This window comes from Variovorax sp. 05L425, assembly GCF_056397705.1.
This window is the reverse complement of the sequence record NZ_JBFTNY010000019.1, coordinates 54,995-110,558: the sequence shown is the minus strand read 5'-3', so window position 1 is coordinate 110,558 and position 55,564 is coordinate 54,995. Positions and strand designations below refer to the sequence as shown.

The 55,564-nt window shown below is 65.1% G+C and carries 55 protein-coding genes (1 of these 55 only partly in view); 28 read left to right on the top strand and 27 right to left on the bottom strand.

Annotated features, from left to right (window positions below; genetic code table 11):
• The 8 genes in view from AC1DN9_RS21360 to AC1DN9_RS21325 are tightly spaced (at most 26 nt apart) and all read left to right on the top strand, a layout consistent with a single transcriptional unit that may run on beyond the window.
• A protein-coding gene (locus AC1DN9_RS21360) for an NADH-quinone oxidoreductase subunit J (RefSeq protein ID WP_478103526.1) crosses the window boundary here: on the top strand, positions 1-282 show its end. Its footprint begins 366 nt before the window's first position; the window shows 282 of its 648 coding nt (coding positions 367-648); its start codon lies off the left edge, out of view; the stop codon is at positions 280-282.
• A complete protein-coding gene (nuoK, locus tag AC1DN9_RS21355; protein WP_086922746.1) occupies positions 279-587 on the top strand; it encodes an NADH-quinone oxidoreductase subunit NuoK in 309 nt (102 codons plus the stop codon). Before AC1DN9_RS21360 ends, nuoK begins: the two co-directional genes overlap by 4 nt.
• A 10-nt stretch (positions 588-597) precedes the next feature.
• Entirely contained in the window at positions 598-2,625 is a 2,028-nt protein-coding gene (gene nuoL / locus AC1DN9_RS21350; RefSeq protein WP_478103524.1) for an NADH-quinone oxidoreductase subunit L, read from the top strand.
• A gap of 26 nt (positions 2,626-2,651) precedes the next feature.
• Complete coding sequence (locus AC1DN9_RS21345; protein ID WP_478103523.1) at positions 2,652-4,127, top strand: NADH-quinone oxidoreductase subunit M; 1,476 nt, start codon at positions 2,652-2,654, stop codon at positions 4,125-4,127.
• 24 nt (positions 4,128-4,151) lie between these two features.
• The gene (gene nuoN, locus AC1DN9_RS21340; RefSeq protein WP_478103521.1) at positions 4,152-5,639 is read left to right on the top strand and encodes an NADH-quinone oxidoreductase subunit NuoN; all 1,488 of its coding nucleotides are present in this window, start codon (positions 4,152-4,154) and stop codon (positions 5,637-5,639) included.
• A 9-nt stretch (positions 5,640-5,648) separates the two neighbouring features.
• The gene (locus AC1DN9_RS21335; protein ID WP_478103520.1) at positions 5,649-5,951 is read left to right on the top strand and encodes a DUF2818 family protein; all 303 of its coding nucleotides are present in this window, start codon (positions 5,649-5,651) and stop codon (positions 5,949-5,951) included.
• Positions 5,952-5,961: 10 nt separating this feature from the next.
• On the top strand, positions 5,962-6,576 hold the full coding sequence (locus AC1DN9_RS21330; RefSeq protein ID WP_478103518.1) for an NUDIX domain-containing protein: 615 nt from the start codon (positions 5,962-5,964) through the stop codon (positions 6,574-6,576).
• 7 nt (positions 6,577-6,583) lie between these two features.
• Positions 6,584-7,024, top strand: a complete 441-nt coding sequence (locus AC1DN9_RS21325; RefSeq protein WP_478103517.1) for a DUF1178 family protein — start codon at positions 6,584-6,586, stop codon at positions 7,022-7,024.
• A 22-nt stretch (positions 7,025-7,046) separates the two neighbouring features.
• Here the strand turns inward: AC1DN9_RS21325 and AC1DN9_RS21320 are convergent, their stop codons facing one another.
• The gene (locus tag AC1DN9_RS21320) at positions 7,047-8,831 is read right to left on the bottom strand and encodes an ABC transporter transmembrane domain-containing protein (RefSeq protein ID WP_478103515.1); all 1,785 of its coding nucleotides are present in this window, start codon (positions 8,829-8,831) and stop codon (positions 7,047-7,049) included.
• 75 nt (positions 8,832-8,906) lie between these two features.
• On the opposite strand from AC1DN9_RS21320, the gene AC1DN9_RS21315 reads away from it, so the two are divergent.
• The 10 genes from AC1DN9_RS21315 to AC1DN9_RS21270 all read left to right on the top strand — a co-directional run bounded on the left by AC1DN9_RS21315 (position 8,907) and on the right by AC1DN9_RS21270 (position 20,103).
• Positions 8,907-9,461 (top strand): MarR family winged helix-turn-helix transcriptional regulator, encoded by a 555-nt coding sequence (locus AC1DN9_RS21315; RefSeq protein ID WP_478103514.1) that lies wholly within the window; start codon positions 8,907-8,909, stop codon positions 9,459-9,461.
• The gene (locus tag AC1DN9_RS21310; protein ID WP_478103513.1) at positions 9,442-10,935 is read left to right on the top strand and encodes an efflux transporter outer membrane subunit; all 1,494 of its coding nucleotides are present in this window, start codon (positions 9,442-9,444) and stop codon (positions 10,933-10,935) included. The genes AC1DN9_RS21315 and AC1DN9_RS21310 overlap by 20 nt, the downstream gene beginning before the upstream one ends.
• A gap of 29 nt (positions 10,936-10,964) precedes the next feature.
• Positions 10,965-12,278 (top strand): EmrA/EmrK family multidrug efflux transporter periplasmic adaptor subunit, encoded by a 1,314-nt coding sequence (locus AC1DN9_RS21305; RefSeq protein ID WP_478103511.1) that lies wholly within the window; start codon positions 10,965-10,967, stop codon positions 12,276-12,278.
• Positions 12,279-12,295: 17 nt separating this feature from the next.
• The gene (locus AC1DN9_RS21300; RefSeq protein WP_478103510.1) at positions 12,296-13,855 is read left to right on the top strand and encodes a DHA2 family efflux MFS transporter permease subunit; all 1,560 of its coding nucleotides are present in this window, start codon (positions 12,296-12,298) and stop codon (positions 13,853-13,855) included.
• A gap of 382 nt (positions 13,856-14,237) precedes the next feature.
• On the top strand, positions 14,238-15,008 hold the full coding sequence (locus AC1DN9_RS21295; protein WP_478103509.1) for an ABC transporter ATP-binding protein: 771 nt from the start codon (positions 14,238-14,240) through the stop codon (positions 15,006-15,008).
• Complete coding sequence (locus tag AC1DN9_RS21290; protein ID WP_478103507.1) at positions 15,008-15,718, top strand: ABC transporter ATP-binding protein; 711 nt, start codon at positions 15,008-15,010, stop codon at positions 15,716-15,718. Before AC1DN9_RS21295 ends, AC1DN9_RS21290 begins: the two co-directional genes overlap by 1 nt.
• Before the next feature lie 34 nt (positions 15,719-15,752).
• Complete coding sequence (locus AC1DN9_RS21285; protein ID WP_478103506.1) at positions 15,753-16,949, top strand: ABC transporter substrate-binding protein; 1,197 nt, start codon at positions 15,753-15,755, stop codon at positions 16,947-16,949.
• Between the two features lie 41 nt (positions 16,950-16,990).
• The gene (locus tag AC1DN9_RS21280) at positions 16,991-18,187 is read left to right on the top strand and encodes an ABC transporter substrate-binding protein (RefSeq protein ID WP_478103505.1); all 1,197 of its coding nucleotides are present in this window, start codon (positions 16,991-16,993) and stop codon (positions 18,185-18,187) included.
• Between the two features lie 38 nt (positions 18,188-18,225).
• Complete coding sequence (locus AC1DN9_RS21275; RefSeq protein ID WP_478103503.1) at positions 18,226-19,101, top strand: branched-chain amino acid ABC transporter permease; 876 nt, start codon at positions 18,226-18,228, stop codon at positions 19,099-19,101.
• Positions 19,102-19,113: 12 nt separating this feature from the next.
• The gene (locus AC1DN9_RS21270; RefSeq protein ID WP_478103501.1) at positions 19,114-20,103 is read left to right on the top strand and encodes a branched-chain amino acid ABC transporter permease; all 990 of its coding nucleotides are present in this window, start codon (positions 19,114-19,116) and stop codon (positions 20,101-20,103) included.
• Positions 20,104-20,112: 9 nt separating this feature from the next.
• Here AC1DN9_RS21270 and AC1DN9_RS21265 read toward each other — a convergent pair whose 3' ends face one another.
• From AC1DN9_RS21265 to AC1DN9_RS21240, 6 genes are all read right to left on the bottom strand, one after another.
• Positions 20,113-21,168 (bottom strand): lipocalin-like domain-containing protein, encoded by a 1,056-nt coding sequence (locus AC1DN9_RS21265; RefSeq protein WP_478103500.1) that lies wholly within the window; start codon positions 21,166-21,168, stop codon positions 20,113-20,115.
• Positions 21,169-21,170: 2 nt separating this feature from the next.
• The gene (locus AC1DN9_RS21260; RefSeq protein WP_478103498.1) at positions 21,171-22,241 is read right to left on the bottom strand and encodes a PLP-dependent cysteine synthase family protein; all 1,071 of its coding nucleotides are present in this window, start codon (positions 22,239-22,241) and stop codon (positions 21,171-21,173) included.
• A 27-nt stretch (positions 22,242-22,268) separates the two neighbouring features.
• A complete protein-coding gene (locus tag AC1DN9_RS21255) occupies positions 22,269-24,821 on the bottom strand; it encodes an FtsX-like permease family protein (RefSeq protein ID WP_478103497.1) in 2,553 nt (850 codons plus the stop codon).
• Between the two features lie 29 nt (positions 24,822-24,850).
• A complete protein-coding gene (locus AC1DN9_RS21250) occupies positions 24,851-26,092 on the bottom strand; it encodes an RNA polymerase sigma factor (protein ID WP_478103496.1) in 1,242 nt (413 codons plus the stop codon).
• On the bottom strand, positions 26,089-26,445 hold the full coding sequence (locus AC1DN9_RS21245; protein WP_478103545.1) for a YciI family protein: 357 nt from the start codon (positions 26,443-26,445) through the stop codon (positions 26,089-26,091). The genes AC1DN9_RS21250 and AC1DN9_RS21245 overlap by 4 nt, the downstream gene beginning before the upstream one ends.
• A 94-nt stretch (positions 26,446-26,539) precedes the next feature.
• Positions 26,540-27,310 carry a hypothetical protein gene (locus tag AC1DN9_RS21240; protein ID WP_478103495.1) on the bottom strand — a complete coding sequence of 257 codons (771 nt, stop codon included), beginning with the start codon at positions 27,308-27,310 and terminating at the stop codon, positions 26,540-26,542.
• A 324-nt stretch (positions 27,311-27,634) separates the two neighbouring features.
• On the opposite strand from AC1DN9_RS21240, the gene AC1DN9_RS21235 reads away from it, so the two are divergent.
• On the top strand, positions 27,635-28,603 hold the full coding sequence (locus tag AC1DN9_RS21235; protein ID WP_478103494.1) for a threo-3-hydroxy-L-aspartate ammonia-lyase: 969 nt from the start codon (positions 27,635-27,637) through the stop codon (positions 28,601-28,603).
• A gap of 11 nt (positions 28,604-28,614) precedes the next feature.
• Here the strand turns inward: AC1DN9_RS21235 and AC1DN9_RS21230 are convergent, their stop codons facing one another.
• The 4 genes from AC1DN9_RS21230 to mutL form a co-directional block, all read right to left on the bottom strand.
• Entirely contained in the window at positions 28,615-29,268 is a 654-nt protein-coding gene (locus AC1DN9_RS21230) for an ABC transporter ATP-binding protein (protein ID WP_478103492.1), read from the bottom strand.
• Positions 29,265-30,254 (bottom strand): tRNA (adenosine(37)-N6)-dimethylallyltransferase MiaA, encoded by a 990-nt coding sequence (gene miaA / locus AC1DN9_RS21225; protein ID WP_478103491.1) that lies wholly within the window; start codon positions 30,252-30,254, stop codon positions 29,265-29,267. The genes AC1DN9_RS21230 and miaA overlap by 4 nt, the downstream gene beginning before the upstream one ends.
• 25 nt (positions 30,255-30,279) lie before the next feature.
• Complete coding sequence (locus AC1DN9_RS21220) at positions 30,280-31,245, bottom strand: alpha/beta hydrolase (RefSeq protein WP_478103489.1); 966 nt, start codon at positions 31,243-31,245, stop codon at positions 30,280-30,282.
• Positions 31,246-31,414: 169 nt separating this feature from the next.
• Complete coding sequence (gene mutL / locus AC1DN9_RS21215; RefSeq protein WP_478103488.1) at positions 31,415-33,280, bottom strand: DNA mismatch repair endonuclease MutL; 1,866 nt, start codon at positions 33,278-33,280, stop codon at positions 31,415-31,417.
• 87 nt (positions 33,281-33,367) lie between these two features.
• Here mutL and AC1DN9_RS21210 point away from each other — a divergent pair, with 87 nt between their 5' ends.
• Positions 33,368-34,015 carry a DedA family protein gene (locus tag AC1DN9_RS21210; protein ID WP_478103487.1) on the top strand — a complete coding sequence of 216 codons (648 nt, stop codon included), beginning with the start codon at positions 33,368-33,370 and terminating at the stop codon, positions 34,013-34,015.
• A gap of 48 nt (positions 34,016-34,063) precedes the next feature.
• Here AC1DN9_RS21210 and AC1DN9_RS21205 read toward each other — a convergent pair whose 3' ends face one another.
• The 3 genes from AC1DN9_RS21205 to AC1DN9_RS21195 form a co-directional block, all read right to left on the bottom strand.
• Complete coding sequence (locus AC1DN9_RS21205; protein ID WP_478103485.1) at positions 34,064-34,351, bottom strand: glycine zipper domain-containing protein; 288 nt, start codon at positions 34,349-34,351, stop codon at positions 34,064-34,066.
• 133 nt (positions 34,352-34,484) lie between these two features.
• Positions 34,485-35,423 (bottom strand): citrulline utilization hydrolase CtlX, encoded by a 939-nt coding sequence (gene ctlX / locus AC1DN9_RS21200; RefSeq protein WP_478103484.1) that lies wholly within the window; start codon positions 35,421-35,423, stop codon positions 34,485-34,487.
• A gap of 25 nt (positions 35,424-35,448) precedes the next feature.
• Positions 35,449-36,498: an ornithine cyclodeaminase gene (locus AC1DN9_RS21195; RefSeq protein WP_478103483.1), complete on the bottom strand. Its 1,050-nt coding sequence runs from the start codon at positions 36,496-36,498 to the stop codon at positions 35,449-35,451.
• Between the two features lie 146 nt (positions 36,499-36,644).
• Between AC1DN9_RS21195 and AC1DN9_RS21190 the strand changes: the two genes are divergently transcribed.
• Positions 36,645-37,067 carry an Lrp/AsnC family transcriptional regulator gene (locus AC1DN9_RS21190; RefSeq protein WP_478103482.1) on the top strand — a complete coding sequence of 141 codons (423 nt, stop codon included), beginning with the start codon at positions 36,645-36,647 and terminating at the stop codon, positions 37,065-37,067.
• On the opposite strand, the gene AC1DN9_RS21185 is transcribed toward AC1DN9_RS21190, so the two are convergent.
• From AC1DN9_RS21185 to AC1DN9_RS21150, 8 genes are all read right to left on the bottom strand, one after another.
• A complete protein-coding gene (locus tag AC1DN9_RS21185; RefSeq protein ID WP_478103480.1) occupies positions 37,055-37,843 on the bottom strand; it encodes a metal ABC transporter permease in 789 nt (262 codons plus the stop codon). The two genes, AC1DN9_RS21190 and AC1DN9_RS21185, sit on opposite strands and share 13 nt — an antisense overlap.
• Entirely contained in the window at positions 37,840-38,763 is a 924-nt protein-coding gene (locus AC1DN9_RS21180) for a metal ABC transporter substrate-binding protein (protein ID WP_478103479.1), read from the bottom strand. The genes AC1DN9_RS21185 and AC1DN9_RS21180 overlap by 4 nt, the downstream gene beginning before the upstream one ends.
• Positions 38,764-38,843: 80 nt before the next feature.
• On the bottom strand, positions 38,844-40,280 hold the full coding sequence (locus AC1DN9_RS21175; RefSeq protein ID WP_478103478.1) for a hypothetical protein: 1,437 nt from the start codon (positions 40,278-40,280) through the stop codon (positions 38,844-38,846).
• Positions 40,281-40,349: 69 nt separating this feature from the next.
• Positions 40,350-40,709, bottom strand: coding sequence for a DUF2946 family protein (locus AC1DN9_RS21170; RefSeq protein ID WP_478103476.1), 360 nt, complete (start codon positions 40,707-40,709; stop codon positions 40,350-40,352).
• 47 nt (positions 40,710-40,756) lie between these two features.
• Entirely contained in the window at positions 40,757-42,520 is a 1,764-nt protein-coding gene (locus AC1DN9_RS21165; protein ID WP_478103475.1) for a chloride channel protein, read from the bottom strand.
• Positions 42,517-42,942 (bottom strand): MarR family winged helix-turn-helix transcriptional regulator, encoded by a 426-nt coding sequence (locus AC1DN9_RS21160; RefSeq protein ID WP_478103474.1) that lies wholly within the window; start codon positions 42,940-42,942, stop codon positions 42,517-42,519. The genes AC1DN9_RS21165 and AC1DN9_RS21160 overlap by 4 nt, the downstream gene beginning before the upstream one ends.
• A 64-nt stretch (positions 42,943-43,006) precedes the next feature.
• Positions 43,007-43,585: a ferritin-like domain-containing protein gene (locus tag AC1DN9_RS21155; protein ID WP_478103472.1), complete on the bottom strand. Its 579-nt coding sequence runs from the start codon at positions 43,583-43,585 to the stop codon at positions 43,007-43,009.
• Positions 43,586-43,610: 25 nt separating this feature from the next.
• Complete coding sequence (locus tag AC1DN9_RS21150) at positions 43,611-44,306, bottom strand: RNA polymerase sigma factor (RefSeq protein ID WP_478103471.1); 696 nt, start codon at positions 44,304-44,306, stop codon at positions 43,611-43,613.
• 183 nt (positions 44,307-44,489) lie between these two features.
• Between AC1DN9_RS21150 and AC1DN9_RS21145 the strand changes: the two genes are divergently transcribed.
• Positions 44,490-44,915 carry a hypothetical protein gene (locus tag AC1DN9_RS21145; protein ID WP_478103470.1) on the top strand — a complete coding sequence of 142 codons (426 nt, stop codon included), beginning with the start codon at positions 44,490-44,492 and terminating at the stop codon, positions 44,913-44,915.
• A gap of 19 nt (positions 44,916-44,934) precedes the next feature.
• Here the strand turns inward: AC1DN9_RS21145 and AC1DN9_RS21140 are convergent, their stop codons facing one another.
• Together AC1DN9_RS21140 and tsaE are read right to left on the bottom strand one after the other, a co-directional pair.
• Positions 44,935-46,377 (bottom strand): N-acetylmuramoyl-L-alanine amidase, encoded by a 1,443-nt coding sequence (locus tag AC1DN9_RS21140; protein WP_478103468.1) that lies wholly within the window; start codon positions 46,375-46,377, stop codon positions 44,935-44,937.
• A 17-nt stretch (positions 46,378-46,394) separates the two neighbouring features.
• Positions 46,395-46,892: a tRNA (adenosine(37)-N6)-threonylcarbamoyltransferase complex ATPase subunit type 1 TsaE gene (gene tsaE / locus AC1DN9_RS21135; RefSeq protein ID WP_478103467.1), complete on the bottom strand. Its 498-nt coding sequence runs from the start codon at positions 46,890-46,892 to the stop codon at positions 46,395-46,397.
• Here tsaE and queG point away from each other — a divergent pair.
• Entirely contained in the window at positions 46,878-47,948 is a 1,071-nt protein-coding gene (gene queG / locus AC1DN9_RS21130; RefSeq protein ID WP_478103466.1) for a tRNA epoxyqueuosine(34) reductase QueG, read from the top strand. The two genes, tsaE and queG, sit on opposite strands and share 15 nt — an antisense overlap.
• Here queG and AC1DN9_RS21125 read toward each other — a convergent pair.
• Positions 47,935-48,363 (bottom strand): hypothetical protein, encoded by a 429-nt coding sequence (locus AC1DN9_RS21125; protein WP_478103464.1) that lies wholly within the window; start codon positions 48,361-48,363, stop codon positions 47,935-47,937. The two genes, queG and AC1DN9_RS21125, sit on opposite strands and share 14 nt — an antisense overlap.
• 9 nt (positions 48,364-48,372) lie before the next feature.
• Positions 48,373-49,281: an AEC family transporter gene (locus AC1DN9_RS21120; RefSeq protein ID WP_478103463.1), complete on the bottom strand. Its 909-nt coding sequence runs from the start codon at positions 49,279-49,281 to the stop codon at positions 48,373-48,375.
• A 104-nt stretch (positions 49,282-49,385) separates the two neighbouring features.
• On the opposite strand from AC1DN9_RS21120, the gene AC1DN9_RS21115 reads away from it, so the two are divergent.
• The 5 genes from AC1DN9_RS21115 (at position 49,386) to AC1DN9_RS21095 (ending at position 53,957) form a co-directional block, all read left to right on the top strand.
• Positions 49,386-50,360, top strand: a complete 975-nt coding sequence (locus AC1DN9_RS21115) for a tripartite tricarboxylate transporter substrate binding protein BugE (RefSeq protein ID WP_478103462.1) — start codon at positions 49,386-49,388, stop codon at positions 50,358-50,360.
• Positions 50,361-50,502: 142 nt separating this feature from the next.
• The gene (locus tag AC1DN9_RS21110; protein ID WP_478103460.1) at positions 50,503-51,591 is read left to right on the top strand and encodes a hypothetical protein; all 1,089 of its coding nucleotides are present in this window, start codon (positions 50,503-50,505) and stop codon (positions 51,589-51,591) included.
• A 110-nt stretch (positions 51,592-51,701) separates the two neighbouring features.
• Positions 51,702-52,613, top strand: coding sequence for a bestrophin family protein (locus AC1DN9_RS21105; RefSeq protein WP_478103459.1), 912 nt, complete (start codon positions 51,702-51,704; stop codon positions 52,611-52,613).
• 29 nt (positions 52,614-52,642) lie between these two features.
• Positions 52,643-53,503: a class I SAM-dependent methyltransferase gene (locus tag AC1DN9_RS21100; RefSeq protein WP_478103458.1), complete on the top strand. Its 861-nt coding sequence runs from the start codon at positions 52,643-52,645 to the stop codon at positions 53,501-53,503.
• 130 nt (positions 53,504-53,633) lie between these two features.
• Entirely contained in the window at positions 53,634-53,957 is a 324-nt protein-coding gene (locus tag AC1DN9_RS21095; RefSeq protein ID WP_478103457.1) for a hypothetical protein, read from the top strand.
• Between the two features lie 3 nt (positions 53,958-53,960).
• Here AC1DN9_RS21095 and AC1DN9_RS21090 read toward each other — a convergent pair whose 3' ends face one another.
• Entirely contained in the window at positions 53,961-55,490 is a 1,530-nt protein-coding gene (locus AC1DN9_RS21090) for an ammonium transporter (protein ID WP_478103455.1), read from the bottom strand.
• Positions 55,491-55,564: the final 74 nt, after the last annotated feature.

The following is a 55,564-nucleotide window of genomic DNA, read 5'->3' as shown; positions in this document are numbered from 1 at the left end:
ATGGCAACCGGGCCCGACACGTCCAACACGCTCGAACTCGGCAAGCTTCTCTATACCGACTATCTCTATCCGCTGGAGATCGCGGCAGTGATCCTGCTGGTCGCGATCGTTGCGGCCATCGCGCTCACGCTGCGAGCCCGCAAGGACAGCAAGTATGTGAATCCGGCCGACCAGGTCCGGGTGAAGGCGCGCGATCGTGTCCGCATCGTCCAGATGCCGGTCACTCGCGCGGCGCAACCCGTTGCCGAGGAACCCTCGGCTGCGGCGGAGACCAAGGCATGACGCTCACGCTCGGACATTTCCTCTCGCTGGGCGCGATGCTCTTCGCGCTTTCCGTGATCGGCATCTTCCTGAACCGGAAGAACCTCATCGTTCTGTTGATGTGCATCGAGTTGATGCTCCTTGCCGTCAATGTGAACTTCGTCGCCTTCTCGTATTTCCTCGGCGACATGCACGGCCAGATCTTCGTGTTCTTCATCCTGACGGTTGCCGCGGCCGAGTCGGCAATCGGGCTCGCGCTGCTGGTTCTCCTGTTCCGCAACAAGTCGAACATCAACGTCGACGAACTCAACGCGCTCAAGGGTTAAGGGTCTTCTCATGAGCGCAACACTTTCTGCATCCACTCTCCTTGCCGTTCCACTGGCTCCCCTGGTTGGCGCCGTCGTGGCGGGCCTGTTCGGTACGAAATTCGGTGGCAATCACATCGGTCGCCGCGTCACCCATTCGTTGACGATTTTTGGTGTACTGGTCTCCTTCATCATTTCGGCCATGACGCTGAACAGCGTGGTGTCCGACGGTGCGCATTTCAACGCGACGATCTACGAATGGATGACGGTTGGCGGGCTGAAGATGGAAATCGGCTTCCTCGTCGATGGCCTCACAGCGATCATGATGTGCGTCGTGACCTTCGTGTCGCTGATGGTGCACATCTACACCATCGGGTACATGCAGGACGATGACGGCTACAACCGTTTCTTCGCCTACATTTCGCTTTTCACGTTCTCGATGTTGATGCTCGTGATGAGCAACAACATGCTCCAGCTGTTCTTCGGTTGGGAGGCAGTGGGCCTCGTGTCATATCTGCTGATCGGCTTCTGGTTCAACAGGCCGACGGCCATCTTCGCCAACTTGAAGGCCTTTCTGGTCAACCGGGTTGGTGACTTCGGCTTCATTCTTGGCATCGGGCTGATCGCGGCATATGCCGGTTCGCTGAACTACGGCGACGCTTTCGCGCAAGCAGACCAGTTGGCCAAGATCACCTTCCCCGGCACCGACTGGATGCTGATCACGGTGATCTGCATCTGCCTGTTCATCGGCGCGATGGGCAAGAGTGCGCAGTTTCCTCTGCACGTCTGGCTGCCGGATTCGATGGAAGGTCCGACACCGATCTCCGCGCTGATCCACGCGGCGACCATGGTGACGGCCGGTATCTTCATGGTGGCGCGCATGTCGCCACTGTTCGAGCTGAGCGACACCGCCCTGAGCTTCGTGCTCGTGATCGGTGGGATTACCGCGCTGTTCATGGGCTTCCTGGGGGTCATTCAGAATGACATCAAGCGCGTGGTCGCCTACTCCACGCTCTCGCAACTCGGCTACATGACGGTGGCACTCGGCGCATCGGCGTACTCGGTCGCCATCTTCCACTTGATGACGCACGCGTTCTTCAAGGCGCTGCTGTTTCTCGGCGCCGGCTCGGTCATCATCGGCCTGCACCACAATCAGGACATGCGTTGGATGGGGGGCGTGCGCAAGTACATGCCGATCACCTGGATCACGTCTCTGGTGGGCTCACTCGCGTTGATCGGCACGCCATGGTTCTCGGGCTTCTACTCCAAGGACAGCATCATCGAAGCGGTGCACGAGAGCCATCTCTGGGGTTCGGGCTTTGCGTATATCGCGGTGCTGTCCAGCGTGTTCGTCACGGCCCTGTATTCGTTTCGGATGTACTTCATGGTCTTCCACGGCAAGGAACGCTACGACCAGAATCCCGACGCGCATCACCACGGAGCTGACGACGGTCATGGCCATCATGACGACCACCACGAGCCACACGAGTCGCCGTGGGTGGTGTGGGTACCTCTGGTGCTTCTGGCCATTCCATCGGTCGTCATCGGCTACATGACCATCGATCCCTTGCTCTTCGGTGATCTCTTCAAGGGTGCAATCTTCGTCGACGAAGGCAAGCACGAGGCGATGAAGGAATTGGCCGAGGCGTTCCACGGCCCGATGACCATGGCCCTGCACGGTCTCACCGCCGCGCCGTTCTGGCTGGCGCTCGCCGGCGTCGTGACAGCCTGGTACCTGTACCTCGTCAATCCGGCGGTGCCTGGGGCCATCAAGCGCGCCTTCGGTCCGATCTACCGTCTGCTCGAGAACAAGTACTACATGGACTGGTTCAACGAGAACGTCATTGCCCGTGCAACGCGCGCATTGGGTGTCGGCCTGTGGAAGGGCGGTGACGAGGGACTCATCGACGGCGCCATCGTCAATGGTTCCTGGAAGGTAGTCGGCCGCGTTGCCGGCGCCGTGCGCTGGCTGCAGTCGGGCTACATCTATCACTACGCGTTCGGAATGCTGCTGGGCGTCTTCGTCCTCATGTCGTATTTCGTCTGGTTCAAACGGTAAGCGGCTCTCGCTGGAGAAAAACAAAAATGGGTCTGTTGAGCCTTGCCATCTGGATGCCGATTGCCTTCGGTGTGGTGCTGCTGGCGTTTGGTCGGGACAGTCAGGCGACTGTCGTGCGTTGGATTGCGCTCGTCGGTTCGGTTGCGAGCTTCCTTGTCACGCTACCCCTCTATACGCATTTCAAGATCGGAACCGCGGAGATGCAGTTCGTCGAGAAGACGAGCTGGATCGAGCGCTTCAACATCAGCTACCACGTGGGACTCGATGGCATCTCGTTCTGGTTGGTGCTGTTGACGGCGTTCATCACGGTGATCGTGGTGATCTCGGCGTGGGAAGTGATCACCGAACGCGTGAACCAATACATGGGTGCGTTCCTGATCCTGTCGGGCTTCATGATCGGCACCTTTGCCGCACTCGACGGAATTCTGTTCTACGTCTTCTTCGAGGCCACGCTGATCCCGATGTACCTGATCATCGGCATCTGGGGCGGCCCCAACAAGATCTACGCGGCCTTCAAGTTCTTCATCTACACGCTGCTCGGCTCGCTATTGATGCTGGTCGCGCTGATTTACCTGTACAACACCTCGGGCGGGAGCTTCGACATCCTGACCTGGCACAAGCTGCCACTGGGTGCCAGCGCGCAGACCTTCCTGTTCTTCGCGTTCTTTGCGGCCTTTGCGGTCAAGGTGCCGATGTGGCCGGTCCACACGTGGTTGCCGGACGTGCACGTCGAGGCACCCACAGGCGGCTCCGCGGTGCTGGCGGCGATCATGCTGAAGCTCGGTGCTTACGGCTTCCTGCGTTTCTCGATGCCGATTGCGCCAGACGCTTCGCACGAATGGGCCTGGTTCATGATCGCGCTGTCGCTGATCGCCGTGATCTACGTTGGCCTGGTTGCGCTGGTTCAGCAGGACATGAAGAAGTTGGTGGCGTACTCATCGGTGGCCCACATGGGCTTCGTGACGCTGGGTTTCTTCATCTTCAACGAGATCGGCGTGGCCGGCGGCATCGTGCAGATGATTGCGCACGGCTTCGTTTCGGGCGCCATGTTCCTTTGCATCGGGGTGCTCTATGACCGTGTTCATTCGCGCCAGATTGCCGACTACGGCGGTGTCGTCAACACGATGCCCAAGTTCGCGGCCTTCGTACTGCTGTTCGCGATGGCCAACTGCGGCCTTCCGGGCACTGCCGGTTTCGTCGGCGAATGGATGGTGATCCTCGGTGCCGTCAAGGCGAACTTCTGGCTCGGGCTGGGCGCGGCCACGGCGCTGATCTTCGGTGCGGCCTATACGCTCTGGATGTACAAGCGCGTCTACCTGGGCGCTCCGGGCAACGACCATGTCAAGGAACTGAGCGATATCAGCGCGCGAGAATTTCTCATGCTGGCGCTGCTCGCGATCGCAGTGCTGTGGATGGGTCTCTATCCCAAGCCTTTCACCGATGTCATGAATTCGTCGGTGACCGAACTGCTGCGCCACGTGGCCATTTCCAAGCTGCCTTAAATCCACGCTGAACGAGAGAACGAGATGATTGACAAACTCAGCTGGATGACGATCTACCCCGAGGTGGTGCTGCTGATCATGGCGTGCGTCATCGCGCTGCTGGATCTGTCCACCACCAGCCCCCGTCGTACCGCAACCTACATCTTGACCCTGCTCACGCTGGCAGTGATCGCCGTGCTCACCGGATTCAACGCCGCAGAAGGCAAGACCATCTACGGCTTCGGTGGCATGGTCGTGAGCGATCCGATGGGCAACTGGCTCAAGTGTTTCTCCACCCTGGCGTTGATGGTCACGCTGGTCTATGGCCGGCCATATTCAGCCGATCGCGGCATGCTCCGCGGCGGAGAGTTGTTCACGATCAGCATGTTCGCCTTGCTCGGCATGTTCGTGATGATCTCGGGCAGCAACTTCCTGCTGCTCTATCTCGGCCTTGAACTGCTGACGCTGTCGAGCTATGCACTGGTTGCCCTGCGCCGCGATAACGCGGTGGCGAGCGAAGCGGCCATGAAGTATTTCGTCCTCGGCGCAATGGCCAGCGGTTTCCTGCTCTACGGCCTGTCGATGATGTACGGCGCGACCGGATCGCTTGACATCAACGAGGTGTTCAAGGCCATCGCGAGCCGCAAAGTCAACCACCAGGTGCTGGTGTTCGGCCTGGTGTTCATTGTGGCCGGTCTTGCGTTCAAGGTCGGTGCGGCGCCGTTCCACATGTGGGTGCCGGACGTCTACCAGGGCGCGCCCACATCCGTCACGCTGTTGATCGGCGCCGCGCCCGAGCTTGCAGCGTTTGCGATCATCATTCGTTTGCTGGTGGAAGGCTTGCTTCCGCTCGCGTTCGATTGGCAGCAGATGCTGGCATTGCTGGCGATCGCTTCGCTGCTGATTGGCAATCTCGCGGCCATCGCGCAGACCAATCTCAAGCGGATGCTCGCGTACTCGACCATCGCGCAAATGGGCTTCATGCTGCTCGGCCTGGTGGCGGGCGTCGTCAACGGCAATACGTACAACGCGCAGTTCGCGTACAGCGCGTCGATGTTCTACATGGTGACCTATGTGCTCACGACGCTGGCGAGCTTCGGCATCATCCTGCTCCTGGCGCGCGAGGGCTTCGAGAGCGAAGAGATCACGGATTTGGCGGGCTTGAATCAGCGCAGCCCGCTGTACGCGGCCGTGATGGCCATCGCGATGTTCTCCCTGGCAGGCGTGCCTCCACTGGTGGGCTTTTACGCGAAGCTGGCCGTGTTGCAGGCGCTGATCGCTTCGGGCCAGGCAATGTACATCGGTCTCGCTGTGTTCGCGGTGGTGATGTCGCTGATTGGTGCGTTCTACTATCTGCGCGTGGTCAAGGTGATGTATTTCGACGCGCCTCTGACCGCGACCACGGTTTCGGCACCGCACGATGTCCGTACTGTGCTGACAATCAACGGCGCTTTGATTCTGGTTCTCGGGATCTTGCCAGGCGGTCTCATGACCCTGTGCGCGCGGGCGATCGTGGCCACCCTGGCGACCTGATCGAGCCCTGTGTCGCAAAGCGCATCGGTCTGGGTGGTCTTGCTGGTCGCGCTGCTGGCGGCCAACCTCCCGTTCCTGACTGAGCGCGTGATGGGGTTGGTGCCGCTGACCGGGCGAGCGAAGTCGCTGGCGGTCAGATTGACCGAACTGGTGGTGCTCTATTTCATCGCCGGTGGGATCGGACTGCTGTTCGAACGTCGCGCGGGCCAGATTGCGCCGCAGGGGTGGGAGTTTTATGCCGTCACCGGCGCTCTCTTCATCGTGCTGGCATTTCCGGGCTTCACGTGGCGTTATCTGATGAAGCATCGGTGAGGAAGCTCGCATGACCAAGACGACCCCAGTCGATGTCGACACGCATCTCCGGGAAGACTGCACGGCGAGCGAACTGCTTTTCCAAGGCAATTTCCTGCGCGCCAGGCGCGACACCGTCCGACTTCCCGATGGGCACACGGCGACACGCGAATACGTGGTCCATCCGGGTGCCGTCGTAGTGGTGCCCCTCCTGGACGATGGACAGGTGGTTCTCGAGCGCCAATATCGCTATCCCATTGGTCACGTGATGACCGAGTTTCCCGCGGGCAAGCTCGATGCCGGCGAAGATCCGTTGCTCTGCGGGCAGCGCGAACTGCTGGAGGAAACCGGCTACACCGCAAGTGAATGGGCGCGAGCCGGTGCCATGCACTTGGCGGTCGCCTATTCGACCGAGATCATCCATATCTACTTTGCCCGAGGCCTTTCTCTCGGAGCGAGGCAGCTCGATCACGGTGAATTTCTCGACGTGATCACCGCCACCCCCGACGAACTGGTGGAATGGTGCCGCGACGGCACGGTCACTGACGCCAAGACCCAAACTTGCGCGCTGTGGATGCAGAACGTGCTGTCGGGCGCATGGACGCTCGATTGGCAAACCTTCGCCCCGGTCGACGGCAGCGGATAATCGGCCCATGAAGGTTCTCAACCTCCAATGCGCCCACGGACACGGCTTCGAGGGGTGGTTCGCGTCGCAGGACGCATTTGACACGCAGCTCGCTGCCGGCCTTGTCGAGTGCCCCGTTTGCGGCAACACGGCGATCACCAAGCTGTTGGCGGCTCCGCGCTTGAACCTCGGTAACGCGAAGCCGCCGGCTGAATCACAAACGACCGCATTGCCGGCCGCTGAATCACCGGAAGGTCGCCTGCTGCGCGCAATGCGCGAAGTGATCGCACAGACCGAGGACGTTGGCGATCGCTTTGCGGAAGAAGCCCGCAAGATGCACTACGGCGAAATCGAAGAGCGTGGCATTCGCGGCCAGACCACGCGCGAGCAGGCCCAGAACCTGATCGACGAGGGGATTCCGGTCTTTTCGTTGCCGCTGCCGCCGGCGCTCAAGGAGACACTGCAGTAACGCTGCAGCGATAGCGGCGGCCTCAGGCTGCGAATTGCAGCGCCGCCAGGCGCGCATAGACGCCGTTCTGCGCCACGAGCGTCGAGTGCGTTCCCTGCTCGACAATGCCGCCGTGGTCGAGCACCACGATGCGGTCTGCCTTTTGCACTGTCGCGAGGCGGTGCGCGATCACGATGGTGGTGCGGCCGGTCATCGCGGATTCGAGTGCAGCCTGGACCATGCGTTCGCTTTCGGCATCGAGGGCGCTGGTCGCCTCGTCGAGCAGCAGCAAAGGAGGATTCTTGAGCATGGCACGGGCGATGGCGATGCGCTGCCGCTGGCCGCCAGACAGGCGCACGCCGCGTTCACCCAGGAATGTGTCATATCCCTCGGGCAAGGCTCGCAGGAAGCCGTCCGCGAACGCGGCCTTCGCTGCCGCATGGACTTCCTCGACGCTTGCGTCGGGCCGGCCGTAGCGGATGTTCTCGAAAGCGCTGGCCGAGAAAATGACCGCGTCCTGCGGCACCAGGCCGATGCGATTGCGCAGTTCGTCGAGCGAGAGTGCCGAGAGAGGGGCACCGTCCAGCACGATGCGCCCGAATTGCGGGTCGTAGTAGCGCAGCAGAAGCTGGAAGACCGTGCTCTTGCCCGCGCCGCTCGATCCGACCAGCGCCACGGTCTCGCCCGGCGCCACGGTCAGGTTGAAGTCGCGCAGGGCAGGGGTGCCGGGTCGAGAGGGGTAATGAAAACCCACCGCTTCGAAGCTGACGGTGCTCCCTGCCTCGGGAATCGGCGCCTGGGCGGGCTGAGCGGGCGACAGGATCACCGGCTTTGCGTGGAGCAGTTCCATCAGGCGTTCCGTGGCACCGGCTGCGCGCAACAAGTCACCGTAGACCTCGCCGAGCACCGCCGCTGCGCTCGCCAGGATGATCACGTAAACCACCGTTTGCCCGAGGTGGCCCGCCGTGATCTCGCCGTGCAGCACCGCTTGTGTGCCTTGATACAGGCCCCACAGCAGGGCGGCCGATGTCGCGATGATGATGAAAGCCACCAGGACGGAACGTGCCTTCGTGCGGCGAACGGCGGTGTGGAAGGCGCTATCGGTCGAAGCATCGAAGCGAGCGGCTTCGCGAGCTTCCGCCGTGTAGCTTTGGACGACCGGGATGGCGTTGAGTACTTCCGCGGCAATCGCGCTCGAATCCGCCACGCGGTCCTGGCTGGCGCGCGACAACTTGCGTACGCGCCGTCCGAACCACATGCTGGGCAACACCACGAGCACCAGGATGCCGAGCACCTGCACCATCACGTAGGGATTGGTCCAGATCAGTATGGCGAGCGCGCCCACGCCCATGACTGCATTGCGCAACCCCATGCTCAGCGAGGACCCGACCACCGTTTGCACCAGCGTGGTGTCGGCCGTCAGGCGCGAGAGTACCTCTCCCGTCTGAGTGGTTTCGAAGAAGACGGGGCTTTGCCGCAGGACGTGTGAATAGACTGCGTTGCGCAGATCCGCCGTCACGCGTTCGCCGAGCCAGCTGACCGTGTAGAAGCGTGCGGCGGAAAAAAGTCCGAGCGCCACGGCCACGGCGAACAGGGCGACAAAGTGCTCGCGCAGCGCCATCGTCTGGGCACCCTTGTCGCTGGAAACAAGTCCGCCGTCGATCAGGCTCCGCAGTGCAACAGGGAAGACCAGCGTGGTCGCCGCCGCCAGAACGAGAAAAACGCCGGCGAGGACGATCTGGATGCGGTAGGGGCGGAGGAACGGAGCCAGCCCGGACAACGACTTTGGAGAGCCTTTGGCGGGCGCGGGGGAAGCAGAAGAGGCCATGGCCCGATTCTAGCTAACGGTTGCCTTTGCAAAAGTCGCCTTGACAGTAATTGTCGCGGCAATTAATATTCAGAGATGTCCGATTCCAAGAGTCACGAAACCAAGTCCCTGGTTTCCCAGGCCGGCAAACCGCTGCCCGTCAAGGCCTTCTACAAGGCCGAGAACTATCGGTCGGAGGAGAGCATTGGCTATCTGATGCGCCGCATCATGTCGGCGGTCGGCCAGGCTGTCGAACTCCGCATGTGCGAGCCCGGCAGCCCGACTTATCCGCAGTGGGTGCCGCTGCACAAGCTCCACATGGGGCAGGCGACGACGGTGGCCGAACTGGCGCGCGAATGCGAACTCGACACCGGCGCCATGACCCGGCTGCTGGATCGTCTCGAAGCAAAAGGCCTGTGCCGACGCGTGCGCTCGGTGGCCGACCGCCGCGTGGTCAACATCGAGCTCACCGACGAAGGGCGCGCTGCCGCCGAACAAGTACCGCATTTGCTCAGCCGCGTGCAGAACGAGCACCTTGCCGGATTCACCGACGAGGAATGGGAACAGCTCAAGAGCTATCTGCGCCGCATTCTTGATAACGCACAGGCCCTGTCGGCCCGTGGAGAAAAAAATGACACATCTTCTTCCTGAGGGCGCTCTGCGCCGAATGACCGCGGTGGCGGCAGCCGCGGTCGCAGTGGCTCTCGCAGGCTGTGCCGACATGGGCAATATTTCTTCGCAGGCAAAGATGAGCGATGCCGATTCGCTCGGACTGACTGTCCCGGCTTCCACGCCGACCGCCGCTCCGGCCGCAACGTCCAGGATCGACAGCCAGTGGTGGCTTGCCTTTGGTGATGCGCAGCTGAATGCGTTGGTCAATCAGGCGCTCGAAGGCAATCCCAATCTGCAGGTCGCCCGCGCGCGTCTCGCGCGGGCGCAGGCCGCGGTCTCGGTCGCCGAATCGGCTGACAGGCCACACGTCGACGGCGCGTTGGATCTCACCCGCCAGAAGTTTTCCGGCACCTACATCTATCCGGCCCCGCTCGGTGGCTCCACACAGCCAACTGGCAATTTGCAGCTGAACGCAGGCTGGGAGATCGACTTCTTCGGCAAGAATCGCTCCGCCCTCGACAGCGCCATCGGCTCGGCCAACGCCGCTGCTGCCGACGCCGACGCCGCGCGCGTGCTGCTGGCCAGCAATGTTGCGCGCGGCTACATCCAGTGGGCGCGTCTGCATGATCGCCTGACGGTAGCCGACCGCACGCTTGCGCAGCGCGAGGAGCTCTACAAGCTGGTTCGCGACCGGGTATCCGCCGGTCTTGATACACGGCTTCAGTTGAAGCAGAGCGAAGCCAGCATCCCCGAGGCCCGTCAGCAAATCGAGGCACTGAACGAGCAGATCGCGATTGCGCAGCATGCGCTCGATGCACTGGTGGCGAAGCCGAATGCCACGCAATCGCTCGTCCCGCCGGCCCTGGGCAACCTGAAGCCGATGGCACTGCAGTCGACAATCCCGGTCGACCTGCTGGGCCTTCGGGCCGACATCGCTGCTGCACGTTTTCGTGTGGAATCGGCGACCAGCGACGTGAAGAACGCCAAGACCCAGTTCTATCCCAACGTCAACCTGGTGGCCTTCGCCGGTTTCCAGAGCATCGGCTATGGCAACCTGCTCAGGACCGATAGCCAGCAGTGGGGTGTGGGGCCCGCCATCCGCCTGCCGATCTTCGAAGGCGGCAAGCTGCGCGCCAACCTGCGGGGCAAGTCCGCCGATCTGGACGGCGCGATCGAGACCTACAACTCGACCGTTCTCGATGCAGTTCGCGACGTTGCCGACCAGATCACCAGCGTGCAGTCCGTCGCTCGCCAGCAGGTCCAGCAGCGCGAAGGACAGGATGCGGCTGAAGCAGCCTACGACATCGCTGTGCAGCGGTACAGCGCGGGCCTCGGCAACTATCTTGATGTACTGTCGGCTGAAGTCACCGTGCTGGGCCAGCGTCGCGACGGTGTGGATCTCTCCGCTCGCGCTTACGACAGCCAGGTCGCTCTTGTCCGCGCACTGGGTGGCGGCTGGCAGCCCGACATCGCCCGGACGGCGTCCTCCGAATCCAACACCGCACACCCCTGAACATTGGTCTGAACCCGAAAGATATCGCCATGGAAAACAACAACGCCGCCAATCCCGCAGCACCGGCCGAAGCCGCTGCCGACGCGCCGGCTCCCAACAACAAGCGCCGCCGCGCGCTGACCGCGCTCGCGTCGGTCGTCGTGCTTGCCGGTGCGGGATGGGGTGTGTACGAATGGCTGGTTGCCAGCCACTATGAGTCGACCGACAACGCCTACGTGCAGGGCAACGTGATCCAGATCACGCCGCAGATCGCCGGAACCGTGATGGCGATCAATGCCGACGACACCGACTTCGTGAAGGCCGGCCAACCCCTGGTCCAGCTCGATCCGTCCGACGCCAGGGTTGCGCTCGACCAGGCCGAAGCCGCACTTGCCCAGGCGGTGCGTCAGGCGCGCACGCTGTATGTCAACAACGCATCGCTCGCTGCGCAAGTTTCGCTTCGCCAGGCTGACATCGTCAGGGCGCAGAGCGACATCGCCCGCGCGCAGGACGACCTGAAGCGGCGCCAGGCGCTGGCCGGCAACGGTGCGGTGTCGAAGGAAGAGCTCAACCACTCCGAAACGGCGCTGGCCAATGCCAAGAGCGCACTGGCGGCTGCACAGGCCAGTCTGCTCTCCGCACGCGAACAACTGGCGAGCAACCAGTCGCTGACGGAAGGCACGAAAGTCGAACAGCATCCGAGCGTGCAGGCCGCTGCTGCGAAGGTGCGCGAGGCCTATCTGGCGACCCAGCGCGTCGGCATGCCGGCGCCCGTCGACGGTTATGTCGCCAAGCGCACCGTCCAACTCGGCCAGCGCGTGACGGCCGGCACGCCGATGATGTCGATCGTGCCGCTCAACCAGCTCTGGGTCGATGCCAATTTCAAGGAAGTCCAGCTGCGCAATATCCGCATCGGCCAGCCTGTGAAGCTCACGGCCGACCTTTACGGCAAGAAGGTCGAGTACGACGGTCACGTCGCCGGTCTCGGCGTCGGCACCGGTGCGGCCTTCGCGCTGCTCCCCGCACAGAACGCGACGGGCAACTGGATCAAGGTCGTGCAGCGCGTGCCTGTTCGCATCGGCCTCGATGCAGAACAACTCAAGGCCAATCCGCTGCGCGTGGGTCTCTCGATGGACGCTGAAATCGACGTGAGCGACAAGGGCGGCAAGATGCTGGCCGACGCACCTCGCGAGAGCGCAGCCACCCAGACGGAGGTCTATAGCAAGCTGGAACACGGTGCTGACGCCGAAGTCGCGCGCATCATTGCCGCGAATCTTGGCCACGAAGTGCCGAGCAAGACGCCGGCATCGAGCGGCGGCGCCAACTCAGGCACGCCCCAGCCCACGCAAGGACAGCCGGGCTGATCGGTCGGGCTCGCGCGATGTCGAACGCCCCCGCTTCCCAGCCGTTGCCGCCACTGGAAGGCTCTGCCCGCCTGTGGGGCACGATCGCGCTCTCTGCTGCGACCTTCATGAACGTGCTGGACACGTCGATCGCGAACGTCTCGTTGCCCGCGATCGCTGGCGATCTCGGCGTCAGTTCGACGCAGGGCACCTGGGTCATCACGAGTTTCGCGGTGTCCAACGCCATTGCGGTGCCGCTCACCGGCTGGCTGACGCAGCGTTTCGGGCAGGTGCGCCTGTTCATGGCGAGCGTGCTGCTGTTCATCATCACCTCGTGGCTGTGCGGGCTGGCGCCGAACATGACCATGCTGATCGCGTTTCGTGCATTGCAGGGCTTTGTGGCGGGCCCGATGATCCCGTTGTCACAGACGCTGCTGCTGTCGAGCTATCCGCGCGCCAAGGCGGGCCTCGCGATGGCGATGTGGTCGATGACCACACTGGTGGCGCCCGTCATGGGGCCGTTGCTCGGTGGATGGATCACCGACAACATCTCCTGGCCCTGGATCTTCTATATCAATATCCCGGTCGGGCTGCTCGCTGCGGCCATCACCTGGGGCCTCTATCGCAAGCGCGAAAGCGGCACACGCAAGGTGCCAATCGACGGCATCGGCCTTGCGCTTCTGGTGCTATGGGTCGGCTCGCTCCAGCTCATGCTCGACAAGGGCAAGGAACTGGACTGGTTCCATTCGGCGACGATCCTGACGCTCGCGATCGTTGCCGTGGTCGGCTTCGCGTTCTTCCTGGCGTGGGAGCTCACCGACAAGCATCCAGTGGTCGACCTCTCGCTCTTCAAGCGGCGCAACTTCTGGTCAGGGGCTTTCGCGACGGCCGTAGCGTACGGGTTGTTCTTCGGCAACGTGGTGCTCCTGCCGCTGTGGCTGCAACAGTTCATGGGCTACACGGCGACGCAGGCCGGCATGATCATGGCCCCCGTGGGGATGCTGGCGATCTTCTTCTCGCCGATCGTCGGGCTTACGGTCGCGAAGGTCGATCCGCGCCGCTATGCGACCTTCTCGTTCCTCGTGTTCGCGCTGGTGTTGTGGATGCGCTCCAACTTCAACACTCAGGCTGACTTCTGGACGATCATGATCCCCACGATCATCCAGGGTGTGGCGATGGCGTTCTTCTTCATTCCGCTGGTGACGATCACCTTGTCCGGTCTGACGCCGGATCGGATCCCGGCGGCGTCGGGCCTGTCGAACTTCCTGCGGATCACGGCTGGCGCCATCGGCACCTCGACCGTGACCACCCTGTGGGAGAACCGGGCGGCGCTGCATCATGCGCAACTGGTCGAGTCGGTCACGCAGAGCAGCTCGGCGACATCCAGCGCCATGGCCGGCCTCGGCAGCAGCGGCTTCAGCGCCGAACAGGTGCTCGGCCAAATCAACCGTCTGGTCGACCAGCAAGCATTCATGCTCGCGTCCGCCGACGTCTTCTACGGCTCCGCCGTCCTTTTCCTCCTGCTGATCCCCCTGGTCTGGCTAGCCAAGCCCGCCCGCGGCCCCGGCGCCTCCGACGCCGCCGCTGGAGCGCACTAGCTGAGCTCGCCCCCAGGTTGGCTCACTTCGTGTAGCCGCCCACCCCCTACTGGGGGCGCCGCTGGCGGCCCGGCGAAGCCGGTTCCGCGGCGGCTCGCGCGTGGTGCCGGGACCACAAAACATGTCGACGATAGTGCGTGGCCCGCGAAGCGCGGCCCGTTCGCGAAAGACCGCGGAACCGGCTTTGCCGGGCCGCTGGTCTTGCCCCCGGTAGGGGGTGGGCGCCCGACACGAAGTGCGGGCAACCTGGGGGCGAGCCGGACAAACCCCAGTAGGCAAGTTTCGTTACAGCCGCAAACAATGGGACCGCGCGGCCCACGGTGGGACGTGCAGACTGACCGCATGAACGAAACTTTTTTCAGCACGAGGGTGAACGCGCGAGATGACTGACATCATTCTCGAGACGCGCCAGCTCACCAAGGAATTCAAGGGCTTCACGGCAGTCAGCAAGGTTGATCTGTCGGTGGTGCGCGGATCGATCCACGCACTGATCGGGCCCAACGGCGCAGGCAAGACGACCTGCTTCAATCTGCTGACGAAGTTTCTGGAGCCGACCTCCGGAACGATCCTGTTCAATGGACAGGACATCACCAGCGAACGCCCCGCTCAGATCGCGCGGCGCGGCATCATCCGCTCGTTTCAGATCTCGGCGGTGTTTCCCCACCTGACGCTGCTCGAAAACGTGCGTCTCGGCCTGCAACGTGCGCTCGGCACTTCGTATCACTTCTGGAAGAGCGAGCAGTCCTTGACGCCGCTCAACGCGCGGGCGCGCTCGCTGCTGGCTGAAGTCGGCCTCGAAGACCTCGCCGACGAATTGACGGTGAATCTTCCCTACGGCCGAAAGCGCGCGCTCGAAATCGCGACCACGCTGGCGATGGAGCCCGAACTGATGCTGCTCGACGAACCGACGCAGGGCATGGGCCACGAAGACGTGCATCGCGTGGCCGATCTCATCAAGCGCGTGTCGGCCGGCCGCACGATCCTGATGGTGGAGCACAACATGAGCGTGGTGTCGACCATCGCCGACACCATCACCGTCCTGCAGCGCGGCGCCGTGCTCGCCGAAGGTCCCTATGCCGAGGTCTCCCGCAATCCGCAAGTGATGGAAGCCTACATGGGCACCACCGACGGCCAACTGCAGGGAGCCCACTGATGGCGACGCCTGCACTCGAGATCAACGGCCTTCAAGCCTGGTACGGCGAATCGCACGTTCTGCACGGCGTCGACATGGTGGTGCAGCCGGGCGAAGTCGTCACGCTGCTCGGCCGCAATGGTGCAGGGCGCACCACGACGATGCGTGCGATCCTGGGCCTGACCGGCGCCCGCAAGGGCAGCATCAAGGTCAACGGCACCGAGACCATCGACATGCCGACGCACAAGATCGCGCACTACGGCATCGGCTATTGCCCCGAGGAGCGCGGCATCTTCGCGAGCCTCTCGTGCGAAGAAAACCTGATGCTGCCGCCTCCGTTGAAGGGATCAGGGCCGGGCATGTCGGTGGAAGAGATCTACGCCATGTTCCCCAATCTCGCCGAACGGCGCAACAGCCAGGGCACGCGCCTTTCGGGCGGCGAGCAGCAAATGCTGGCCGTCGGGCGCATCCTGCGCACAGGCGCCAAGCTGCTGCTGCTCGATGAAATCTCCGAGGGGCTCGCCCCCGTCATCGTGCAGGCGCTTGCCCGCATGATCCATACACTGCGCGGCAAGGGCTACACCGTGGTGATGGTCGAGCAGAACTTCCGCTTCGCCGCGCCGCTGGCCGACCGCTTCTATGTGATGGAACACGGCCGCATCGTGGAGAAATTCGGTGCGGCCGAACTCGAAGCCAAGATGCCGGTGCTCAACGAGCTGCTCGGCGTCTGATCTTTATCAACCTATCAATTCGATGGAGTCCCGTATGAAGAACGCACTCACTGCACTCTCACTGGCCGTTGCCGCATTGGCATTGGCCTCCAGTCCCGCGCATGCACAGGAGAAGGTGAAGATCGGCTTCGTCACCGACATGTCCAGCCTGTACGCCGACCTCGAAGGAAAGAACGGCGCACTGGCCATCCAGATGGCGATCGACGACTTCGGCGGCAAGGCGCTCGGCCAGCCGATCGAACTGTTGACGGCCGACCACCAGAACAAGGCCGACATCGCCGCGTCGAAGGCGCGCGAGTGGATCGACACCGACGGCGTGACGATGGTCTTCGGCGGCACCAATTCGGGCACGGCGCTCGCGACGGCCAAGGTGGCGCAGGAAAAGAAGCGCGTGTACTTCAACAACGGCGCCGCCTCCTCGGCGCTCACCAACGAGCAGTGCAGCCCCTACACCGTGCACTACGCGTACGACACGGTCGCGCTCGCAAAGGGCACGGGCGGCGCAGTGGTCGATCGCGGCGGGAAGACCTGGTTCTTCCTGACCGCCGACTATGCCTTCGGCCATGCACTCGAAGCCGATACCACCGCCGTGATCAAGGCCAAGGGCGGCACGGTGGTCGGATCGGTGCGGCATCCGCTGAATGCTTCAGACTTCTCGTCCTTCCTGTTGCAGGCCCAGAACTCCAAGGCACAGATTCTCGGACTGGCCAACGCGGGCGGTGACACCATCAACTCCATCAAGGCGGCCAAGGAATTCGGCATCACGAAGACCATGAAGCTGGCCGGCTTGCTGATTTTCCTGAGCGACATCCACAGCCTGGGCCTCAAGAACACCGAGGGCCTGCTGCACACCACGAGCTGGTACTGGGACCTGAACGACGACTCGCGCAAGTTCGCCAAGCGCTTCTTCGACAAGACCAAGCGCATGCCGACCGATATCCAGGCCGCGGACTACTCGGCCACCATGACCTACCTGAAGGCGGTGGAGGCGGCGAAGACCACCGATTCGGACAAGGTGATGGCGCAACTCAAGAGCATGAAGCTCGACGACTTCTACGCCAAGGGCCACATTCGCGCCGATGGCCGCTACGTGCACGACATGTACCTGGTCGAGGTCAAGTCGCCTGCCGAGTCGAAGCAGCCCTGGGACTATCTCAAGGTGATCGCCAAGCTGCCGGGTGACCAGGTCTTCACGGCAAAGGCCGATTCCAAGTGCGCCCTGTGGAAATGACTCCCCAGGCTATTCGTTTTTCCTTCAACCCAGTCAGAGACATGAAAAAGACAATCGCCCTTTCCGCCGTTTCCATTGCTGTTGCGCTCGCGGCCGGTGCCGCCCAGGCTGAAGACAAGGTCAAGATCGGGTTCATCACCGACATGTCCAGTCTCTACGCCGACGTCGAAGGCAAGGGCGGCGCGACTGCGATCCAGATGGCGATCGACGACTTCGGCGGCAAGGTCAACGGCATGCCGGTCGAACTCGTGACGGCCGACCACCAGAACAAGGCCGACATCGCCGCGTCGAAGGCGCGCGAGTGGATCGACACCGACAACCTCACGATGCTGTTCGGCGGCACCAATTCCGGCACCGGCCTCGCGATGGCGAAGGTGGCGCAGGAGAAGAAGCGCGTCTTCATGGTCAACGGCGCCGGCGCATCGCAGCTCACCAACGAACAGTGCAGCCCCTACACCGTGCACTACGCTTACGACACCGTGGCGCTCGCCAAGGGCACCGGCGGTGCGGTGGTCGCCAACGGCGGCAAGAGCTGGTTCTTCCTGACCGCCGACTACGCATTCGGCGCGGCACTCGAAGCCGACACGGCCAAGGTCGTCAAGGAGAAGGGCGGCACGGTCGTGGGCAGCGTCAAGCATCCGCTCAACGCGTCGGACTTCTCGTCCTTCCTGCTGCAGGCGCAGAACTCCAAGGCGCAGATCCTCGGCCTGGCCAACGCGGGCGGCGACACCATCAACGCGATCAAGGCCGCGAAGGAATTCGGCGTCACCAAGACCATGAAGATGGCGGGCCTGCTGGTGTTCATCACCGACATCCACAGCCTGGGCCTGAAGAACACCGAAGGCCTGCTGCTCACCACGAGCTGGGACTGGAACCTGAACGAGCAGACCCGCGCCTTCGGCAAGAAGTTCTTCGACAAGACGAAGCGCATGCCGACCGACATCCAGGCCGCCGACTACTCGGCCACCATGACCTACCTGAAGGCCGTGCAGGCCGCCAAGAGCACCGATGCCGACAAGGTGATGACCGAACTCAAGAAGATGCCGATCAACGACTTCTACGCCAAGGGCCAGATCCGCGCCGACGGCCGCTTCGTGCACGACATGTACCTGATGCAGGTCAAGTCGCCCGCCGAATCGACGCAGCCGTGGGACTACTACAAGGTCGTCGCCAAGCTGCCGGGTGAAGATGTCTTCACGACCAAGGCCGAAAGCAAGTGCGCCTTGTGGAAGCAATAAGGCCTGTCAACTGAGAGTGCGCGACTGTTGAACCGTTCATGACCATCTCGTTTCCCGCTTTGTTGAGCCAGCTCCTCCTGGGGTTGGTCAACGGGTCGTTCTACGCCATCCTGAGCCTCGGGCTCGCGGTGATCTTCGGCCTGCTCAACGTGATCAACTTCGCCCATGGCGCGCTGTTCATGCTGGGCGCGGTGTCGACCTGGATGGCCATGAACTACTTCAACGTCAACTACTGGGTGATGCTGGTTGTCGCGCCGGTGATCGTCGGGCTCTTCGGCGTGGTCATCGAGCGGCTTCTGCTGCGCTGGATCTACAAGCTCGACCATCTCTACGGCCTGCTGCTCACGCTCGGGCTGACGTTGCTGATCGAAGGCGTGTTCCGCTCGATCTACGGTGTCTCGGGCCTCGCCTACGACACCCCCGATGCGCTGGCGAGTGCGACCGATCTCGGCTTCATGATCCTGCCCAACTACCGCGCCTGGGTTGTGCTGGCCTCGCTGGTCGTGTGCTTCTCGACCTGGTTCGTGATCGAGAAGACACGCATCGGCGCCTACCTGCGCGCCGGCACCGAGAACCCTCGCCTGGTGGAAGCCTTCGGCGTGAACGTGCCGCTGATGATCACGCTGACTTACGCCTTCGGTGCGGCGCTGGCTGCGTTCGCGGGCGTGCTTGCTGCGCCGGTGATCCAGGTGTCGCCGCTGATGGGGCAGAACCTGATCATCGTGGTGTTCGCGGTCGTCGTCATCGGCGGCATGGGCTCCATCATGGGCGCCATCCTGACCGGCCTCGGCCTCGGCATCATCGAAGGCTTGACGAAGGTGTTCTACCCGGAGGCCTCGTCCACAGTCGTGTTCGTCATCATGGTCATCGTGTTGCTCATCCGCCCCGCCGGTCTCTTCGGAAAAGAAAAATAAGACGGCGCCCGCATGAAAAAGCTTTCCACTGTCATCTACCTGCTTCTTCTGGTTGCGTTGATCGTGGCGCCCTTCGTGGGCGCGTACCCGGTGTTCGTGATGAAGCTGATGTGCTTCGCGCTGTTCGCTTCGGCCTTCAATCTGCTGCTCGGCTATACCGGCCTGCTGTCGTTCGGCCATGCGGCCTTTCTCGGCGGCTCGGCCTACGTCGCGGGCCATGCAATGAAGGTCTGGGGATTGACGCCGGAACTGGGCCTCATTGCCGGCACCGTCACCGGCGCGTTGCTGGGTTGGCTCTTCGGGGTGCTGGCGATTCGCCGGCAGGGAATCTACTTCGCGATGATCACGCTGGCGCTCGCGCAGATGGTGTTCTTCGTCGCGCTGCAGGCGAAGTTCACCGGGGGCGAGGATGGTCTGCAGGGCGTGCCGCGCGGCAAGCTCTTCGGCCTGATCGACCTGCAGAGCGACCTCACCATGTACTACGTGACGCTGGTCATCGTTGTCGCGGCATTCCTGCTGATCGTGCGCACCATCCATTCGCCCTTCGGCCAGGTGCTCAAGGGCATCAAGGAAAACGAGCCTCGCGCGTTGTCGCTGGGGTATGACGTGAGCCGCTTCAAGCTGCTGGCCTTCGTGATCTCGGCGGCGCTGTCGGGACTCGCCGGTTCGCTCAAGACCCTGGTGCTGGGCTTCGCCACGCTGTCCGATGTGCACTGGAGCGCGTCGGGCCAGGTCATCCTGATGACGCTGGTGGGCGGCCTCGGTACGCTTTCAGGCCCGCTGGTCGGCTCGGCCGTGGTGGTGCTGCTCGAAAACAAGATCGGCGAGTTCGGTCACCTGCTGGCGCAGATCACGACGGTGGATTGGTTCAACACCCTCGGCGAGTCGGTCACCATGGTCACCGGATTGATCTTCGTGGTCTGCGTGCTGGCATTCCGGCGCGGGATCATGGGCGAGATCATCGCCTTCATCGACCGCCGGCGCAGCCTGCCGAAGGGTTGAGGCAGGCCCTCAGAATTTCAGCGCCTGCGCATAGCCGGTCAGTTCCAGGTAGCCCCGGCCGACTGCGTGGCCCTGTGCGTCGCGCAGTTCGCTCAGCCCCTCCCAGTACACCGCGCCGGTCGAGCCGCGGCTGTCGAGTTCCTGGTCGTCGAGCAGCGGGTGCACGCTGAAGGTGCCGGCGGGTGTCTGGATGCGCCAGCGAATCGGGTAGTCCGCGCGCGTCCGCGGGCTGACCCATCGGCCTTCGGCCTCGAAGCGCAGATCGTCCGGTCCGAACACGCGCAGGCGTCCGTCCGGGCTGCGCATCGAGCCACCGGCCCATAGCGCCGATCCGTCGCGGCGGCGGATCCGGAACGCCATCAGCGCGCTGCCGTCGAAGAGGTTCATGCCGATCCAGTCCCAGCCTGCCGCGTCGGGGTGCAGATAGGCATCGCTCCATTCATGGTCGAGCCACGCGGTGCCCTGCACGTCGAAACTACGACCCTGCAAGGTGAGCCGGCCCTGCGTGGCGAGCTGCGGTTCGCTGTAGTAGTAGCTGGCCTGCTCGACCTCGGGTCCCTTGCGCGAGAGGCCGGCATCGCCTTGCAACATCACAGGCTGCGTGGGCGCGAAGCGAAGGTCGAGCGCGAATCCTTCGGCCGGCAGCCGGGCCGCATAGCCCTTGCCGTCGCGCTGGAGCGTCCAGTTGCGTAGCCGGACGTCGGTGTCGTCCTCAGAGGCCGAGGCGACGCCGAAGCCGGCGCGCGCGATGCGCTGGTCGTGCCAGAGCTTGCGTCCTTCGAGATCGGTGATGGCCGCATGCGCAAAGATCACCTGCCGCGCCGCGAAGGCGGACCGCATGGATTGCGTCTCGGCGATCCGCGATCGAAAGAAGGTGATCTGAAACCCGAATTCGCGAGGCCCGGCGTGGGCCTGGCCGGTGATGTACCACCACTCGGTGTTGAGGTCGGGGTGGCTGCCGAAGTCGCGCGGGAACTGCATGGTGCGTGGCGGCAGAGCCCATGCCGCAGGCGCCGCGAGCGTGCACAGCAGCAGGGCGCGCCGGGACAGTCCGTGCACAGTCATGCTCAGGCGGCGAGTGCCGCGTCAACGCGCTTCTGCGCCTCGCCCACATCGCCGAATGACTTCTGCACCCAATCGGCATCGTGATAGCTCGGCAGATAGCGCTCGCCCGCATCGCACAGCAGCGAGAGGATCGAACCCTGCTGCCCGGCCGCGCGCATTTCATGCGCCAGCGCAAGCATGCCGATGAAGTTGGTGCCGGTCGACGGCCCGACCTTGCGCCCGAGCAGGTCGGAGAGCGCGCGCATCGCGGCGATGGAATCGACGTTCGGCACCTCGATCATCCGGTCGACCAGCGTGCGCACGAAACTGGGCTCCACGCGTGGCCGCCCGATGCCTTCGATGCGTGAGCCCGGCGCCGTCAATGCCGCGTCGCCGCTTGCGTGATAGGCCATGAACACCGACCCTTCCGGATCGGCCACGCAAAGTCGTGTGTCATGGCGGCAGTAGCGCACATAGCGGCCGATGGTCGCGCTGGTGCCGCCGGTACCTGCGCCCACGACGATCCAGGCCGGCACCGGATGCCGCTCGCGCTTCATCTGCTGGAACATGCTTTCCGCGATGTTGTTGTTGCCGCGCCAGTCGGTGGCGCGCTCGGCGTAGGTGAACTGGTCCATGTAGTGGCCGCCCGTGCGCCTCGCCAATGTGCGTGCCTCGTCGTAGACCTCTCCCGCATGCTCGACGAAATGACAACTGCCGCCGTAGAAGGCGATTTGCGACAGCTTCTCCGGCGAGGTGCTGCGCGGCATCACGGCGATGAACGGCAGGCCGAGCAGTCGCGCGAAGTAGGCCTCGCTCACGGCGGTCGAACCGCTCGACGCTTCGACGATCGTCGTGCCTTCGGAGATCCAGCCGTTGCATAGCGCGTAGAGGAAGAGCGACCGCGCAAGTCGGTGCTTGAGGCTGCCGGTCGGGTGGGTCGACTCGTCCTTCAAATAAAGGTCGATGCCCGCCGACGCGAAGGCGGGCAGCGGCAATGGAATCAAGTGCGTATCGGCGCTGCGCTGGTAGTCGGCCTCGATGCGGAGGATCGCGGTGCCGAGCCAAGTGCCGTCGCTAGGGGTGGAGGCGTTCATGGGGGCATTCTGAGCCATTCGTCGATATCACCAGTCTTCCTTGACCGCCATCACCGCATCGTGCCCTGCCGCTGCACGCCCAGCCAGCCAGGCTGTGATCGTGCCGGCGGCCAGAACGGCTGCACACAGCGCGATGAGACGGGCCCATGGCACGAGCAGGTCCATGGTCCAGTGGAAGCTTTGCGGATTGACCACGTGCACGAGCACCACCGACACCGCCAGGCCGAGCACCAGCCCTGCGACAGCGCCAATCGCCGTCCACGCAGCACCTTCGCCGGCAACGACCGCGAGCACCTGTGCGCGTGTGAATCCCAGGTGTACCAGCAGCCCGAACTCCTTGCGCCGCGCAAGCACCTGCGCGCTGAAGCTGGCGGCGATGCCGAACAGGCCGATGCCGATCGCGACCGCCTGCAGCCAATAGGTGACGGCGAAGCTGCGGTCGAAGATGCGCAGCGAGGTCGCGCGAATCTGGCTCACCGAGGCAATCTCGATCGGCTCGGCGGCGCCTAGTTCGCGCGCCGCCAGATCGTGGACCAACTGCTGAACCGTGCTTGAGACTGATCCGGGCGTGAGCCAGAGCGCGACGTCGCTCACGCTGCGGTCGCCTGTCAGGCGCTCGAAGTCGCGTGCATCCATCGTGATCGCGCCGAACTGGCGGACGTAGTCGCGCCAGACCCTTGCGACGAAGAACACCGGCGGCCGGCTTCCCTCGGCGACCGGCGGCCATGCGCGCGTGAGCGGCTCGAATACCGCGCCGGGCCTGGCGCCGTAGAGTTCGACCATCGCCTCGCTCACATAGATGCCTGTCTGCCCGGGCGGCACTGGCACGGCCGGACCTTGCAAGGGCAGCGATCGTGAAGCATCGTCGTCCAGGCTCCGCGAGATCAGCGTGACGGCGGGCCGGGACGGATCGAGAAGCAGCGCCCGCGTGCGCAGCGTGCCGCTGCGCGCCACTCCCGGCAGGTGGGCCAGCGCCTGCACGAACGCCGGCGAGAAAGAGGCCTGCTCGCTGGTCGAGCTTCCGCCGCTGGCACTGCGCACGTAAAGGTCCGCCGGTAGCACGACATCCAGCCATCGCGTGACCGAATCGCGAAAGCTCGCAACCATGACGGTGAGTGCCACGGCCAGACTCAGGCTTGCGACCACACCGCTGACGGCCACCGCCGCCGTGCCGCGCATGCGCCGCGCGCGCTCGATCGCCAGCAGCGGAAGCAGACGCTGCGCGAAGAGAGGGGCCAGCCGGTCATAGAGCAGGGCGATCAACCACGGCAGCGCCGTGATGCCACCGACCAGCAGAAATCCGACCGAGAGATACGCCGCGATCGGAATGCCGAAGACCGCCGGCGCCGTCGCCAGCGCAGCGCCTGCGGCGACAAGCAGCAGAGCCACGCGGTGCGCACCATTTCGCGCGGGCGCAGCGCCCAGGCCCTTCAGCGTCTGCGCCTCAGGCAGCGCCTGCGCCGCGCGCGCCGGCCACCAGCCGCCAACCAGAGCAGCCAGCACGCCGAGCGCACCATAGAGCACCGCCGCCCCCCAACTCCACCGCAAGGTCGGCGCGACGCCTTCGAAATAGCCGCCGCCCAGATCGCCGCCCAACACCTTCAATGCGAACTCGGCGAGCGAGGTGCCGAGCGCGATACCCGCCACGCTGCCGATCAGTCCGAGCACCAGCGATTCGGCAAGCACCAGCCGAAGCCGCTCGCGCGGCGTGAGGCCGAGCACGCCCAGCAACGCAAACTGCTGCGCGCGCTTGGCGACGCTGAGCGCGAGCACCGAGAACACCAGGAATGCGCCCGTGAAGAGCGCCACCAGCGCAAGCACCGTGAGGTTGACGCGGTATGCCCGAGAGAGATTGCTGACCCGCTCCGCTGCATCGCCCGGCTCGGCGGCTTGAATGCCGGACGGCCATCCCGGCAACGCACGCAGCGATCGAATGAAAGCCCCATGGTCGGTGCCGGGCGCGAGCCGCAAGTCGATGCGGGTGAGTTGTCCGCCGCGGGCGAACTGATCCTGTGCCGCGCCGATGTCCATCACCGCGATCGCCGCGCCGCCCGCCGCGACTTGGCCGGCGACGTGAAGCGTGTGCGTTTGCGTGCCCACACGCAACTGAACGGTGGTAGCGGCATCGCCCAAGGCCTTGCGCGCGGCAGCGTTGAGGAACACGTTGCCTGGCGTGAGGGACGCCAGGCGATTGCCGCCTTCGGCCACCCGAGGCGTCAGTGCCGGCGCAATGGTGGGCAACACGAGCGGATCGACGCCGATCACGCGCAGCGCCACACGCCGATCGCCGACCAGCGCGATGCCTTGAAGCTCGAGGACCGGGCTTGCCAGCATCACCTGCGGCTGTCGTGCCACCTGCGCAAAGACGGCTTCGTCGAAGCTGCCTTGCACGGCGCGCAGTTCGAGGTCGGGCTGGCCATTGACCGAACGCACCGCGCTCGAGAACTCGTCGAGCGCCGAGGCGTTGATCAACTGCACCGAGAAAGCCAGCGCCACGCCCAGCATCACGGCGATGATCGCTGCCGCGTTGCGCCAGGGATGGTGGCGCAGTTCCTGCCATGAAAAGGTGCGAAGCAGCATCGGGCGATTGTCTCGCCTTGCGCCGACGATCAGAGTCGGGCAGCCGCTGAGGCCAGGTAGTCGCGAACCGCCGCACTGGTGCTGAGGCCCGCTGCACGGGCATAGGCCTGTCGCGCTTCGGCCGCGTTGCCGGTCTGGCCGAGGAGATGCGCGCGGGCCGCCCAGTAGGGTTGGTAGTTGGCGACGTCGGCCGGCGCGAAAGCATCGAGCGCGCGGAGGCCTTCGGCTGGGCCGGCGGCGTTTGCGACCGCGCAGGCGTGGCTGACGTGCGCACCGATGCTCGGGCGTAAGGCGAGAAGCCCGTCGTACAGCGCGACCAGCGCCTGCGGCGGCACCTGCGCGCCGAGCCGCCGTGCGCAGTGCGCGGACTGGATGGCAGCTTCCATCTGGTATGCACCCGGCTGGTTCATCGCTGCCGCGGCGCGCAATGCCTGCTCGGCCTGCTCGCGCAGCGCGTGGTTCCAGCGCGTCGTGTCCTGGTCGTCGAGCGGCACGTAGTCGCCCGCATCGCCGCGACGCGCCGCAGCCCGGCTTTCGCAGAACAGCATCAGCGCGAGCAACCCCAGCGGTTCGGCCTCGCGGGGCATCAGGCCGCACAGGATGCGGCACAGGTCGATCGCTTCGGCCGTGAGGCCGCGCTGCGTGGCTTCGGCGCCGTCGATGTCGTCCCAGCCGGTGCCGTAGGTGGCATAGATGCCGTCGAGCACGTCCTGCAGCCGTTGCGACAGATCCTCCGCGCGCGGGTATTCGAAGGGAATGCCGGCCGCGCGGATGCGTGACTTGGCACGCACCAGCCGTTGCCCGAGCGTGGCGGGCGAGGTGAGGAAGGCGCCAGCAATGCGGGCGGCGTCCAGCCCCAGCACCGTCTGCAACATCAGCGGCGCGCGCGCGGCGGCGTCGATCGCGGGATGCGCGCACACGAAGAGCAGGCGCAGACGCTCGTCCGGCACCGCGTCGCGGCCCGGCACGTCGACACCGACCTCGTTGGCCAGTAGAACGAGCGTCTGGGTGGCGTCATCCTGCACGCGGGAGTGGCGCCAGGCGTCCAGCGTGCGATTGCGCGCAACGCTCAGCAGCCACGCTTCGGGCTGCGCGGGCACGCCGTCGACGGGCCAGTGCTCCAGCGCGCGCGCAAAGGCGTCGGCCAGTGCGTCTTCCGATGCGGCGATGTCTCGTGTGCGTGCCGAGAGGATGGCCACGAGGCGACCGTACGACTGGCGCGCGGCCTTTTCGGCGGCCGCGCGCGCCTCGTGGACCGCGAGCGGCGTCACATCTGGGGTGTGGTGAAGACCGGCCGCACCTCGACGCCTCCGGTCGAGGCGCAGGGAGCGCGCGCTGCCCATTCGAGCGCCGTGTCGAGATCGGCGACGTCGATCACGAAATAACCGCCGAGTTGCTCCTTGGTGTCGGCGAAGGGGCCGTCCTGCACCTGGCGCTTGTCGCCGCGAACCCGGAGGGTGGTGCCGGTCATCGGCGGTTGCAACCCGTGACCGTTGAGCGTGATACCCGATTCGCGGATGGCGCCTACGTAGTCCATCCAGCCGGCGCGGTAGGCCTTGGCGGCCTCTTCAGTGCGCAGATTGAAGTCGGATTCGGGTTGATAGAACATCAGCATGTATTGCATGGAAACCTCGCAAGAAAGTACATCGAGCAGGATCGCTCGTGTAATGACGGCGCGCAAGATGCCATTTCGACAACGCGCGGCGAGGATCTGCAAATTATTTTCTGGCGGCGGGGGTCGAATAGTCGTATCTCGGCCCTGGACCGATCGCAATGGGTGGGCCTGGGTCGGAGCTTGGCGCCGCGGCAGATGAAGAGGGCGCGCGGACTTCCGGGCGCACCTCATAGCGCGGACCCGGCCCGGCGACGACCGGCGGACCCGGATCGTCATAGCTGCGCTGCGACGGGCGCGTCCAGCTGTACTGCGGACCGGGTCCGGGGGCGATGGGCGGACCCGGATCCGGATAGGTCCTGGGCTGAGGTGTCGGCATCTGGTAGGCCGGCTCGTAGTCCGCTTCCTCGTCGCGCAGAATCCGCCTGTTGCGCTCGCTCGTGCGCTTTTCGGGCCCGGCGTTCCTGGTTGGCGGATTGGCGACGGACGCGGTCTTGCTCGCCGGTGCCAATGCCAGTGCGGCTGCCGGCGAGGTGGCAGGCGCAGGCGCGGAGTCTGTCGGCCGAACAGCCGCTGTCGCTGTCGAACTCGGTGGCGCCGGTGCAGGTGGCGCCGGTGCTGCGGGCGCGGGCGCCGCCGCAGGCGCGAGGGCGGTCGGCTGTACCGGTACGGTCGACTCCGGAGCCTTCGCTTTCACGACGGGCTCCGACTGCCGCAGTTCCGGCGTGGGCGCCATCATTCGCGTGAGCTGGGTCCACGGGGCGGTGCCATGGTGCAGGACGTACACGCACCACGCGACGAAGGCGATGATCATCGTCAGGCCCACCAGCCCGAGGTGAAGCCAGAACGAGGTGGGCGTGCTGCCGGAGAACGTCACATCGGGCCCCGGAGCACGCGCAGAAAAAGCGGGTTGCGCAGAAAAGGGCGCCCCGTCAGCCTTCAACGCCATGGTTCCGGACGGCGCGAAGCCCGGCAGCCGGCCTGCGCAGCCGATACAGAACTTTGCATTCGATCGGTTTTCGCTTCCGCAGATTCCGCAGACGATGGGCATGGGAGTTCAGCCTCCCCTTGGACTTGGACGCATCCCTCAACTTTGCACGCGTGCGAGAGGCTGTCTGTCAGCAATTTCCGACAGCGGTGTCACTGGCGTTCCAAAAGCGACGGAGTGTTCCATCGTCCGGAGCGAGATTAAGCTCCGGGTATGCACACACTTCCCACTTATGACGATGTGATCGCCGCCGCGGCGCGACTCGAAGGCCATGCGCACCGCACGCCGGTGATGCGCTCGCGCACCGCGGATGTGCGCTGGGGCGCGCAGTTCTTCTTCAAATGCGAGAACTTCCAGCGCATGGGGGCCTTCAAGTTTCGCGGCGCGTTCAACGCGTTGTCGAAGTTCGATGCGGCGCAGCGCAAGGCCGGCGTGATCGCCTTTTCGTCCGGTAACCATGCGCAGGCCATCGCACTCGCGGCCGGGATTCTCGGCATGCCCGCGGTGATCGTGATGCCGAACGACGCGCCCGCCGCCAAACTGGCCGCCACACGCGGTTACGGCGCGGAGGTGGTGCTCTATGACCGCTTCGCCGAAGACCGCGAGGCGCTCACGCGCAGGCTTGCCGAGCAGCGCGGCATGACGTTGATCCCGCCCTATGATCATCCCGATGTGATCGCGGGGCAGGGCACGGCAGTGAAGGAACTGATCGAGGACGCTGGGCCGCTCGACGTGCTCTACGTGTGCCTCGGCGGTGGCGGATTGACCAGCGGATCGGCGCTGTCCGCACGCGCCCTTGCGCCGGCCTGCAAGATCTACGGCGTGGAGCCCGAAGCAGGCAACGACGGACAGCAATCTCTGCGCGCGGGACGCGTCGTCCACATCGAAACGCCGAAGACCATCGCCGACGGCGCGCAGACGCAGCACCTGGGCGAGTACACCTTCGGCATCATCCGCCGCGACGTGAACGACATCGTGACCGTGAGCGATGCGCAGTTGGTCGAAGGCATGCGTTTCTTCGCCGAGCGCATGAAGATGGTGGTCGAGCCGACCGGATGTCTCGCATTTGCGGGTGCATGCGCGGCGGGCGATGCGATCCGCGGCGCGCGCGTCGGCGTCGTCATCAGCGGCGGCAATGTCGACCTCGGCCGATTCGCCGCGCTCCTGACGGGCGAAAGCTAGCGCGCGGCTCGCTAGCCGAATCCCGTCGCGCTCAGGTGCAGCACGCGATCCGCGCGCGCCGCCGCCGCTTCCGAATGGGTGACCAGTACCAGCGCCGCGCCATGTTCGCGCGTCTGCGCCAGCAGAACGTCCATCACGCGAGTGGCGGTGCTCGGATCGAGATTGCCGGTCGGTTCGTCCGCCAGCAAAAGCGCAGGCCGATGCACCAAAGCACGTGCGATGGCGACACGCTGCAACTGGCCGCCGCTGAGTTGCTGCGGAAGGCGTTCTCCAAGTCCGGCCAGGCCTACCGCTTCAAGCATCTTCGACACACGCTCATCCGCTGCCGCACCGCGCTGCCCGAGGAGCATCAGCGGCAGCGCGACGTTTTGCGCGACGTCCAGATGCGGCAACACGTGGAAGGCTTGGAACACGAAGCCCACGTGCCTGCGTCGCCAGAGCGCGCGCGCCTCGGCGTCCAGCGCGCCGATGTCGATGCCGTCGTGCATGACGGTGCCGGCATCCCAGGTGTCGAGTCCGGCCATGCAATTGAGCAGCGTCGATTTGCCGACACCCGATTCGCCCACGATCGCCACGAACTCGCCGGCCGCGATGTCGAGCGACACGTGTTCGAACACCGGCACCTCGCCGTAGTGCTTGCCCAGATCCGTGATGCGCAGCGTCATGCGATGTCCGTGACCTGCCGGAGCACCTGATCGATGGCGTCAGGCGCCTCGGCGGCGATCACGCGGCGTTGCGGCATGCTGCGCAGCCACGTAATTTGCCGCTTGGCGAGTTGCCGCGTGGCTGCGATGCCGCGCTCGCGCAATTCGACGATCGGCCGGGCGCCGTCGAGCGCCTCCCAGGCCTGGCGGTAGCCGACGCAGCGCATCGAGGGCAGATCTGCCACCAGATCGCCACGTGCGCGCAGGGCTTGGACTTCTGCGATGAATCCCGCCGCCAGCATCGCATCGAAGCGCGCCGCGATGCGCTCGTGCAGCCATGCGCGGTCCGTGGGTTCCAGGGAGAGCAACGCGGCGGCCGGCCATCCGCCACTGACTGCGCCCGCATTTCCGGCGCCGTGGAAACGCGACAGGGGCTGCCCGCTGGTGTGCCAGACCTCCAGCGCGCGCTGGATGCGCTGGCTGTCATTGGGCGCCAGCCGCCCGGCAGTGACGGCGTCGACTTCCGCAAGCCGGGCATGCATCGCGGGCCAGCCCAGCGCAGCGGCATCGACTTCGAGCCGCTTGCGAACCTCGGGGTCGGCCGGGGGCATCGCGTCAATGCCGTCGGCGAGCGCCTTGAAGTAGAGCATCGTGCCGCCGACCAGCAGCGGCAGCCTGCCGCGCGCTGAAATCTCCGCGATGAGCTGCCGCGCGTCCTGCACGAATGCAGCTGCACTGTAGCTCTCCCTCGGGTCGCGGATGTCGATCAAGTGGTGCGGCACTTCGGCACGCTCGGCGAGCGTGGGCTTGGCGGTGCCGATGTCCATGCCACGGTAGACCAGCGCCGAATCGACGCTGACGATCTCGAGCGGCCGCACGCGCGCGATCGCCAGCGCCGCCGCAGTCTTGCCCGATGCGGTGGGGCCGGCCAGGGCCACGTAGCGTGGCGCCGCAGGCGGGGAATTCGGAGAGGAAGCGGAGCGGGCCGGAGTGGCAGGGGGCGGCATGCGCCCAAGGGTAACAAAGCCCGCGTCAGATCGACGGCGCAGTCGCCAGGTTGCGGTGATGAACCACCGAGGGCAGCGCAGGCGCCGGCGCGGGTGCCGGAACCGCCGGCGTGGTGTTTTCGTCGGAAGCCATGTCGGTCGGCGGCTCCTTCATGCGGAACAGTTGCGAGAGGGCCGAGCGGTACTGCGCCTGTCCGATCGAATTCAAGTTGTGATGCGACCCGCCTTCGACCAGGACGAACATCTTGGGCCCGGGCGCTGCGTCATAGAGCTTGCGGCCCAGTGTCGGGTTGATCAGGCTGTCAGCCGTGCCGTGCACCACCAGCAACGGCGAGCCGATGTTCTTCACCTTGCTGATGGCCTCGAAGCGCTGCGTGATGAAGGGGCCGAAGGGCAACCATCCCCACTTGAAGCTGCTGACGACGTCGGCGATCGAGGTAAAGGTGCTCTCGACGATCACGCCGTTTTCGTCGGTGACACGGGAAGCCAGGTCGATGCCGATCGCGCCGCCGAGGGAGTGGCCGAAGATGTAGCGCGGCTGCTTGGGATGATGGGCCGCGAGCCATTGCCACGCTTCGAGCGCATCTTCGCGGGCCGAATCTTCGGACGGCAGGGCCTTGGAACTCTTGCCGAAGCCACGGTAATCGATGGCGAGCACCGAGAAGCCCAGATCGTGCATGCGGCGCATGCGCGGTGCGGAGCCGGCCACGTTGTAGCGGGCGCCATGAAGGTAAAGCATCACCGGCTTGTCGGGTGATTCAGGTGGATTGCCGAGCCACAGGCCATGAACGCGCACGGGTTCACCGGTGAGTGTGGACTTGAAGTCGATCCAGACATCGTCCATGCCTTGGCTCATGGCTTCCGAATTACCCCAACTGCGGTCGCTGGGCTGGAAAATCCATTCGCGCTGACGCTCGTCGAGCGTCGAGCAGCCCGCTGCCATCAGGGCGACCAGTGCGGTGGCGGATGCGAACAGGGACCAGGATTTCATGAAGGCTGAGGGACAGGCGATTAGCCGGAAAGTTCAACGAAAGACCCCATGCAACGCGCGTGCCCGGCCTGCCGATGACCTTGGTAAACCCTTAAATCCGGCGCCGCCAAGGCCAGGAATACCGCGGAACCGGCTTTGCCGGGCCGCTGGTATTGCCCCCGGGCGAGCTTCACCTGCCGCGCATGAACAGCGCGTCAAGCTCGCGGACGGACAACTGGCGCCACGTCGGCCGGCCATGATTGCACTGGTCCGAGCGCTCGGTGGCTTCCATTTGGCGCAGCAGCGCGTTCATTTCATCGATCGTGAGCTTGCGGTTGGCGCGCACCGCGCCGTGACAAGCCATGGTCGACAGCAATTCGTTCTGGGCGCGCTGCACGACGGTGCTGGCGTCGTGATTGGAGAGTTCGGCCAGCACGCTGCGCGCCAGTTCGACCGGGTCGCCGTCGGCCAGCGTGCTCGGCACGGCACGCACGGCCAGCGTGCGCGGCGAAAAGGGCGTGATTTCCAGCCCGAGCGAGGGAAGCACTTCGGCGCAGGCCTCGGCGGTCGCCACTTCCTGAGGCGTAGCGGCGAAGCTGGCCGGGATCAGCAACGGCTGGCTTGCAATGGCGGCGCCATCGAGCTGCGTCTTGAGGCGCTCGTAAACAATGCGTTCGTGGGCAGCATGCATGTCCACGATCACGAGGCCCTGGCTGTTTTCGGCCAGGATGTAGATGCCCTGCAGCTGGGCCAGCGCGCGGCCGAGCGGCCAGGCTTCTGCATCGGTCGGTGTGGCGGGGCTGTTCGATGGCGTGGTTGCCGCGGTCGCGAGCGCCGAGGGCGTCGCCCCCGTGTCGCGCAAGATTGGAGCCGCCACGTCCGTCAGCGGCTGCTGTCGTTGGGTGGGCCACATCGCGGCGGCGTCGCCGAGGCCGCGTTCCGATGCGAACGGGATTCCAGGTTGGGCCCACGACGCGGAGGCCGGCAACGCGCGCGGCTTGAAGAAAGGCTCTGCGGGCGCGGCAGTGGCCTCCCCCGCTCGCGGTGCGGCGAGTGCATCTTCGATCGCATGGCGCACCGCCTGGTGCACCTCGCGCCCATCGCGGAAGCGCACTTCGATCTTGGTCGGGTGCACGTTGACATCGACGCGCGCCGGATCGATCTCGAGATACAGCGCATAGACCGGCTGGCGCTGGCCGTGCAGGACGTCTTCATACGCGCTGCGCACCGCGTGCGCGAGCACCTTGTCGCGCACGAAGCGCCCGTTGACATAGAAGAACTGCTGGTCCGCCCGCGAGCGCGCCGCATCGGGAATGCCCGCGCGGCCGGTGACGCGCACAGCGCCCGCGACGTGGTCGACTGCAACGCTCTGCGCCACGAATTCGTCGCTCAACGTATCGGCCAGTCGCTGATCGCGCGAGGCGGCTGCGCGCCATTGCTCGACCAGCCGACCTTCATGCCAGATCGAGAAGCCGACCTCCGGCCGCGCAAGCGCATGGCGCCGAACCGCTTCGATGCAGTGTGCCAATTCGGTCGCGTCGGTCTTCAGGAACTTGCGACGCGCCGGCGTTGCGAAGAACAACTCGCGGACTTCGACCGTGGTGCCGGCTGCGCGCGCCACGGGCCGCAGCTCGCCGGTGCGTCCATCCAGGGCGAAAGCACTGTCCTCACCGGCAAAGCGAGAGAGGATGCTGAGCTCCGCGATGGCGTTGATGGCCGCGAGCGCTTCTCCACGAAAACCCATGGTGCCCACGGTTTCAAGGTCATTGAGGCTGGAGATCTTGCTGGTGGCGTGGCGGCGCAAGGCCAGCGGCAATTCGTCGCGCGGCAGACCCAGTCCGTCATCCTCGACCGAGATCAGCCGCACGCCGCCGGCCGAGAGTCGCACGGTGATCTGGCGTGCGCCCGCATCGAGCGCGTTGTCGAGCAGTTCGCGCACCACCGAGGCGGGCCGTTCGACCACTTCGCCAGCCGCGATCTGGCTGATGAGTTCGTCGGGCAGGTCGCGGATCGGGCGACGCGCAGGCGCGGCAGTGGAAGATGGGAGTGCGCTCACGAGGACATTCTAGTTTTCCATCATGCGATCAAGTGCTGCCCGCGCCGCACGAAGTGGACAAGCCTGGGGGTGAGTGACAATCCTTCCATGGAATTCATCAGCTTTATCGTCGATTTCATCCTGCATATCGACAAACACCTCCAGGACTTCGTCGTCGCCTACGGGTATTGGGTCTACGGGCTGTTGTTCCTCATCGTGTTCGTCGAGACAGGGTTGGTCGTGATGCCTTTCCTGCCGGGCGATTCGCTGCTCTTCATCGTGGGTGCGCTTGCGGGCGCGGGGCTCATGAGCTATGCCGTGGCGGTGCCGATCCTGCTGGCCGCGGCGATCCTGGGTGACCAGTGCAACTTCAGCATCGGACGCTATTTCGGACCCAAGGTATTCAAGTGGGAGAGTTCGCGCTTCTTCAACAAGAGGGCCTTTGATCAGGCGCATGCGTTCTACGAGCGCTACGGCGGCGTGACCATCATCCTCGCGCGCTTCATGCCATTCATTCGCACGTTCGCGCCCTTCGTGGCAGGGGTTGCCGACATGACGCGCGGGAAGTTCACGCTCTACAACATCGTCGGCGCATTCCTCTGGGTGTTGAGCATCTGCACCGCCGGCTACTTCTTCGGAAACCTGCCGGTGGTGAAGGACAACCTCGAGAAAATCATCTGGGGCCTGATCCTCATCCCGGGTCTGATCGCGATCTTCGGCGCGTGGCGCGCGCGCGGCGCGTCCACGGCGCGCTAAAAAAAAGCGCGCCCTGTGCGGCGCGCTCCTCCAAACGCATGTACCTACTCAGTAGCGAGGCCCGTTGTTAGGGTAGTAGGTGTTGCTCGGGTAGTAGGGTTGCTGGTTGTAGTAGTTGCGCTGGTCGGCGCTGCGTCCGACCTGATTGCCAATCAAGCCGCCGACCGCGGCGCCGCCGACGGTAGCCGCGGTGTTGTGGCCGATCGCCTGGCCGACCAGTGCGCCCCCTACCGCACCACCTGCCGTCCCCAGCTGTTCATTGGGTCCGGCGGCACATCCGGCCAGTGCCATGATCGAAGTAGCAGCCGCGGCGGTGATCCAGAGTCTCGTCTTCATGATGTCCACCTTTCATTGGGTTGGTGAAATCATTCTGAAGAAGCCTGCATCCCGGGGTGTAGGAGGCGACCCCGGTGTCTTGACCGAATGCGCTATCGACCCTTGCGCGCCACCATCTTGCGGCGCAGCAGTCTCATCGCTGCCTCGGCGCGAGGTGAATGCCCGCGATCATGCAGCGCACCGAACCGCCAGCCATTTCGATCGTCGGCACCGACAGGGGAACGAGACGCGCGGAGCGTTCGATCACTTCTTTCTGCTGCGCCGTGAGGGCGTCGCAAGCGCGTTGCGACAACGCGAGGATTCGACCATCGCAACCCGATAACTCGATCGCATTGCCGGCAAAGTTGGCGATCTGCGCCGCGCTCAGCGCAACAACTTCGCGTCCCGATTCTTCGAGCCGCTCGCGCACCTGGTTTGCGCGACGCGTGTCAGGAATGGGGTCGAAGCCGACCATCGCAAACTCGGTTGCCACGCACATCAGCACGTTGGTGTGATAGACCGGCCGGCCGGCTGGATCAGCCGTGTCGAACACCATCGGCTCGAAGTTGAAGTGCGTGCTGAAGCGTTCGAGCGCGACGGGATCGGCACGGTTCGAACGCGCGACGTAGGCCACGCGCGCCATGTGGTCGAACACCATCGCGCCGGTGCCTTCGAGGAACAGGCCGTCATGTTCCAACCCGGAATAGTCGATCACTTCCTGCACGCGGTACTCGGCCTTGAGCATCTCGATGATTTCCGGACGGCGTTCGCGCCGGCGGTTCTCGCAGTACATCGGATAGAGCGCGACGTGGCCGCCCGGGTGCGTGGAGAACCAATTGTTGGGGAACACCGAATCGGGCGTATCGCGCTCGCCGCGGTCTTCGAACAGATGCACGCGCACCCCTTCGGTCTCCAGGCGTTCCGATGCAGCGGTCACTTCGCGGTAGGCCGCGCGAGCGACGGACTGTGCCGATTCCTTCTCGGCAAGGCTTTGGAAGGTGTTGTCTGCGGCGGTCTCCGGATTCGGCGTGAAGCCGTGCGGCCGGATCATGACGATGGCGGAGGGAGCCTGGATGGAGCGGAGCTTGGACATGCGATGCGGTTCCTCTGGATCGACTTCAGGCGACCCGGCGCATCACGGCGCGCGAGGTCCCGGTGCGGGTGTAGCGAAACAGGTCCTTCGGGTCGTCGGCCCACGGCACGAGTTCGACGTCGGTGCCGAGATTGCGTTTGGTCGCTTGTTCGAGCACATAGCGCAGCGTTGAATAGTCTTCGAGCGCGAAGCCGACCGAATCGAAGACCGTGACTTGTGCGTCACTCTGACGTCCCGTTTCGATGCCGGCCAGGACGCGCCACAGGTCGACCACCGGAAAGTCCTTCGGCAACTGCTGGATGTCGCCTTCGATGCGCGTCTGCGGCTCGTACTCGACGAAGACGCGCGCGCCGCGCAGCACGTCGGCATGCAGTTCGGTCTTGCCGGGGCAATCGCCGCCGATGGCGTTGATGTGCATGCCCGGCTCGATCATGTCCGGCGTCAGGATGGTGGCGTAGGCCTTGTCGGCGGTGACGGTTGTCACGATGTCGGCGCCGCGCACGGCTTCGGCCGTGGAAGCGGCCCGAATGACCTTCAGTGCAGGGAAGACGGAGAGGTTGCGAATCAGCTTCTCGGTGGCGCGCGCATCGACGTCGTAGACGGCGATCTCGTCGATGCCCAGGTGCGCATGAAGCGCGACAGCCTGGAACTCGCTTTGCGCGCCGTTGCCGATGAGTGCCATGCGGCGCGCATTGGGTCGCGCCAGCGCGCGTGCCGCCATCAGCGATGTCGCGCAGGTGCGCAGCGCGGTGGCAACGGTGAGTTCCGACAGCAGCACCGGATAGCCGGTCTCGACCTCGGCCAGCACGCCGAACGCCATGACGGTGTAGAGGCCCTTCGCTGTGTTGCTCGGATGGCCGTTGACGTACTTGAAGGCATAGGTCTTGGCGCTGGACACCGGCATCAGCTCGATCACGCCGATCTCGGAATGGCTCGCCACGCGGGCCGTCTTCTCGAAGTCCGCCCAGCTCACGAAGTCCTGCTGGATGAAGTCCGCCAACTGGCCGATGAGTGGAATCACGCCGACGTCCTGGATGAGGCGGGACATGGTCGGGACATCGATAAAGCGCGTCATGGTTTTCTCCTCTGCGGAGGGGCCGCAGCGATCTCTCTATGCGTTCAATTGTTCCTCCGAAGGGTGCCAGATTGAACCCCGCAACCTGTCAATTCCGGCTTGGATGCTTGCATTTCGCTCGCTGGAGATTGCAAAATGTCAAATCCATGGACGACATCGACCGCCAACTCATTGGCCTTTTGCGGGACAACGCGCGCATGTCCGTGGTGGCGCTCGCGCAAAAGCTCCGCGTGGCACGGGCCACCGTGCAGAACCGGATCGGCAAGCTGGAAAGCGATGGCACCATCGTCGGCTACACCGTGCGGCTACGGCCCGACGCGGAACCCCACCGCATCAGGGCTTTGATGAGCATCGAAGTCGACGGCGCGCACGGTGAGGCAGTGCGCCGCGCGCTACGGGGTCACCCCAACGTCACGGCGCTGCATTCGACCAACGGGCGATGGGATCTCCTGGCCGAACTGCGCGCCGACACGCTGGAGGCGTTCGACAGGGTGCTCACCGCCATCCGTTCGATCCCGGGGATCTCGAGTAGCGAGACGAGCATCCTGCTGTCGACCTACAAGTTGTAGTCCGGCTGTGGCCGCGCAGCGTCGGGCCGCACCGCCAAAGCGCCGGCCAGCGCGCAGGCCGCCAGCGTCCAAACGATCACCGCGCCCGAAGGCAAGTCGAACAAGGCCGACAGCGCGAGCCCGAGCGCATAGCCCGCCACGCCCATGCCATAGGCGACCTTGAAGCGCCGCGCGCCGCTCAGCCCGCGCGTGCCCAGCGCCGGGATGATCAGGCTCGAAAACACGAGATAGACGCCCACGAGTTGCACCGACGCCGTCACTGCGAGCGCGAAGGCAGCGTAGAAGCCGAACCGGCCGAGCCGCCCGACCCAGCCCATCCACAGTGCGAGCAACAGCGCGGCCGAGATTCCGCCCAGCCACAGCAACTGCGTCGTGTTGACCCACAGGATCTGCCCGACTAGCAGGTCCTTGAGGTGCTCGCCGCCGTGCGGATTGCTCGACAGCAGCAGGATGCCGGCGCAGGCCGCGAGGATGAACATCACGCCGATCAGCGCCTCTTGCTGTTGCGGCGCGCGGCGTTCAGTCCACGTCAGCAGCCATGCACCGAGCAGTGCCGCGGAGACGGCGGCGAACTGCACCGCCACGCCGCCCTCGGACATGCCGAGCGCATCGGCGGCGATCACGCCAAGACCTGCGATCTGCGCGATCGCGAGATCGATGAAGACGATGCCGCGGTCCAGCACCTGCATGCCGAGCGGCACGTGCGTCGCAAGCACGAGCAGCCCCGCGATCAGGGCGGGCCCGAGGATGCCCCAGTCAAGCGCGCTCCAGTTCACGACTTGGCTCCGGCGCCGAGAAGTCGCGCGAGCGTGTCGTCGAAGAGCCCGAAGAGATCTTTCGCGCCTTCCGTGCCACCGACTGTGAACGGGAGCTTGACGGCCGGAATGCCGGCGTTCTTGCTGAGCCAGTCGGAAGGTCGCGAGTCCTGGTAGGCGGCATAGACCACCATGCGCGCCGGCGCGCCCTTGAGCGTGGCCTGCACCTCCTGCAGGTGCGATGCCGTCGGCTCGACGCCGGGCTTGGGTTCGAGCACGGCCACCTCCTTCATCCCGAGCCAGTCATAGAGATAGACGAAGGCGTTGTGCTGCGAGACCACCGGCGCACCCTTGAGCGGTGCTGCCTGTGTGGACCAGCGCGTCATCGCCTGCTGCCAGCGCTGGGTGAAGTCGGCCTGCCGCTTGGCGTATTCGGCTGCGTTCGCCGGATCGACTTCCTGCAGGCGTTTGCCGAGCGCTGCGGCGACGAGCGCGATGTTGCGCGGATCTGTCTGGATGTGCGGATTGCCGGCCGCATGCACGTCGCCTTGCGAGCGGTCGACCTGCGTCGGCACTTCGAGCTTGCGCACGAAATCCGCCGCCGCGAAGTTGCCCGGCTGGCCGGGCTGGACCTTCGCGTTGCCCGACTGTTGCAGCAGCACGGGCAGCCAGCCGATCTCCAGTTCGGCGCCGGTACAGACCACGAGGTCGGCGCTGCGCGCACGAGAGATCAGGCTCGGCTTGGCCTGGATCTGGTGCGGGTCCTGAAGCGCATTGGTGGCGACCGACACATCGACCAGGCTGCCGCCGAGTTCCTGTGTCAGCGCGCCCCATTCGGGCTCGCAGGCAAAGACGCGGAGCGCCGCGTGGGACGGTGAGGCCAGCAGCATGAGCGGCGCAGCCAGCAATGCAAGAAGAGAGAGTGAAGAGCGCTTTTTCATGATGAGCTCCTGTGAAAGAAAGGTTGCCCCCGGAGAGGGGGTTGGCGAAGCGACACGAAGTGCGCGAAGCCTGGGGGTGATCAATAGCTATGCGCGCCATGGGCGCCGAGGCTCATCTGGTATTGCAGGAAGATCTGGTTGTCGGTGCGCCCCTGGGTCGCGCGGTCCTGTGCGAACTGCAGCCTGATGCGCGAGAACTCGCTGGGGTTGAAGTCGAGCATCACGGAGTTCTTGCGTGGCCGGTAGTCGGTGAAGAGCAAGGCGGACCCGAACCCGAAGTCCGGCGTTCCGGGGTCCAGCTGCTCCGTGCGAACGCCGATGCGCCAGCGCGGCATGAACTGGTAGACCCCCTGCACATACCAGCCCGATTGCGCCGCTCGGTAGTTGCCGAACGCGTCGAGATTGCCCACGTCATAGAGCAGGTTGCCGTTGCGCGTGCTGTGCAGGTATTCGCCCTGCAGCTTGAAGTTGGTTCGCGTGGCGTTTCCGTTGGGCGCCCACTTCCAGACGCCGTCGAGCACCCAGACGCGCGTGTCGCCGTTGAAGATGTCGTTCACCGATGCGCCGGCTGCGTTCGTTGCGACGAGCGCCTGGTTGCTGGCCTTGGCGTTCAGCACCGAGACGCCGGCGCGCCAGTTGCTGCTGTCGCCGATGTCGCCGCCCGTGTGCAGGCTCAACGCGGTCATTCCCGCGCCGTTGATGCTCGAATCGCTGCCCGGGAAAGTGAGACCGCGGCCGATTTCGGCATTGAGCTCCAGGTACTGGTCGATCGGTGCGATCCAGCTCAGTTGCATGCCGTCGTCGCCGTACTGGGTGCCCAGCATGGCCTGGTAGGCCAGCGGGGCGTCGACGAAGTCCCAGGTGTGGGAATGCTGCGGATTGAGGTAGCCGATGCTGGAGAAGAAGCGGCCCGCCTTGAGCGACAACCCGTTGTCGAGCGAAGTCGTCTGGACGAAGGCTTCCTCGATCGACACCGAGTTGTCGGGTTCCACCGCGATGTTGGCTGCGCCTCGCAGCCAGGGGTCGATGCTGGCCGAGAAGCCAAGTTCGGTTTCCGAGAGGCTGAAGCCGCGTGTGCCCGGCCCGATCTCGGCATTCGGCGGCAGGGGGAAGCCGGTGATCGAATACTTCGCCGGGTCTTGCGACGTGTTGGCGTAGCCGCCCGAGAGGATCAGCGACATCGCGGGGTTGAACGCATTGGCGCCTCCGCCGCCCGACGAGGCGACAGCCGGCGCGGCGGGTGCCGCCGGTGCTGGCAGTGCGGCCGGTGCGCTGGCAGGTGGCGCCGCGCTCGCTGTCGCCGGGGGTGCGCTCGCCGCGGCGGCGGTCGCATTCGCCGCCGCCGCTTCGGCCGCCTTGACGCGTTGTTCGAGTGCCCGCAGGCGCGTTTCATAGTCCGCGCGCATGGCTTTGATCTCCTGTCGAAGCGCGTCGACATCGGAGGATGAAGGGTCGGCCATCGCGCCAAATGGCGTGGCCAGGACCAGCGCGAGGCTGATCCGGGAAAGGGTTCGCATGAAAAAGACGCTCCTCGCAAGGACGTTGGAAGGCGCCCGCCCGCTCGGGAAGCGGATCGGGCACGACGGTCAACGATCGATGGAAGGCGTCGGCGGAGCGCGGCTCTGGTAGATGCGCGTGGGCGATCCCGGCCACACGCCCGCGAAGGCGACGGCCGGAGCCTCGTGCCGCGCGGAAGGTTGAGCAAAGAGAACCGGTGTGCTGGGCAGCGCGCCGCCGTGGATGGCGGCTGCCGTCAGACAGAGGTCGCAATGGGCGGCGTCAGGCGCCTGCTTGTCGTGGAGGCCACCGCTTTCGGCGACCGCCTGCGCGGTGTGCGACACCGTGTGCCAATTCGCCGCCGCTTGCGCGATGGGAAGCAGCAGCGCGATCCACATCAGCCACGCGAGGTGGCGAGGCGGACGGGTGCGCGCGCGAAAGGTAGTCATGGCGAAGACCCGCATCTTAGCGAGTGGCGGGCGGGTCGCCAGCGCGACTACGGCTGAGAACGCCAGGGCATGCTGCGCAGACGTTCGCGCTTTTCTTCTTCATCGAAATGCACGATCGAAGGCTTGATCAGATCGCTGCGCGCCACGATGCCGATGAGCGTCATCGAGGCCGTATCCGCCACGACCGGAAGCCGTTCGAGCCGATGCCGGGCCATGCGCGTGGCCACCGTGCGGCAGTTCTCGCCGGGCAGCGCGAAGTGCAGCGTGGACCCATCGCACGCACCGCCCACCGTGGCGATGGGCATGTGCAGGCCGCGCGACACCAGCATGCCGCGATCGACGACGCCCTTCAGCGCGCCGCCGTCAAGCACCGGGAATGCCCGGTGTGCCTGCCCTGCGCCGAAATGCGTCGCCATGGCCTGGTCGACCGTCAATGCCGCATCGATCGTCACCACGTCGCGCGTCATCACTTCTTCCACGAAATGACGCTCCAGCGGATCGATGCCGTATTCGCGGTAGATGTGGTAGCCGCGCCGCGCGATCTTCTCGGTGAGGATCGAACGCGGCATCGTCAGCACCGTGAATCCATAGGCTACCGCCGAAGTCGCGAGCAGCGGCAGCAGGGCATTGCTGTCGTGCGTGAGGCCAAAGGCGAAGATCGTCGCCGTCAGCGGCGCGCGCATCACGCCGCCAAGCGTCGCGGCCATGCACACCAGGGGCCATAACATCGGGTCGTTGCCGGGCAGCACCTGGGCCAATCCGACGCCCAGGCCTGCGCCCATCATGAGCAGCGGCGCCAGCACGCCGCCCGAAGTGCCGGAGCCGAGCGCGATCACCCAGATCACCGCCTTGACTGCAAGCAGCGCCAGCACGACGCCGATGGCGAGGTGGTTGTGCAGCAGATCGCCGATCACGTCGTAGCCCACGCCCAGCGCACGCGGCTGCAGATAGCCGCCGATGCCCACGGCCACGCCACCGATCGCCGGCCACCACATCCAGTGGACCGGCAGCTTGCCGAAGAGGTCTTCGACCTTGTAGAGCGAGGTCGACAGGGCGATGGCCAGCAAGCCGCACATCAGTCCGGCGATGACGCAGGACATCATCGCCAGCGGACCGGGCGCGGCAGTCTGCAGCGGAAAGAGCGGGCCCGGATCCATCAGCAGCGGCCGCGTAAAGCCCGCCACCGCGCAGGCGACTGCCACGGGCAGCAAGCTGCGTGGGCGCAGTTCGAACAGCAGCAACTCGACCGCGAGCAGCACCGCCGCGACCGGCGTGCCGAACACGGCGGTCATTCCGGCAGTGGCGCCCGCCACCAGCAAAGCCTTGCGCTCTCCTGCTGTCAGGTGGAAGTACTGCGCGATCAGCGAGCCGATGGCGCCGCCGGTCATGATGATCGGCCCCTCGGCGCCGAACGGTCCGCCGCTGCCGATCACGATGCCTGACGAGATCGGCTTGAGCAGCGCGACCTTCGCCGACATCTTGCTCTTGCCGAACAGAATGGCTTCGATGGCTTCGGGAATGCCGTGGCCGCGGATCTTGTCGGAGCCGTAGCGCGCCATCAGGCCGACGATCAGCCCGCCGATCACCGGCACCGCGATGACCCAGGCGCCGAGCGTGTGCGTGGCCGGCGAGCGGTCGGCGATGGAAAAGGTCTGGAAGAAGAACAGGTTGGTGAAGAAGCGGATCAGGTCGAGCAGCACGAACGCCGCGACGGTGCCGAGCGCGCCGATCACCGCGGCCATGGCCGTGATTCTGAAAAGCCGGGTGTTGAGCGCGAAATCGCCGCGATGGCCGCCGTGGGTATGGCTCATGGTGCGCCCGGATGGTCGATCTGTGGAACCTGGAACACGCCCTTCAGGGACTTGAGTTCCGCCCGGTGCACGGCGGCGAGCCGCTGGAGCAGTTGCTCGCCTTGTTCGAGCAGGTGCACCTCGACCTGGCGGCGATCCGTCTCGCTGGGCCGGCGCTCGACCAGTTTCAGCGCCTCGCAGCGCGTGACCAGCGCCACCGCGCCGTGCGGCTGCAACTGGAGGCGCTCGGCGAGTTCACCCACTGATGCCCATCCGCGGCCCGGGAAGCCCTTGATGTGCAGCAGCATCAGGTACTGCTGCGGCGTGATGCCTTCGGCCTGTGCCGCGCGCTCGGAGAAGCGCTCGAAGCGGCGCATCTGGTAGCGAAATTCGGAGAGAGCTTCGAAGTCTTTCTTGATCAGTGGACGTGGGGGAGGCGACATCGGTTGCGGCGTAAAAAACCGCATTTATATCACAACGTGATATATATGGATCGCCTCCGGGGCTTCAGGACACGAAGGCCCCAGGCACTGGCGCTTCGCCGACGGCCTGGCGCAGCACGGCCCAGTGCATGGCCTCGTCGCCGAGGATGCTGGCGGCCGCCTTCGCCAGATCGCGCTCGCTGAAGAGCGGCACCGCGCCCAGGTAGGCACTGACCGCCCCTTGCTCGAGCTTGGCCGCGAACTTCAGCACGTCGGCCTGCGATTTCAGTTGGTCGACCGGAAAGTCGTACTTGGCCTTGGCCGCGACCGGCTGGCCGCCCAGTTTCGCGACGGTGCCGGCCAGCAAGGCGGCGTGTGCCCTGTGATGGCCCTGGAAGGTCACGGCGAGGTCGAGCACGGGCTTCTCCAGCAGCTTGCTGTCGGCGCCGAGCTGGTAGGCGGCGATGGCTTCGAGTTCTGCACCCAGCGCGGTGTTGAGGATCTGGACGTCGCTGCTGTCGGCACCGCCCGACTTGGCCGCCAGGGCGTCGTTGCCGGCCAGCAGCGCGACGGCGGTTCCCGACAACAGCAACCCCGATTGGCCGAGGAACAGGCGTCGCGCCGCGACGGGGGTGGGCATCTGGAGGAATGAGAGGAACGACATGGTGGGTTTCCTTCCGTGGGTGGGTTCAGTCGTGAGGGAGCCTGGCGAGGACGCCGGCCACGATGCGGTCGCATCGCGCGCCGTCGAACGAGAAGGCGTCGTCGACCGCCAGATCGATGTCGCGCGACAGGCATTCGCGCAACATGCCGCGTGCCCTGAGAAAACGCGTGCGCACCGTGGCCTCGGTCAGGTCGAGGACCACGGCCGTGTCCGCGACGCTCATTTCTTCCACCGCACGCAGCACGAACACTGTGCGGTAGGCGTCGGGCAGCCGGTCGATGCGGCGTTCGATCAGTTGACGGATTTCCTCACGCATGGCGACGCGCTCCGGCTGGTGGTCCGGGTCGCCGGGCACCTGTGACTCCATGGTCTCGCCCGTGGCGGACACCGCGGGGTCGAGGGGAATCACCAGTGCGCTTCGGCGGCGCAGTCGACCCAATGACTCGTTGATGACGATGCGCGCGAGCCAGGTCGAAAGCCGGGCGTCTTCCCGGAAGCTCCCGATCGCGCGCCAGGCGCGAAGGTAGGCCTCCTGCAAGGCGTCTTCCGTCTCGTCGTCGCTCTTGAGGATGCTGCGCGCCGTGCGGAACAGCAATTGGTTGTGGCGCCGCATGATGCATTCGAACGCGGCGGCATCGCCCCGGGAGGCGCGCGTCGCGAGTTCGAGGTCGGACGCCTGTTCCGGCGGCGGGGTTTGGGGGGTGGGGGCGGTAGAGGGCATGGCTTCCTTCGCCCATTAGATGGCAGGCCACCTTCGCACGTTTCAACTTTCTGGTCGAAGCGCCGCCGGCCATGTACATCCGCGCCGACTGTCGGCAATATCGCGCCTGTCGGCCGGGGTGCCGGCGCAACAGGAGAAGGCATGGATCGGGTCCCGTGCATGGCGTGCGCCATGGTGGTTCTTGTGCTCGCGACGGCGTTCGCGGGCCCGGGCATCGCCGCGACCAAGGCGGACCTGGAGCGCGAGGTCCAGCGCTTCAGTGTCGCGTGCGCCAAGAACGAGCTCTACGTCGATCTCTACGATTGCAAGTGTCTGACAGAGGGCTACAGGAAAGGGGTTCAGGCGGCCGATTCGACGCACCAGCGAAAGGCGATCGTGCGCGATATGAAGCTGCTGGAGTCGTGCCCCGCGCCGAAGCAGAGCATCTTCGGCTGGTTCAAGCGCGACTGCGTTTCGTCCTTTCAAAATCAGGCCGATCGCACTCAGCGTTGCGAATGCGGTGCCGATCGTTTCTCGACGGCGTTCCGCGGCGCCCCGCCGGCGTCGCGGCGCGACCTCGACCTGATGAAAAAGTCGTCGCTGCAGGCCTGCGGCCTGCCTGGGAAATAGGAAATAAGCGAAATAAGCGCTACAGCTGCCGGCTGCGCGCCAGCGGCGGGTTCTGCGCAAAGTAGCGCTGGATGCCGCGCATGAGCGCATCCGCAAGGTCTTCCTGGTAGGCCGTGCTGCGCAGCTTGGCTTCTTCCTCGGGGTTGCTGATGAAGGCCGTCTCGACCAGCACGCTCGGGATGTCGGGCGCCTTGAGCACCGCGAAGCCGGCCTGCTCGACCTGACCCTTGTGGAGGCGGGCGCCGATGCCCCGGATCTCGCCGAGCATCGCGCCGCCGAGCTTGAGGCTGTCGTTGATCTGCGCCGTGGTGCTCATGTCGAGGATGGCGCGTTGCACCTGAACCTCATGGGAGCCCACGTTCACGCCGCCGACGCTGTCGGCCGAGTTTTCCTTGTTGGCGAGCCAGCGGGCAGCGCTGCTCGATGCGCCGCTCTGACTCAGCGCGAACACGCTCGCGCCGCGGGCGTCAGGCGTGGTGAACGCGTCGGCATGGATGCTCACGAACAGGTCGGCCTGCACGCGGCGCGCCTTCTGCACGCGCACGCCGAGCGGCACGAAGAAATCCGAGTCGCGCGTGAGAAATGCGCGCATGGGGTTGCCGTTGACGCTGCTCGCGTTGATGCGTTCGCGCAGCCGGTGCGCGATCTGCAGAACGATGTCTTTCTCGCGCGTGCCGTTCGATCCGGTCGCGCCAGGGTCTTCGCCGCCGTGGCCCGGATCGAGCGCGACGATGATGATGCGATCCGTCTGGTTCGCCGTGGCGCCACCGCGCGCGACGGTTGGCGGCGGCCCGCTTGCCACGGGCGGCACTTGCAGCGGCAGGCCGGCGCCCGCCGGTGGCCGATTGCCGGGTGCAGGAGAGGGCTGCGGCGGACGCGCTGCCTGCTGCGCCATCAGCTCGCCGAGCGGATCGGGTGCTTCCGCCGGCGGCGGAGCGCTTCGTGGCGCCGCGCCGGCAACGGCCGGCCCCTTGGAGGCTTCTCGCATGCGCTCGGCAATCAGCGCTTCGAGGGGATCGATCGCCTGCTGCGGATAGAGATCGAGCACAAGCCGGTCGCGGTACGCCGCCACGGGTGCCAGCGAAAACACCTGCGGCGCCACTGCTTGCTTGAGGTCGAAGACGATGCGCACCACGCTGGGCGCGAACTGTCCGACGCGCAGGCCGTTGATGTAGGGGTCGTCAGGCTTGATCTTGCCGACCAACTCGCGCAGCGCCGGATTGAGATCGATGCCTTCGACGTCCACCGCCAGCCGGGGTGGATTGCCGACCACCAGTTGCTGCGACTTCAGGCGGCCGTCCGATTCGATGGTGACGCGCGTGTAGTCTTCGGCGGGCCAGACGCGGACCGCCACGATGGTGGCGCCCCGGGCGATCTCCTGCACGCCGAGCAGCAGGGCGAGGCTGCCGCCTTGCAGCAGCGCGCGTCGCTTGAGTCCCTTTGGAGTCAATGCTGCGCTCATCGAGCTCGGCGCGGCGCTCATGCGGCGTCGGCCAGCAACCGGGTGCCGCGCGGTGTGTTGGCACGGAGGGTCACAGTGCGAGTGTCGTCGGTCATTGCTTCGATTTTAATAGCGAGGTCGGCAAGCGGGATGCGCCCCGCAGCGTTTTCGGGCCATTCGGCCAACTTGATGCCCGGACCGGCGAAGATGTCACGGAAGCCCGCGTCTTCCCATTCGCGCGGATCGCTGAAGCGGTAGAAGTCGAAATGGAAGATGGCGAGCCCGTCCGGCGCTTCGTGCGGTTCGACCACCGCATAGGTCGGGCTCTTGATGCGACCTGTGATGCCCAGGGCGCGCAGCAGGTGGCGAACGAAGGTCGTCTTGCCGGCGCCCAGGTCGCCTTGCAGCGAAATGAAGGCGTCGCGCATGGCGGGCGATCGCGCCAGCGCGCGCGCCAATGCATCCGTATCGTCTTCGGTTCGCCAGACCCGTGTGGCGCTGTGCGTTTCTACAATCGGCAGGTGATCGGCAGCCATCAACTCGTGATTCGGATTCAGGCCTTGGCCCGGGAGCTGGGATTCTCCCAAATCGGGGTCGCGGGTGTCGATCTGTCGAGCGCCGAAGCGGGCTTGATGCAGTGGCTGGCCGAAGGTTTTCATGGCGACATGCATTACATGGCCGCCCACGGCACGCGGCGCGCGCGGCCGGCCGAGCTGGTGCCCGGCACCGTGTCGGTGATCACGGCGCGCATGGATTACTTGCCGCGCAAAACGCCGGACGACTGGCAGGCCGTGGAGTTCGCAAGGCTTCAACGGCCGGGCGAGGGCATCGTGTCGATGTATGCGCGAGGCCGCGACTATCACAAGGTGCTGCGCTCGCGTCTGTCGAAGCTCGCCGAGCGCATCGCGGAAGAAGTGGGGCCCTTCGGCCATCGCGCCTTCACCGATTCGGCCCCGGTGCTCGAAGCCGAGCTTGCATCGCGCAGCGGCCAGGGGTGGCGCGGCAAGCACACGCTGGTGCTCGACCGCGAGGCGGGCTCGATGTTCTTCCTGGGCGAGATCTATGTCGACATGGCGCTGCCGCCGAGCGCACCCGTCACGCCGCACTGCGGAAGCTGCAGTGCCTGCATCGACGTGTGCCCGACGCGGGCCATCATCGCGCCCTATCGGCTCGATGCGCGGCGCTGCATCTCCTACCTGACCATCGAGCACGCGGGGTCGATCCCGCTCGAACTTCGGCCGCTGATGGCCAACCGCATCTACGGTTGCGACGACTGCCAGCTGATCTGTCCGTGGAACAAGTTCGCGAAGAAGAGCACGTTGCCGGACTTCGATGCGAGGGACGGGCTCACCGGCTGCCAGCTGAGCGAGCTCTTCGCCTGGAGCGAGGAAGACTTTCTCCGCTACACCGAAGGCAGCCCGATCCGGCGCATCGGCCACGAGCGCTGGCTGCGCAACGTGGCCGTGGCGCTGGGCAATGCGCTGAGGGCCGGCGACGAAAGCGCTCGCGCCGCGTTGGCCACGCGCCGCACGCACCCGAGCGCACTGGTGCGCGAGCATGTCGAATGGGCGCTGGACGTCAGTGGCGGATGATGGCCGAGATCTGGGCAGTTCCGGCATCCATCGAGCGGATCGAACTCAACCGGAGCGATCCGTACTTCAACACCGGGTTGTTGAGCAGCTTCCCGTTGTAGTGGCCGTTGAAGCGCGCGTCCCGGCAACCGCTCACATCGAGATCGATCGACGCATTGATCGCTGAGATGTAGTCCGTGCTGGACCCCGTCATCATGCAGGCCGCATCGGGCACGCTGCCGCGCACGGCGCCATCGGCTTCGATCTGGAGCGTGCCCGGATAGACCGCCGGTGGCCCCAGTGCGCCGGTGTCCTGCTGCGCGACATAGAACAGGAAGGGTCCGTTCCAGGCGCCGCGGTAGTGCGTGTAGTCCTGCGCCTGCGCCATGCCTGCGAGCGAGGCTGCGGCGGCAACGGCCAGGAGGGAGGGACGCATCAGCGGATGTTAGCTGCTGATCAGCGCCAGCGCGAAGGGAAGACTTGCCACGCCGAGCACCGTCGACAACGTCACCAGTCCCGCGACGTACGGGCCGTTGTAGCCCATGCGTGCGGCCAGCACGTAGGCGCTCGACGCGGTCGGCACGGCCGAGAAGGTCATCAGAACGGCCGCCTGCGACGCATCGAGCTTCAGCACCGTCGACAAACTCCATCCAATCAGGGGCAGCGCCAGATGGCGGATGGCGAGCACCGACGCAGCCAGCACCTTGCCGCGCGCGAGCGTCGCGAACTGCATGCCTGCGCCCGCCGCCATCAGGCCCAGTGCAAGGGATGCTGCGCCAATGCGCGACAGCGTCGGCGCCAGCCAGGTCGGCACTGCGAGGCCCAGTACGTTGGCGATGAGGCCGGTCACCGTGGCGATGATCAGCGGGTTGCGCACCAGTTGCCGCGCCAAGCCGGTTTGCGCATGTCGCGCCATCGGCCACACGGCCGCGATGTTGAAGAGCGGCACGCACACGCCGATAAGCACGGCGATCATGAGCAGGCCCTCGGGCCCGCCGAGGCGTTCAGCCAGCGCGAGACAGATGAACGAGTTGAAGCGAAACGAAACCTGCGCGCTCGCCGCATGATCGCGACGGTCGATGTGCGAGCCGATCAGCGGCAGAAAGGGCAGGGCATACGCCAGCGCGATGCCGGAGAGCCCGACCCCTACACCTGCGGTGAGCAGGTTCGACGTGGCGCCGAAATCAAGAGGGCTGCGGATGATCGAATGAAACAGCAGCACCGGGAAGAGGAAGTAATACACCAGGCTTTCGACCTGGTCCCAGACACGGCGATCGAGTGCGGTGTAGCGGCACAACAGCCAGCCGCATGCGATGAGAGAGAAATCGGGGAAGAGCAGTTGCGCATAGTTCACCCGGTCGAGGATAACGGCGCGGGCCGTGGGTTATCCACGAAGCGGAGAGAGGAGCGAGCCGGTAGCATCGTGGCTTTCATTTCGTGGCTCAAGGAGGCCAATCAATGAACCGTCGTCAATGGAATGCGCTCGCCGGCGCTGCCTCGCTGCTCGCGTTCGCAACGTCCAGTTGGGCGCAGGGCTATCCGAACAAGCCCATCGAGTTGCAGGTCCCCTTCGCGCCCGGCGGCACCACCGACATCGTGGCGCGCGTGATTTCCGAGCCGCTGAGCAAGGCGCTCGGCCAGAGCGTGGTGGTCATCAATCGCGCAGGCGGAGGTGGCATCGTGGGCGCTGCGGAAACCGCGCGGGCCGCGCCCGACGGCTACAAGCTCGGCGTGGCGACCGTGTCGAGCACCGCGGCCAATCCGGCCATCAACCCGAAGACGCCTTACGACCCGATCAACGACTTCACGCCGATCGTCAACATCGCGGCCACGCCGAACATCATCGCGGTGAACCCGAGCTTCCCCGCGAAGAACTACGCAGAGTTCGTCGCCGAACTGAAGAAGAACCCGGGCAAGTATTCGTACGCCTCGTCAGGCACCGGCGGCATCGGCCACCTGCTGATGGAACTCTACAAGAGCCTCACCAACACCTACGTCACGCACATTCCCTATCGCGGCGCCGGGCCGGCGCTGAACGACGTCGTGGCCGGCCAGGTGCTGATCATGTTCGACAACATCCCATCGACCCTGCCCTTCATCAAGGCCGGCAAGCTGGTGCCGATCGTGGTGTCGGCACCGCAGCGCCTGAAGGAACTGCCGAATGTGCCGACCTTCAAGGAAGTCGGCTTGGAGCCCGTGAACCGCATGGCCTACTACGGCATCCTGGGCCCGAAGGGCCTGCCGAAGGACGTGGTCGACAAGATCAATGCCGGCGTCAAGAAGTCGGTCGAAGACCCCGCCGTCCGCAAGCGCATCGAGGACACCGGCTCGCTCGTCGTGGCCAACACGCCCGAGCAGTTCGCCGAGCAGATCAAGGCCGAGTTCGCCATCTACAAGGACGTGGTCGTCAAGCAGAAGCTGCAGCTCGACTGAAGAGCATCTCCTCACTTCGGGCGATGCGCCCTGCAGGCTTTCGTGAAAGCATGCAGTGGCGCTCGGGAGCCTCTCTGGCGACCTTCGTTTGCTGGGCATCCACGGGCCGGGCCGCGGCAGCGCGGCATGGGGGAGTCCCAGGATGTCCGAAACACTCACTGTTCAGCCCGCCGTTCGGTCCACTGGCCAGCCCCACCGGCTGAATCTGCTGGTCGGGCTCTCTCCGCGAGCATTGCTCCGGGCCATGGGGCTCATCTCCGACAAGGACGCCAGCGCCAAGGAAGTCGCATCGACGCTCTACCGGTTCTTTCGATCCGCGCACGTGGTCGACCTCAAGCTGATGTTCACCTTGGGCCTGTCCGTACTGCTTGCCTGTCTGGTGTTTATCTTCGTGCAGGTCGTTGCGTCGTGCCTGCATCTCGACGCCCTCAAGGATCTGCTGCAGCCGCTTTCGAAGCTGTATGCGGGGTCGGTGCTCACGGTAGGCGGCGTCGTTATCGCCTGGGCCTATCGCGCCGCTTCCACCAGGCTCGGTGTCGTGGATCTGTTTGCCTGCGAGATCGGCACGCTTTGCAGGGTCGGCACGATTCTCGATGTCAGCACGCGCTACGTCGAAATGTACGAGCGCGCCAATGCCGGAAACTCCCCTGACATGCCCGTCAGCCGAACGGGCGACGGTGCATCGTCGTCGGGCTCCTACACCTTCGTCTCCGAAGAGCAGTACTTCCCGGTGTTCGACAACAACGCTCGGGACTTGCAGTTGCTCGAGGCGAAGGTCGTCAACAACATCGTCGAGTTCTACACCTACATGAAGGCAATGCGCGACTTGATGCGGCGGCTCGCCCAACCGACGAAGGTCACGCCGGATGCCTGGAGGGAGTCGATCACCGACGTGGTCTATATGTTGTTCCTCGCGTACGAGAGCGCCAGGAAGGCCGTCAAGGATCTCGTCGAGTTCGAACCCGCCGAGGCCGAGCGAACCATGGTCATCCTCGTCACCGAGCTGAGGTGCTATGCCCTGTTGCTCAAGTGCTTCGACCACGACGATTTTCGATGCAAGCGCTTGCAGCTTCGCAAGTTCGACTACGACATTCTGGTCAAGGACCTGTGCAAGACCGTGCGCTCGCACAGCAGGGCCGAGAAGGATTGGTGGCAGGCCCAGGAGACGGTCGATGAATTGGAGAAGCGGTACGAGGAAGTGTTCGGCGAGAGGCCGGCGGCGGCGGCTTGACAGCCCCGGCGGCCGTGGCGCGCGTGATTCATCCGTCGGACCGACGGAGATCGGCCCCACTATGATCTCTCGATGGATGCAGTTCCTGTCGTTCAGCGCTCGCGGCGGTCATGATCGTTCGACCGCGTCCGCACTGGCTGCGCATGCTCTTCGTCTGGCGCGGGTCCGTGTTGCCGAGCATCGCAGTGCAACTCCTGGCGACCACTGCTTTCGCCGTTCTCGTGACCGTCCTGCACGGCCGCGTGTTTCAGTGGAAGATCCCGCTCAACTTCGTACCCTTTTCGCTCATTGGCCTGACGCTGGCCATCTTCCTGGGCTTTCGCAACAGCACGAGCTACGCGCGCTATTGGGAAGCGCGCACTTTATGGGGCGCCGTGCTCAATGAAACCAGATCGCTGCTGCGCCAGGCATTGACCTTGGCCGATCCGCCCTCGGAGGCTGGAGGACTCGCAGCGCGGCTGATCGCCTTCGTGCACGCGCTTCGTCATCAGTTACGCGGTACCGAGCCGACGCCGGATTTCGATCGTTTGCTTTCACCCGAAGATGCATCGCGCCTGGCGCCAGTACGCTACAAGCCGGCGATGCTGCTGCTGATGGCTGGCGAATGGCTGAGGGATCGACGCGCCAGCGGCCGCTTGCCGCCCGCGCTGATTCAGGCCATGGAAGTCCCGCTGGGCCGACTGACCGAAGCGCTGGGCGGGTGCGAACGCATCGCCGGCACGCCCATTCCCTTTACCTACGCGGTGATCATCCACCGGACGATCTACCTGTACTGCGTGCTGCTGCCCTTCGGGCTGGTCGACGCCATCGGGCCCATGACGCCGGTGGTCGTCGCCTTCATCGCCTATACGTTCTTCGCCCTCGAAGCGCTCGCGGCTGAAATCGAGGAGCCTTTCGGCACCGAGGCAAACGATCTGCCGCTGGACGCGATGTCGCGAATGATCGAGGCGACTCTCAGGGAAATGATGGGCGAGACGCCGCCCGAGCCGGAGGCAGTGCCGCAAGACTTCAACCTGACCTGATGCGCAGCCACTTGAAAGGATGGAATGCGATGAACGACAAGCCGGATGCAGCACCCGACAGCACGGCAGCGCGAGTCGCCTTGTGGCGCGCCCTGCATGTCGAGGCCGACCCATCGCCGCATGTGTTGGAAGACCAGGTCGGCCTGCAATTGCTGGCCCCGGACAAGGACTGGCGCAGCCGCGGGGACATGGACCCGCAGTTCACGCGTCCTTTCCGCGCCTCCATCGTGGCGCGTGCGCGCTTCATCGAGGATCTGGTCGTCGAACAGGCCGCCCGCGGGCTCGGGCAATACGTCATCCTCGGCGCCGGCCTCGACAGCTTCGCGCAGCGGAGGCCGGAGATCGCGTCGCGCCTGACAGTCTTCGAGGTCGACCCGCCCGGTCCTCAGGCATGGAAGCGTCAGCGCCTGGTCGAACTCGGCTACGGCATTCCGGAGTGGCTGCGCTTCGTTCCGGTCGACTTCGAGGCGGGAGAAGCCTGGCGCGACCGGCTTGTGACCGCCGGCTTCGACGAGAGCGAGCCGGCCATCGTGGTCTCCACCGGCGTCAGCATGTACCTGACCAAGGAGGCAAACGCGGCCGCGCTGCGCCAGGTCGCGACACTCGCCCCGGGATCGACGCTCGCCATGACCTTCCTGCTGCCGCTCGAAATGGCGGACCCGGAAGTGCGTCCCGGGCTTGAGATGGCGGAGAAGGGCGCGCGGGCAAGCGGGACGCCCTTCATCAGCTACTTCACCCCGCCGGAAATGCTGGCGCTGGCGCGCGAGGCCGGCTTCGCAGAAGCACGGCACGTCTCGGCGGCGGACCTGACCCTGCGCTACTTCTCGGGCAGGACCGATGGCTTGCGTCCGCCAAGCAATGCGGAGGAATTGCTGCTCGCAAATACGTAGCCGCCTACAGCCGATTCCCCGGATTCACAGCAGAATGACGGCATCGCGAAGGCGCTGCCTTGGAACCCGGCATTGCACACGCTGTCAAAAGCGGCTGGGACGGAGCACCGCCATCAGAAGGAAATGGACCGTGCATGAGCTGACATTCCGCACTCTGCTGTACCGCTACTTCTTTTTCGAGTGGCTCTTCCTGGACGTCACGCAGGGCAATCTCATCGAGCGCTCTGCGGCCCGGCGGCACAACCAGTCCCAGGCGCACTGGCTTCTCACATACATGTGGCGCTGGTTGTGGTGCGCGGTGCTGCTGTACGGTTTGGGCGGGGTTGTCGAAATCCTGCTTGGCGCGCCTGCGGTATCGGCACTGTTCTATGTGCCGAGCGCCTTGAGCGTGTCGGTGAATGCGGTGATCGGCGCGGCCTGGCTGGGGCTCAAGATCTTGTCCGAGCCTCTCTGAGAATCAGAAGTTGTAGGCTTTTTCGCCGTGGTCGGCGAGGTCGAGCCCTTGTTCCTGATCCTCGTCGCTGGAACGGATGCCGATCGTGTATTTCAGGATCGTCATGATCACGAAGGCCACGAACGCGGACCAGACCAGGGTGATGCCGATGTCTTGCAACTGCGCGATCATCTGCGCCCTGGCGTCGAAGTCGCCCACTTTGTTGGCCACGTAGTCGAAAACGCCGGTGCCTCCAAAGGCCGGATTGACGAACAGCCCGGTGCCCAGCGACCCCAGGATTCCGCCGATGCAGTGCACGCCGAAGGTGTCCAGCGCGTCGTCGTACTTCAGCCAGGCCTTGAGTTTCGTGACCGCGAAGAAGCAGACGATGCCCGCAATGCCGCATGTGACAAACGCGCCGACCGGACCCACATAGCCAGCCGCGGGCGTGATCGCCACCAGGCCCGCCACGATGCCGGAGCAGATTCCCAGCACGCTGGGCTTGCCCTTGACGAGCCATTCCGTCAGCGTCCAGGTGACGCCCGCGGTGGCGGTGCCGAACAAGGTGTTGAAGAACGCCATGCCCGCCGAACCCGTGGCCTCGAGCGCGGAACCGGCGTTGAAACCGAACCAGCCCATCCACAGCATGCCGGTGCCGATCGCCGTCATCATCATGCTGTGCGGCGCCATCGACACCCTGCCGTAGCCGGCGCGTCTGCCCAGGACCAGGGCACACACCAGCGCAGCGATTCCCGAGTTGACGTGCACCACGGTGCCGCCTGCAAAGTCCAGGGCGCCCAACTGGAAGATTTTTCCGGCATGGCTTTGGGCGGCCTCAGCCGCCGCCGCCGAGGTGTAGGCGTCCGGACCATCCCAGTACCACACCATGTGCGCGACCGGCAGATACGCGAAGGTGAACCAGAGGACGGAAAAAATGATCATCGCGGAGAACTTGAAGCGCTCCGCGAAGGCGCCGCAGATCAGGGCCACCGTGATGGCCGCGAAGGTGAGCTGGAACATGCAGTACACGGCGTCCGGCAGGTACTGACCCTTGCTGAAGGTCGCCGCCACCGCGGTGGACAGATCCTCGCCGCGCATGAACAGCTTGTCGAACGATCCGATGAATGGACTGGTGCCGGCGGTGAAGGCGAGGCTGTAGCCGTAGATGACCCACAGCACCGCAATCACGCAAAAGATGGCGAAACTCTGCATCACGGTGGACAGCGCGTTCTTGCTGCGCACCATGCCGGCGTAGAACAGCGCGAGCCCGGGGACGGTCATGAACAGCACGAATGCGGTGGAAGTCATCATCCACGCGACGTCGCCCTTGTTGCAGTCGAAGCCCTTGTCGCCGCATTTGGGTGAGGGCGCGGTGGCATCTGCGGTGGCTGGAGCGGCAGGCGCTGCAGTCGCGGCCGGCTTTGTGTCGGCCGGTGATGCCGCCGAGACCGCAGGCGTCGTGCCCGGCGCCGTGGTGGCTTTGTCTTCCGCCCAACTCGCGGTCGACAGCGCGAGCGCACCGATCAAGGCCAGCGATGCGAAGGCTTTTTTCATGATGAACACCCCCTAAAGAGAGTTCGCACCGCTTTCGGCTTGCTTTCTCCCACCCATGCGCCGATTTTTCGGTG

Coding starts and splice junctions, on each gene's coding strand:
- nuoK (WP_086922746.1), top strand. CDS start 279: ATGACGCTCACGCTCGGACATTTCCTCTCGCTGGGCGCGATGCTCTTC.
- nuoL (WP_478103524.1), top strand. CDS start 598: ATGAGCGCAACACTTTCTGCATCCACTCTCCTTGCCGTTCCACTGGCT.
- AC1DN9_RS21345 (WP_478103523.1), top strand. CDS start 2,652: ATGGGTCTGTTGAGCCTTGCCATCTGGATGCCGATTGCCTTCGGTGTG.
- nuoN (WP_478103521.1), top strand. CDS start 4,152: ATGATTGACAAACTCAGCTGGATGACGATCTACCCCGAGGTGGTGCTG.
- AC1DN9_RS21330 (WP_478103518.1), top strand. CDS start 5,962: ATGACCAAGACGACCCCAGTCGATGTCGACACGCATCTCCGGGAAGAC.
- AC1DN9_RS21325 (WP_478103517.1), top strand. CDS start 6,584: ATGAAGGTTCTCAACCTCCAATGCGCCCACGGACACGGCTTCGAGGGG.
- AC1DN9_RS21320 (WP_478103515.1), bottom strand. CDS start 8,831: ATGGCCTCTTCTGCTTCCCCCGCGCCCGCCAAAGGCTCTCCAAAGTCG.
- AC1DN9_RS21315 (WP_478103514.1), top strand. CDS start 8,907: ATGTCCGATTCCAAGAGTCACGAAACCAAGTCCCTGGTTTCCCAGGCC.
- AC1DN9_RS21310 (WP_478103513.1), top strand. CDS start 9,442: ATGACACATCTTCTTCCTGAGGGCGCTCTGCGCCGAATGACCGCGGTG.
- AC1DN9_RS21305 (WP_478103511.1), top strand. CDS start 10,965: ATGGAAAACAACAACGCCGCCAATCCCGCAGCACCGGCCGAAGCCGCT.
- AC1DN9_RS21300 (WP_478103510.1), top strand. CDS start 12,296: ATGTCGAACGCCCCCGCTTCCCAGCCGTTGCCGCCACTGGAAGGCTCT.
- AC1DN9_RS21295 (WP_478103509.1), top strand. CDS start 14,238: ATGACTGACATCATTCTCGAGACGCGCCAGCTCACCAAGGAATTCAAG.
- AC1DN9_RS21290 (WP_478103507.1), top strand. CDS start 15,008: ATGGCGACGCCTGCACTCGAGATCAACGGCCTTCAAGCCTGGTACGGC.
- AC1DN9_RS21285 (WP_478103506.1), top strand. CDS start 15,753: ATGAAGAACGCACTCACTGCACTCTCACTGGCCGTTGCCGCATTGGCA.
- AC1DN9_RS21280 (WP_478103505.1), top strand. CDS start 16,991: ATGAAAAAGACAATCGCCCTTTCCGCCGTTTCCATTGCTGTTGCGCTC.
- AC1DN9_RS21275 (WP_478103503.1), top strand. CDS start 18,226: ATGACCATCTCGTTTCCCGCTTTGTTGAGCCAGCTCCTCCTGGGGTTG.
- AC1DN9_RS21270 (WP_478103501.1), top strand. CDS start 19,114: ATGAAAAAGCTTTCCACTGTCATCTACCTGCTTCTTCTGGTTGCGTTG.
- AC1DN9_RS21265 (WP_478103500.1), bottom strand. CDS start 21,168: ATGACTGTGCACGGACTGTCCCGGCGCGCCCTGCTGCTGTGCACGCTC.
- AC1DN9_RS21260 (WP_478103498.1), bottom strand. CDS start 22,241: ATGAACGCCTCCACCCCTAGCGACGGCACTTGGCTCGGCACCGCGATC.
- AC1DN9_RS21255 (WP_478103497.1), bottom strand. CDS start 24,821: ATGCTGCTTCGCACCTTTTCATGGCAGGAACTGCGCCACCATCCCTGG.
- AC1DN9_RS21245 (WP_478103545.1), bottom strand. CDS start 26,445: ATGCAATACATGCTGATGTTCTATCAACCCGAATCCGACTTCAATCTG.
- AC1DN9_RS21235 (WP_478103494.1), top strand. CDS start 27,635: ATGCACACACTTCCCACTTATGACGATGTGATCGCCGCCGCGGCGCGA.
- AC1DN9_RS21230 (WP_478103492.1), bottom strand. CDS start 29,268: ATGACGCTGCGCATCACGGATCTGGGCAAGCACTACGGCGAGGTGCCG.
- miaA (WP_478103491.1), bottom strand. CDS start 30,254: ATGCCGCCCCCTGCCACTCCGGCCCGCTCCGCTTCCTCTCCGAATTCC.
- AC1DN9_RS21220 (WP_478103489.1), bottom strand. CDS start 31,245: ATGAAATCCTGGTCCCTGTTCGCATCCGCCACCGCACTGGTCGCCCTG.
- AC1DN9_RS21210 (WP_478103487.1), top strand. CDS start 33,368: ATGGAATTCATCAGCTTTATCGTCGATTTCATCCTGCATATCGACAAA.
- AC1DN9_RS21205 (WP_478103485.1), bottom strand. CDS start 34,351: ATGAAGACGAGACTCTGGATCACCGCCGCGGCTGCTACTTCGATCATG.
- ctlX (WP_478103484.1), bottom strand. CDS start 35,423: ATGTCCAAGCTCCGCTCCATCCAGGCTCCCTCCGCCATCGTCATGATC.
- AC1DN9_RS21195 (WP_478103483.1), bottom strand. CDS start 36,498: ATGACGCGCTTTATCGATGTCCCGACCATGTCCCGCCTCATCCAGGAC.
- AC1DN9_RS21190 (WP_478103482.1), top strand. CDS start 36,645: ATGGACGACATCGACCGCCAACTCATTGGCCTTTTGCGGGACAACGCG.
- AC1DN9_RS21180 (WP_478103479.1), bottom strand. CDS start 38,763: ATGAAAAAGCGCTCTTCACTCTCTCTTCTTGCATTGCTGGCTGCGCCG.
- AC1DN9_RS21175 (WP_478103478.1), bottom strand. CDS start 40,280: ATGCGAACCCTTTCCCGGATCAGCCTCGCGCTGGTCCTGGCCACGCCA.
- AC1DN9_RS21170 (WP_478103476.1), bottom strand. CDS start 40,709: ATGACTACCTTTCGCGCGCGCACCCGTCCGCCTCGCCACCTCGCGTGG.
- AC1DN9_RS21165 (WP_478103475.1), bottom strand. CDS start 42,520: ATGAGCCATACCCACGGCGGCCATCGCGGCGATTTCGCGCTCAACACC.
- AC1DN9_RS21160 (WP_478103474.1), bottom strand. CDS start 42,942: ATGTCGCCTCCCCCACGTCCACTGATCAAGAAAGACTTCGAAGCTCTC.
- AC1DN9_RS21155 (WP_478103472.1), bottom strand. CDS start 43,585: ATGTCGTTCCTCTCATTCCTCCAGATGCCCACCCCCGTCGCGGCGCGA.
- AC1DN9_RS21150 (WP_478103471.1), bottom strand. CDS start 44,306: ATGCCCTCTACCGCCCCCACCCCCCAAACCCCGCCGCCGGAACAGGCG.
- AC1DN9_RS21140 (WP_478103468.1), bottom strand. CDS start 46,377: ATGAGCGCAGCATTGACTCCAAAGGGACTCAAGCGACGCGCGCTGCTG.
- tsaE (WP_478103467.1), bottom strand. CDS start 46,892: ATGGCTGCCGATCACCTGCCGATTGTAGAAACGCACAGCGCCACACGG.
- AC1DN9_RS21125 (WP_478103464.1), bottom strand. CDS start 48,363: ATGCGTCCCTCCCTCCTGGCCGTTGCCGCCGCAGCCTCGCTCGCAGGC.
- AC1DN9_RS21115 (WP_478103462.1), top strand. CDS start 49,386: ATGAACCGTCGTCAATGGAATGCGCTCGCCGGCGCTGCCTCGCTGCTC.
- AC1DN9_RS21110 (WP_478103460.1), top strand. CDS start 50,503: ATGTCCGAAACACTCACTGTTCAGCCCGCCGTTCGGTCCACTGGCCAG.
- AC1DN9_RS21105 (WP_478103459.1), top strand. CDS start 51,702: ATGATCGTTCGACCGCGTCCGCACTGGCTGCGCATGCTCTTCGTCTGG.
- AC1DN9_RS21100 (WP_478103458.1), top strand. CDS start 52,643: ATGAACGACAAGCCGGATGCAGCACCCGACAGCACGGCAGCGCGAGTC.
- AC1DN9_RS21090 (WP_478103455.1), bottom strand. CDS start 55,490: ATGAAAAAAGCCTTCGCATCGCTGGCCTTGATCGGTGCGCTCGCGCTG.